Genomic DNA, 57,671 nt, shown 5'->3' with positions numbered 1-57,671 from the left:
AATTATTGCACCTGCTCACAAAACTTAACGCATTGTGGCATTATGGCTAACAATATGTGACAAATTGCGCACGATCAGCCCCTTTACTATTTTGCAGCGCAGCATATATAGAGCGCATCAAACTAAAGGAGACTGATTATGAGCATTCAGAACATCATCGAAAACATTGATCGCAACGCATCGCTGGCCGTCGCCGCGACTTTCCCTGTTGCGCTCATTCTGGCCGTAGTGGCTGCCCTGTGATTATTTATATTCATCCCAAAAGAATGAATATAAATACACAAAATATACTTTAAAAAAGCGACCTTTCATTTTGAGGTCGCTTTTTTTTCGTCTGAACACCTGAAAAATGCCTCCAATTATTACAGTTTCGACGCAATTCGCGTTTTAAGCGGCCGGTTCTCCCCAACTTTTGCCTTAAAGATTCGTTAATTCTGCCTTTACCTTAGTAATGTGCGTTATCTCCATGCTGACCTGCGATCTTGTCCGTTCTGTCGATCTGAGTGCCCGAGATGAAAGCCTTTGGCGGGCCATGACTGCGTCGAACCCGGCTTTTGGCTCCCCGCTTTTGTCGCCTGACTTTTTCCACGCGGTTGCCCGTGTGCGTGATGATGCACATGTCGCTGTTTACCGGCGTAATGGTGAGGCGGTGGGGTTTCTGGCGCACCATCGTCGCCCGAATGGGCTGGCGCGCCCGATTGGCGCCCCCTTTTCCGATTATACGGCCCTGATTACCGGCCCTGAGGCTGGCTTTTCCATCGAAGTGGCGCTTAAAACGGCGGGCATTCGTCAGTTGCAGGTCATTGGCCTGATTGATCCGTATGATCTGTTTTCCGACATGAACGGGGCTGAAGACACGGCCTTTGGTTTTGATTTCAGCCAGCCCGATAATGTCGTATCGCCTAAGCGCCAAAAAAAAATGCGCCGTCGCGAACAGAAGCTGATCAGCGACCACGGCCCGTTACAGTTTCGGGTGGGTGACCGTGAGGCGGTGACGTTTGAGCGGATGCTGACCTGGAAGCGGGCGCAAACCCATCAGACCGGCATCTCCGATTTTCTGGCACCCAAATGGATTCAGGCGCTGATGCACGACCTGTTCGCCCTGCCACCGGAAAGTCCGTTGCAGGGTCATATGACCAGCCTCTATGCCGGTGAGCGTCTGGTGGCCTGCAAGTTCGGAGTACGGCTTGGGGATTATCTGCATTCGTGGATATCGACCTATGATCCGGCCTTAAGGGATTATTCGCCGGGCCTTTTGTTCCTGACGCATGCGCGTGAGGCCATGACCGAAGCCGGTATCCGCGTCTATGATATGGCAACCGGCGCGCCGGAATATAAAGGCATCTACTGCAACCAGATCCATAAGGTTTATAATGGCCGCGTCTTTGGGCCAACGCCTCAGGGACAGCGCGACAAGGCCCTATCACAATGGCGCAGCCGGCGCATCGCGCAGTTCGGTCACCGACCGGCGGCGGCCTTGCAAAGGCTCGGGCGGCGCATGGATCAGATCGCTACGCTTGAACTGGATACGCCACAACGTATTCTGGGGATGGCACAGGCGCTTCTCAGTGCGCCGCAAAGACTGAAATCATCGGGTTAAGCCCCCTTCCCCCGTTGTGCGCTTCATGCTATCGCCCGAGGCATGAGCACTGATTTATCCAATATCCGTAATTTCTCCATCGTCGCCCACATCGACCACGGGAAATCGACCCTGTCCGACCGCCTGATTCAGTTCACCGGCGGCCTCACCGCGCGTGAGATGAAGGAGCAGGTCCTCGATAATATGGATATCGAGCGCGAACGCGGCATCACCATCAAGGCCCAGACCGTGCGCCTGAGCTATAAGGCGAAGGATGGCCAGACCTATATCCTCAACCTGATGGATACGCCGGGTCACGTGGACTTTGCCTATGAGGTGTCACGCTCTCTGGCGGCCTGTGAAGGCTCTATTCTGGTGGTCGATGCCTCTCAGGGCGTTGAGGCCCAGACCCTGGCCAATGTTTATCAGGCCATTGATAACAACCATGAGATTGTGCCGGTTCTCAATAAGGTCGACCTGCCTGCCGCCGAGCCTGAGCGCGTGCGGGCACAGATCGAGGATGTGATCGGCATTGACGCCTCTGACGCGGTTCTGGCCTCGGCCAAGTCCGGCATTGGCATCGAGGACGTGCTTGAGGCGGTTGTCACCCGCCTGCCCGCCCCCAAGGGCGACCCGACCGCACCGCTGAAGGCGCTGCTGGTTGATGCCTGGTACGACCCTTATCTGGGGGTTGTGGTTCTGGTGCGGGTGTTTGACGGCTTCATGAAGCCCGGTCAGCAGGTCAAGCTGATGAATGCCGGTGCGACCTACAAGATCGATAAGCTCGGTGTTTTCCAGCCCAAGGCGACGGACGTTGAGGCGCTTGGCCCCGGTGAGGTCGGATTCTTTACAGCCCAGATCAAGGAAGTGTCCGATGCGGCTGTGGGGGACACCATTACCGATGAGCGTAAACCGACCGCTCAGGCTATGACGGGCTTTAAGGAAGTGCAGCCGGTTGTTTTCTGCGGCATCTTCCCCGTTGATGCGGCGGATTTCGAGGATTTGCGCGCGGCCATGGGGCGTCTGCGCCTCAATGACGCCAGCTTCTCGTTTGAGATGGAAACCTCGGCGGCGCTCGGGTTCGGGTTCCGCTGCGGGTTTTTGGGGCTTTTGCACCTTGAGATCATTCAGGAACGTCTGTCGCGTGAGTTCAATCTCGATCTGATCGCGACCGCGCCGTCGGTTGTCTATAAGATCTATATGAACAATGGCGATGTCATCGACCTGCACAACCCTGCGGATATGCCCGATGTCGTCAAGATCGACCATATCGAAGAGCCGTGGATCAAGGCGACCATCTTTACGCCGGACGACTATCTGGGGGCGGTCATCAAGCTATGTCAGGATCGTCGCGGCATTCAGACCGACCTTTCTTACGTCGGGTCGCGCGCCATGATCGTCTATGAGTTGCCGCTCAATGAGGTGGTGTTCGATTTCTATGACCGCCTGAAGTCGATCTCGAAGGGCTATGCCAGCTTCGATTACACCATTGAGGAATACCGCTCGGGTGAACTGGTGAAGATGTCGATCCTTGTTAACTCTGAGCCGGTCGATGCCCTGTCGATGCTGGTGCACCGTGACCGTGCGGAATCACGCGGGCGTGGCATGTGCGAGAAGATGCGCGAGCTGATCCCGCAGCACCTGTTTGTCATCCCCATTCAGGCGGCTATCGGTGGGCGCATTATTGCCCGTGAAACCGTACGCGCCCTGCGTAAGGACGTGACGGCGAAATGTTACGGCGGTGATGCCACGCGGAAGAAGAAGCTTCTGGAAAAGCAGAAGGAAGGCAAGAAGAAGATGCGGCAGTTCGGCAAGGTCGAAATTCCGCAGGAGGCCTTCATCGCCGCGCTTAAGATGGACAATGACTGATGATTAGCTTGAGGTGCATCCGCTGGAGATAAGGTTATGGGCGGAAATAACTGCTTTGTAGTTAACGAAACGACTGGAAAATAACCATGGTATACTTGGGAATTGTTTGCAGATATATTTCCGTTATACTTATTGTAATTTATATTATATTTTATCTAAAAATAATTTCAGTACCATCATTTATTTTTCCATTTCTGATAGTTATTTTTTTCGCCGCCTCAGTAAAATTTGAAAATATACATCCAATAAAACATAAATCAATACATGGTGCACTTCCGGTTATTATTACTATTATTGCGACAGGAAATATATTTTACTATAAATTTTACGGCTCTCAAATGTTGGTTGACAAGAAATTTATACCTCTTGTGATGCCATTAACCGTAATTTTAATTTTTGAATTATTTTTTGCAAAGTATCTCAAAATCAAGCACTTAGTTAAGTGAATAGGTAATCCTCCCTGTAAAAGATGGGTTTGTTTGTAAATTCACGCGGCCTGTTTCAGTTTCTGAGCGGGTGTTATGACGCCGATGCCCATGTTGGGGTGTTCGTTGTGTATGTCCGTAGCCGCGTGGTGGTAAAAGTCTGCGCCTCCTCAATACTTCCGATGATATACTGATCCAGGCATTTATGCCGGACCGTATAATGTTCGACATAAGCATTTTGCTGCGACTGACCCGGGTAGATATGGTTCAGGCTTCGGATATCCACCTCAATGCCCCGTCCTTCGCTGTTGAAGTCATTCAGAACGTTCAACAGCCGGAACTGCCGACCATAAAGTTCATCGACCAGACCAGATTGGGGCGATCCGGCATGCCAGAGCTTCCGGCATGTCGTGTTTCAATCGCTTGCGGGGCTTGATCCTCAGATTTAGTTCCAGCTCACGATAGATACGATATAATGGCCTGCCTCCTCTGATGGAGACAGGCCATTAGAATTTCAGCCTCAGATCATCGGCCCGTTGGCGCGGGGGACGCCGAAATCAGGCGTACCGTCGGCGCGATAGTTGATAAGCTGAACACGCGTATGGCGGTTCGGATCGAACAGGGAATTGCCCTTGATCTCCTTATAGTCGCGACCGTGATACACCAGAACATCGCGGCCCTGCTCATCGACGATGAAGCTGTTGTGCCCCGGCCCCCAGACTTTGTTTTCATCTGAGCTTTTGAAAACCGGCTCAGGGGATTTCGTCCATGAGGCCGGATCCATGATGTCAGCATTTTCGTCCGCCGTCAGAAGTCCCATACAATAGTTGGAATCGGTCGCTGAGGCCGAATAGGTCAGGAACAGGCGGCCATTTCGCGCCAGCAGAGCGGGGGCTTCGGCGACGCGGTATTTGATGATCTCCCAGTCATAGGTCGGGATCGTCAGACGTGCCGGTGTTGCCGCCAGTTTCGACGGCGAGGCCATAGGGGCAAGGTAGAGGTTTGAGTTGGTATCAATCCCTGGCTCTTTTTGTGCCCAGCAGAAGTAACGCACACCTTTGTGTTCAAAGGTCGTGGCATCCAGATTGAACGTATCCCATGGCAGTTCCATCTGCACAGGCTTTGACCAACGGGCGGTCATCGGGTCGGGATCAGAGGTCGAAATGACATGCAGACGTACGCGGAAAGGTTCGTCCTTATCACCGGCACCGAAATAGATATGCCACTGACCATCGAAGTGATGGATTTCCGGCGCCCAGATATAGCCGCCCATCTTGCCCTCGGTCGGGCGACGCCAGACCACGGCCTCACCGGCGGTTCTCAGTCCCGCCAGTGTACGCGAACGGCGCACGATCAGGCGGTCATATTCCGGCACCGTGCCGGTGAAGTAATAATAGCCGTCGGTGTGTTTATGTATCTGAGAATCGGCGCGTTGGCGCACCAGTGGATTGATTGGCACCGGAGCCTCCCCTGCCTGTACGCCAGAGGCGACCGTCGCGCCCGCTCCGGCTGTGGTGATCAGGAAATAACGGCGGGAAAGGGCATTGGTATTGTCTGTCATAGCTCTCTCGATAGGCGTTTCATATTTTGGCTTATGAAACGACCATAGGGGCATCTGTTTGCCAAATCAATATGTCGGACAATTAAACGTCCTGGGTTTTGCCCCCTCTGGCCAGACAAGCTGGCCACCTCCCCCGCTGCGCAGGGGAGGATGAGTCTGCTAGTCGAATAAACCGACCGAGCGGGGCAGTTCCTGATAGCGATGCACCTTGACGCCGAGCACCAGCCCGAAGGCAATCATCACGGTCAGCATGACCGAGCCGCCATAGGACAGAAGCGGTTGCGGCACGCCGACGACGGGGGCCATGCCCATGACCATGGCGCCATTGATCAGCACATAGAGCGCGAAGGTCGCGGTGGCCCCTGCGACCGCCAGTCGCCCGAAGTGGTTATGCGACAGGTTGGCGATACGGATAGAAATAAACACCACGGCGGCATAGAGCAGAAACACCGTCAGACCGCCGACAAAGCCCAGTTCTTCGGCCACAGCCGCCAGAATGAAGTCGGTGTGTTTTTCCGGCAGGAAGTTTAGCTGAGACTGTGACCCCAGCCCCAGTCCCTTGCCCAGCAGGCCACCGGAACCCATGGCGATCTTCGATTGCAGGATGTGATAACCGGCCCCTGACGGGTCGGCTTCGGGATTGAGGAAAGTCAGCACGCGTTCGCGCTGATAGTCATGCATGACGAAGATGACGAAGAACGGCACTACGGCGACCCCCGCCGCCACCGAGGCCCCGATAATACGCCAGTCCAGGCCTGCGACAATCATCACCGCCAGTCCCGTCAACAGGATCAGCATGGCCGTCCCCAAATCCGGCTGATGGGCCACCAGAAGCACCGGCACGGCGATCATCATCAGCGGCACGATCAGTTTCCAGTGCAGCTTCGCCTCTTCAGCAGAGCTTTCGTGATACCAGCGTGCGAGCGCCATGACGATGGCCAGCTTCATAAACTCGGACGGCTGAAGCGTCACCGGCCCCAGTGTCAGCCAGCGCTGCGCCCCCATGCGCACCTCACCGGCGACCTCAACGGCGATCAGCAGGAGCAGGGAAAACAGATAGAACGGATAGCTCAGTCTCAGCCAGATCCTCAGGTCGACAATGGCCAGTCCGATCATCACCACAAAACACAGGCCGAAGCGTAGCAGGTGGTTATAGGCCCACGGCTCCCACGACATGCCGCCGACGCTGTAAAGCATCAGGGCCCCGATACCGGCAATGGCGCTGATGGACAGCACCAGACCGGTATCGATCTGTAACAGCTTGTTGTCGTATCTTTCCCGCTCGCCCCGGCGGGTCATTGCGCTTTCGGCCATGATAATCCTTAAGGGGTTGGAGGAACGAAATCGTCCGCCGCAGGCGCAGCGGGTTGCAAAACGTCGGCAGAGGCGTCGGCTTCGGGTATGATCAGCGGCTCATCCGGCACCTCAGGGGGCGGCGGCCTGACGATACGGGCCTGCATCTCAGGGTCCTTGAGCAGGGCCACCTTCATGATCTCACGCGCCTTGGGGGCGGCGACCGTGCCACCGGCGACCCCGTGCTGAACCACGACGGCCAGCGCATATTTCGGATTATCCGCCGGCGCATAACAGACATAAAGGCCGTGGTCCTTGTTACGCCATTGGGTGGCACGACGTGTTCCTGCCCGATCATAGTTGATGACCTGAGCCGTGCCGGTCTTACCGGCCATCTTAATGTCGCCGAGATTAAGCTGCGAGTTACGGAAGGCCGTACCGTCCGAGTCGTTACTCACGGCGTTCATGCCGTTACGCACCAGTTGAAGATGTTCCGGTGGAATGTCGATATCCGCAAAATTGAAATCGAGATCGACCTTGCCGATTTTTTTCACAAGGTGCGGCGTCACGGCCTTATGGCCATTGGCGATCCGTGCCGTATAGACCGCCAGTTGCAAGGCCGAAACGTGCGTATAGCCCTGACCAATGGCCACAGACAGGGTTTCTCCCGGATGCCACTTGGGATCGTTTTTGAAATTCTTGCGCTTATATTCCGTCGAAGGTATGACGCCGCTTTTTTGTCCGGCAATCTCAAGGTCGAACAGTTCGCCCAGACCCAGCTTATGGGCGGTCTCTGATATGCGGTCGACGCCCGCGCGGTTACACAGGTGGTAGAAATAGACGTCGCACGAATGCTTGATGGCGTCATTCATATCAACTGAGCCATGTCCGCCTGCGCGCCAGCATCGGAAATTACGCCGCCCGAAGGGGTATGAACCGCGACAGACGACGCGCTCCTTCGGGTCGATGCCAGCGGCGAGAAAGGCCAGAGCCGTCGCCATTTTAAAGGTCGAACCCGGTGCAAAGGTAGACCCAATCGCCTTATCCAGCAAGGGCCGGCGCTCATAGTCAGCCAGCAGGCGATAGGCCTTGGTCGAAATGCCCGAGACAAAGAGGTTCGGGTCAAAGGACGGGGCCGAGGCCATGCACAGGACCTCGCCATTGTGCACATTCATCAGCACGGCCGAACCTGAGTCTTCGCCGAACATTTCGAGGGCGCGTTGCTGCACCTCGGCATCAATGGTCAGGGTGATATCCTCACCCGGCACGGGCGGACGAGTGCCGGTCGGGTCTTCGGCGACGACGCCACCCACCGCATTGACCTCAACTTTTTGCGCGCCGGATACGCCACGCAACTGCTTTTCAAAGGCCTTTTCGACGCCCTGCTTGCCGATGCGGAAACCCGGGTGCAGCAGCATGGGGTCAGGGTTTTCGCCCTCGGCCTTAAGGTCGGATTCGGAGACCTTGGCGACATAGCCGACCACATGCGAGAAGGCCCCGCCATAGTGATAGACGCGCATCTCGTTCATGTCGGCTTCGACACCGGGGATTTCGGCGGCGTAGAGATTAACACGCGAGAAATCCTCCCAGCTCAGATCAGCAGCGACAATCGTTGGCACAAAGCGCTGGGACTGGTTGATATCGCGCACAATACGGCGGCGATTGGCGGCGGTCTGAGGCAGGATATAGCTGAGCTGATCGAGCGTCTTATCGATGTCTTCGATTTCGTTACGGCGCACCACCACGCGGAACGAGGGCCGGTTTCCGGCCAGAACGCTGCCGTTGCGATCAAGAATCTGGCCACGCGGCGGCGGGATAAGACGGAAATTGAACTGGTTGGCCGCCGACAGGCGCTTATAGCGCCCGCCATGCAGAATCTGGAGGTGCGCCAGACGACCGGTCAGGGCAAACAGCCCAAAGGCGACCACACCGCCCATCAGGAAAATGCGCCGGTTAAAGACCCCCTGCCGTTCCCCCATGTTCTGGAAGGTGGTTTCGTTCACTGGAACCTCACATCGGCATGGAGATATTTATCCAGCAGCCACCACATGACCGGCACGGTAATCAGGCTGGCGAACATCTGTTCGGCAACGCCGAGAAGGCGGGGCACCTGACCGGCATAAAGCGTCGTCAGAAGCGTGCCCAGTATGAAAAAGCCGATAATCGACATGACATAAACGCTTGCGACAATGGTCATGTCCTGACCGACAATATAGCTGCGGATCAGGAAGGTAACGCTAAAGACGATCATCAGTAGCAGAACGTAGAATCCGAGCGGAGCACCCCAGAAAAAATCAAGGAACAGGCCAAGCGCAGCCAGTACAAAGGGTGCGATATAGCTTGGGCGGATCAGCGGCCAGCTAAAGGCCAGGGCCAGAGGCCAGACCGGCTCAGGCAGCACCAGTCCCCACGGCAGGGGAATATTGGTGGCCATGATCAGGGTGGCAGCAATGGCCAGAAGAGCGGGCATACCGATCCATTCGTGCGGCCCTATAATTTTGCCTGCCAGCCCCCGCCGCATATTTTTGTTGATCGGCGTCCGCACCCCTAGTCTCCGTCAGCTGGCGCGGCGGGGGCCTGAGGCGGGGTGGCGGGCGTCGCCGGAGCAGCCTGAGGCTGGGGAGGTGCCGGACGTGGGGCTGTGGTTTGTGGCGCGGCGCGGGGGGCCGGTTGAACGGGGGGTGTTGCGGGAGGGGTTGCTGCCCGTGTGGCCGCCGGGCGTGCGGCTGCCGGAGCCGCAACCGGTGCGGCAGCAGATGACGACGCAGAAGAAGAGGATGCCCCCTGCCCCGTTGTCTGGCCTTGCGCAGGCGCGGGTGGCGGCGGCAGGACGTCTGTAACCGGCGGCGTGCTCAGGATGGTATAATCAGGCAGGTTTGAAAAATCATCATATTTCAATACCTTGACCATATCGATAGGGCCGCGATTGGTATAGAGATTGATGCGCCAGACCCCGTCAACGCTCGGGACGACCTCACCGACCAGCAGGCCGCGCGGGAAGATTCCGCCATCGCCGGAGGTCAGAACCTGATCGCCTTTTTTGACCGCATCCTTGCCACGCACGAACTCAAGGCGTGGATAGCCGCCGCCGTCGCCAGCCATAATGGCGCGGGCGTCGGTACGGCTGATGACCACGGGCACACGACTGACGACATCGGTGACGCTCAGGACACGGCTGACCTGACCGCCGGTGCCGACCACGCGCCCGACAAGGCCTTGCTCATTGATCACCGGATGGCCGAATTTCACGCCGTCTTCGCGACCGGCATTGATCAGGCGGGTATTGTTAAACGGACCGCGGGATACGGAAACCGAACGGGCGGCGACCATGGCCACCTCAGGGTCGGTGCGTAATTGCAGCAGGGTCTCGTAGCGGCGGTTCAATTCCTTTGCCTGAAGAAAGCTGTTCTTATATTGCGTAAGATCAGCCACTTCCTTCCGCAGGCGGCGATTTTCCGAAACCGCAAACAGATAGTCATCGAACCAGCCGGCAATGCCGCCTACCCAGTGCGCCGGTGTCGACAGGAGGTTATTGGCAGGCCCGGCGGCGGCATCAAAGCCCGCGCGATTGCCATAGCTAGCCTCGGTCATGTCTGAGCGGCGGTCGCCAAGGAACAGCAGCACCCCGATAATGCAGAGGCCCGCGACAATAACCATGACCCCCCAGGTCAGAGGGACCTTGATCGCTTCAAAAGATGACTTTTCCCCGTATGGCACGCCGGACGTCCTTACAAACCGTCATTTACTATAAGATACCTTTGGCACTTATATATCCCATGTCGTTTCACCGCTCAGGTGTAACGGACATGCGCCCCCTTAGTCTGCCCCGCCGCAAGCCGCTCCCGAACCGTCAGGGCACGGGAGGCAGGCCTTATCAGAACATGGTGGAGTCAAGAATACCCTTCATCCAGCGCGGATGCTCAAGCACCCGGCCACAACCGATAGCCACGCAGGACAGCGGGTCTTCGGCAATGGTTACCGGCAGGCCGGTATGGTCGCGGATTTCCTCATCCAGACCGCGCAGCAGTGCTCCGCCACCGGTCAGCATGATGCCCTTATCGGCAATATCGGCGGCCAGTTCGGGCGGTGTGGCCTCAAGGGCAACCTTAACGGCCTCAATGATTTGCGATACCGGCTCGGCGATGGCTTCGGCGGCCTGACGCTCGCTGATGCGAACCTCGCGCGGGACACCCTGCATCAGGTCGCGGCCCTTGACTTCGATCGCCAGACCTTCGCCGTCATGCGGCACACGGGCGGTGCCGATATCTTTTTTGATGCGCTCTGCGGTGGTTTCACCAATCAGCAGGTTATGGTTACGGCGCATGAAGTTGGTGATCGAATCATCCATCTTGTCGCCGCCAACGCGTACCGAACGCGAATAGACGATACCCGACAGGGACAGAACGGCGACTTCGGTCGTGCCGCCGCCGATGTCAACGACCATCGAACCGGTCGGTTCATGGATCGGCAGACCGGCACCAATGGCAGCGGCCATAGGCTCAGGCAGCAGGCCTACGCGGCGCGCCGACGCATTGAGACACGAATCGTTAATGGCGCGGCGTTCCACGGCAGTGGCCCCTGACGGCACGCAAACGATAACCTTAGGATTAACGAAACCCTTGCGGTTATGGGCCTTGCGGATGAAGTGCTTGATCATTTCCTCAGCGACTTCGAAGTCGGCGATCACGCCGTCACGCATCGGGCGGATAGCTTCCATATGGCCGGGGGTACGGCCGAGCATCTGCTTGGCTTCGATGCCCACCGCATGGACGACCTTGCGGCCGCCGACATTGCGCAGGGCCACCACCGAAGGCTCGTTCAGCACGATTCCGCGGCCTTTCATATAAACGAGCGTATTCGCCGTACCGAGATCGATGGCGATGTCGTTAGAAAAACTGCCGAAAAAGGATTTGAACATAGGCGAGACCGTTGCAAACAGAAGGAAAATGAGGCAGAAAAAAGGCGAACGGCCTGAGCCGTCAGGTACGATAGCGGGCCTTAATTCCAAATGTTTTCAAGGTTCCGATACCGGGAAAACACTCCTGCCCTTATCTTGCGTTAATTTCAAGGCCCTCTAAAAAAAACTTAAGCGGGCCGGATGAAATAAAAATGTAAACCCGTATTTTTATTGATTTTTTATACCCCAAACCGCCGTGGTCACAAAGCCGTCACCCCGTGGTGGATTCTTGTTTTTCTTTATGGACTTAGGCCTGCGAAAAACAGGCCCTATCAGACCTGATCAAAATCGTAAAACAGCGCTTTTTTTCACCCCACTCCCTTTTTATAAAAGTGCGCTAATTTTTCACTAGTCTTTACCGGCGCTTTCGCGCATGATCAGATTATGGTTAACGCGTCCGTTTCAGTGGGGGCACGCAAACCATCCGTACGAACGTAACCTTGGGGGGAGGTAGCGCGTGTCAGTATCAGCCTTTTCCCGCATATCTGTATTCACCATTATCGGCCCTTATGGCCGGAGCGATATGTGATGTTCTGGGGCCTGTCTGTCCGCTTCAAGGCTAAGGCGACCTGTGCCGACCGGCATGTGACCGGGCGGCGGAGCGTCGTGCGCCTTACCCGGCTGATTACAGCGGTTGCGGCAGCCTCAGTTATGGTGGGCTGCGGTCCCAATGGCGTCAACTGGCCCACCGAAGGTCGCGACAGCCGAATCGGCCCGACCTGCCCGCGCCCGCCGGGGACGGACAACAGCCATTTTGGCGATCAGGAACGTGAAATTCGCCATTTCCGCAAGCTCGCCTTCAGCAATGATTTCTTTGCCCAGATCGAGCTTTCCAACCGCTATATGGGCCTGAGGGCCACCGATGAGAACCTGACCGATCCGGTTGAGGCGGCGGTGTGGCTGGTTATGGCCCTGTCCAACCCCGAAGGCTACGCCCCTATTAATCGCACCGCACGTAATGGTCAGCACACCTCACGCTTTGACAAATGCCTGGCGGCAGAACGGGCCAATGGCTATCGTCAGCTTGAGCGTCTTCTGGCGCGTATGGATACCTCAGAGCGCGATCAGGTGCGTAACCGTGTCATCTATGTCCAGTCACAGCTTGGGGCCGATGGTTTCCGCACGCTGGGGCGGCTCTATGACACGCAGTACGGGCCGATGGGCGAGCCTGCCGATAACCGTGAAGGCGTGCGCGCCACCATGCGCGATCCAGCCTATGCGCGTCCGAATGTTATTTCGCTGTTCCAGCGCAATGATGTTGATGCCTATCTCTATAACTATAAGGCCTCGGCGACCGGTGATGTCGGGGCCTATGTCATGCTCAAGGATTTTGAGCGCTCCTCGCCTGAGCGTGAGCGCAGCAAATATGGCGCTTTTGTTGAGGCCAAGGCCAAACGCTGGGTGTCGCCGTTTGAATTTTATCCGCCTCAGGCTCCCGCCGGTGGCGTGCCTCATGCCGACGAAAGCCGCCCGCGCGGCGATATCTACGGCTATGCCCTGACGCGCATGGATGAGTTGCCGTTTATCCATGTCGGGCGGGCGCTGGTCTATCTCGATCTGACCGATCAGGTAGCGCAGGCCCCCTCCGAGGTCAGCGACCACACGGTGATGGGTCTTCGGGCCATACTGGGCCGTAAGGACGGCGGGCGTCTGAATAATCTGGATCGTGTACGGGCCATTCAGCTGGCGGCGACCAATGGCTCGGCTCAGGCGCAACTGGTGCTGGCGGTAATGTATTCCGAAGGGGTGGGTGTCCCCGCCGACTATGCCCGCGCCTTCCACTGGTATCAGGAAGCCGAAAAGCAAGGCTCGGCTGAGGCGCGCTATGCCATGTCGACCTATTTTGCGCTGGGGCTGTCAGGGGTTGCCGATCAGGACAAGGCCAGTGCCGTTGTCCTGAGGCTGGGGTCGGCGCTTGATGGCTACCGGCCTTCGGCGGCGCGGCTTCAGGCGGTGCTTAACGAAGTTTCACGCTCGCCTCACCGGTAATGGAAGGATTATGACCATGAGAATCATTCCGTTTAGGGGCTTTGTTGCGCTGGCTGCCGGTGTCGGCCTGCTACTGAGTGCGGGGGCGGCTTCGGCGCATGACACCTCCTATAATGCGGCGCGTACCGAAGCCCTGACGCGGCCCTGTTTTGGCGCGCTTCTGGATCATCAGCTCAAGACCTGTGGTGGCAAGCGCTATAAGACGCGCGGGCATCATTATGGTTATTACGGCACCAAATCGCACGCCACGATCAATTGCGACACTGCCAGCCGCGCCTTTGTCGAGGATACGGTGCGGCGCATGCGTTCGGGCGGGGTCTTGCGTCTGGTGGCGAAAAACCGCTCCTGCGTCGGCAGTTTGCAGATTACCCGCAGCCTGACTATTATCGGCGATAGTCCCTCACGCCTGCCGGTGCTGGTGGCCCCTAACGGGGAATCCTGCCTGCGCATCAATCCGTCGGCGGATAAGGTGATCCTGAAAAACGTGCTCTTGTCCTCGGCGCGCGGCGGTCAGTCGGCCTGTATCTACGCCTCTAATTCCGAGCTGACTTTACAAAATTCGTCGGTGCGTTATGAGGGCGAAAGTGCGGCGGTGCATGTGGCCGGCGGGCGGTTCAACCTGATCAATTCCTATATTGTGGCGCGTACAAGGTCTGTGGCTCTGGCGCTTAACGGGTCGCAACTGTTTGCCGAGCAGAGCGGCATTACCTCTACGGCAGATGGTGTCTATGCCACGCTGAACGGCGATTCCCACATTCAGGGCGTGACGGTGCAGCAGCTGGCGGACTGGAAGGGGTTTGAACGTGGCGAAGACGCGGTGGGCCTTGAGATCCGGCTGGATTCTGCGGACTCCATCCTGAGCATTGATGACCTTAAGGTCGAACACTTCGCAGAGGGCGTGGTTTTGAGTGGGGCCGGTGAAGCCTTGCTGGCCAATTCATTGATTGATTTTTCCAAGCACGGCATTCGGTCTAAGCTTAATCGCGTGCGCATTATCGATAACCGTATCCTGTCGGATGAGATTGCGATCAATGTTGACGGCGGCACCGGCTTTATCGGTAAAAACTACATCGCCAAGGTCAGGACGGCGGGTATTCTGGCGACCGCGCGGGGTGAAATCCGCGCCGTTGATAATGCGATTGATCCGGCTCCCGAAGGGTGCCCCAATCTGAAGTGGGGTGATCTTGATCCGGCGCAGCGGGTCTGTACGCCCTGGTATCGCGGGTCGGAATTCGACATCCCCGCCAATGCCGTCAGTCAATATATGTTCAGTGATTACTGGCCGCGTATTTAGGCCACCTATCGCTTTTTAACCCTGCCCTGCCTATGCTGTCTTCTTCAGGTATTACAGGGAATGGATATGCGTATTCTGGCGACGATGATGGTTGCGGCTTTGGCGGCAGGTTCTGTAAACGCCCAGACCTATGGCCCGCGCCTTGAGGGATTTGACTATCCGCATCCGGTAAAGACCTTTGCCCTGACGACGCAGGGACAGGCGCTGGAAATGGCCTATATGGATGTCCCTGCTCAGGGCGAAGCCAATGGGCGCACGGCGGTTTTGCTGCACGGCAAAAATTTCTGTGGCGCGACATGGGAAGCGACGATCAACAGATTAAGTCAGGCCGGATATCGCGTTATCGCCATTGATCAGATTGGTTTCTGTAAAGCCTCGAAACCGGAAGGCTATCAGTTTTCCTTAAGCCAGCTGGCGACCAATACGCAGGAATTGCTTAAGTCGCTGAAGGTCGAAAAGGTGACGCTGATCGGCCATTCGATGGGCGGCATGCTGGCGACCCGTTTCGGCCTGACCTATCCTGAGGTCGTCGAGCAGCTTGTGCTGGTCAACCCCATCGGGCTTGAGGACTGGCAGGCTCTGGGGGTTCCTTACGCAACCATTGATCAACTATACCAGAACGAACAGAAGACCAGTTTTGAGAGCATCAAAACCTATCAGCTTAAGTTCTATTATAACAATCAGTGGAAGCCGGAATATGACCGGTGGGTAGGTATGCAGGCGGGCCTTTATACCGGTTCGGGTAAAGCCATTGTCGCCTATAATCAGGCCCAGACCTCAGAGATGATTTTCACCCAGCCCGTGGTATATGAATTTGACCGTCTGAAAATGCCTGTGGTTCTGATGATCGGGCAGCTGGATCGTACGGCCCCCGGTGCCAACCGGGCGGCACCGGAACTGCGCGACCGGCTGGGGGATTATCCGGCCTTAGGCAAGCGCATTGCCGCCATCATTCCCAATTCGCACCTGATCGAATTCCCTGATCTTGGGCACTCACCTCAGGTCGAAGCGCCGGATCGTTTCCATGAGGCGTTGCTTGGGGCTTTGGGCGGTAAGAATTAACGGAACCAGCCGCGACGGCGTTGTTGTGGTGGTGTGTATTCATCACTGCGCGTATAGCTGCGGCCAATAGTGGCGTCGGTGCAGCTTTCGGGGCGTGCACCGCCGACCTTGCCTTCAACGCCGAATGAGGTGGCGTCGGGTTTGTTCTGGGCGGTGACGGTTACGACCTTGCCGTCCTGATTGAGATGAACTTCGGTGCTGGTTTCGGAATCATAGGTCATGACCTGAGGGGCTTTGCCATCGGGTTCATAGCGTTCCACGCAGGCATCGGCCTTCTGGGCCTGTGAGCGGTTATCAACCGGATAATAGGCAGGTTCGTGATAGCAGGCGCTTAAGCCCACAAGCATCACCATTGCCCCAGATACCCCCAAAGACACCGCAAGCCACCGCTTCATGACCATCCCCCGAAATATGGTTAATAGCGGCATAGTGGCATATAATCGGCGCAAAACAAAGCAGACATTCTTTGGGCTGCGCCGATTTTAGATGTGGCGAATTTAGAGGCCCAGGGCCTCAAGTTCTTCGTCGGATACGTCGAAATTGGCATAGACGTTTTGCACGTCATCATCATCATTGAGCGCATCAATCAGCTTGAACAACGTCTTGACCGGATCGCCGGACAAAGGCGTCAGGGTTTGCGGCTTCCAGACGAACTTGGTCGATTTCGGATCACCGAGCGCCTTGGAAATGGCTTCGGTCACGCTGTTGAGGTCTTCATAGGCCGTGTAGATGATGTGGCCGCCGTCTTCGGGGTCTTCGTCCGTTTCAACATCCTGCGCACCGGCCTCAATGGCCGCTTCCATGATGTCGTCTGCCGAACCGGCGCTTAAGGGGTATTCGATCTGGCCCAGACGATCCCAAAGGAAGCTGACCGATCCGGTTTCCCCCAGATTACCGCCGTGCTTGGTGAAATAGGAACGGACATTGCCGCCGCTGCGGTTGCGATTGTCGGTCAGAGCCTCAACGATGATGCCGACGCCGCCCGGGCCGAAGCCTTCGTAGCGGATGTCTTCGAGGGTATCCGCATCGCCTGCCGCGCCCTTTTTGATGGCGCGGTCGATATTGTCCTTGGGCATGGACTCGGCCTTGGCGTTGTTGACCGCCAGACGCAGGCGCGGGTTCATCGCCGGATCAGGCATGCCTGACTTGGCCGCAACCGTAATATCGCGCGATAATTTGGAAAACAGTTTCGAGCGCACGGCATCCGCGCGCCCTTTTTTGTGCATGATATTCTTGAATTTGGAATGGCCTGCCATAAGTCCTCACAAAAACGCTCGCCAAATCAGCCCTAAAACAGCTGATGCCAAAGGCGGCGCGTCACATAGAATAAAGTCTGAAATTCCGGGGTTTTCTAAACCGAAACCTGCGTCTCTGGCAAGACCGTCTTTAAACGGCCGCCGACACGGATGGCTTCGACGCGCACGGCCAGACCGGTTTTGTCATCGGTTTCGACAAAGACGCCGCATACGGTCGCAGGGCCTGAGGCCGGTTTATAGCGCTCCTTGCCGATGCGGGTGGTGAAGCGACGCAGGGGTTCTTCCTTGTCCATGCCGATTACACTGTCGTAATCGGCGCAGGCACCGGCATCGGTCTGATAGGCGGTGCCGCCGGGCAGAATCTGGGCGTCGGCGGTCGGCACATGGGTATGGGTGCCGACCACAAGGCTGGCGCGGCCATCGCAGAAATGGCCCATTGCCATTTTCTCGGAGGTGGCTTCGGCGTGCATGTCAACGACAATGGCATCGGCGACCAGACCAAGCGGCGTGGCGTCCAGTGTCTTATCGACCGCGCCGAACGGGTCATCCATAGAGGCCATGTGTACAAGACCCAGAAGGTTGATCACCAGAATGCGCTTACCCGAAGCGGTTTCAAACAGATTGGCCCCTCGCCCCGGCGCATCGGCCAGGCGCGGATAGTTCAGCGGGCGGATCAGGCGCGGTTCGCGCACAATATAGGTCAGGGCCTCTTTCTGATCCCAGCTATGGTTGCCAAGTGTCAGGCAATCGGCACCGGCATCAAACAGTTGTTTAGCGGTGTTTTCCGAGACCCCGAAACCGGAGGCGGCATTTTCGGCGTTGACGATCACGAACTCAAGATCAAGAGCGCGGCGAATAAACGGCAGATGCTCACTAAGCCCGTCACGGCCTGAGCGACCAACTACATCTCCGAAAAAAGCAAAGCGCATAAACTAATCCGTTTCCGTCAGGATGAAGCCGCTTTCTGTGATGACGGCATCCAGACGCTGATCATGGGGTTCAACCGGCAGAGGGTGAACCTCCTGCGCGGCATAGGCAATACCCCAAGCCTTAAAAGGTTTTTGCGATTTAAGAAAGTGTAAACCACGATCATAGAAACCGCCGCCGTAGCCAAGCCGTCGTCCCTGACGGTCAAAGGCCAGAAGCGGCACCAGAACAAGGTCAGGTAAAACCTCAGGGGCCGTATCCGAAGGCTGAAGGATACCGAAGGGACCTTCGACCAGCTGATCGGTCACAGCAAAGGCCCTGAAAACCATTGAAAGCCCTGCGCCGGCATCGATCAGGGCCGGAAGCGCCAGATGACAGCCGTGTTCGGCCAGTGCCTGCATCAGGGGTTGCGGATTCATTTCATTGCGAAAAGCACTGTAGCCCGCAACTACGGTGCCTGAGGGCGGCCATATGGAAAAACCCGCCGCCAGTCGCTCACCCGCTGAGGGATCAGCGGAAAAAGCGGCCGCGCGGCGGGCTTTCATGTCTTTGCGTAAGGCGGCCTTGGCTTCTTTCATAGGGCTGTTATGGCTATGGAAAGTACCGTCTGGCAAGCCTCTAACCCGTAATGCCCCCTCTGGCGGGACTTCGCCTGCCACCTCCCCCGCTACGCAGGGGAGGTGGCAGGATTGGACCCAAAAGGGTTTATTCCTCGCCCTTGTCTTTCTTGGCATCAAACGGGAAGGCCCCATGCGGGTGTACGCCTTCCTTTGGTTTGATGATCAGCGACAGGATCATGGTCAGGACCAGAATGCCGAAGGTGACGCTCAGCGACCAGACGATGGGTATCTTATAGATATCGATCAGCAGCATCTTGGAACCGATGAACACCAGAACCAGCGCCAGACCATAGGGCAGCAGGTGGAAGCGTTCCTGCATGCCCGCCAGCAGGAAGTACATGGCGCGCAGGCCCAGAATGGCAAATACGTTCGAGGTCAGGACGATAAACGGATCGGTGGTAATGGCGAAGATGGCGGGGATCGAATCGACCGCAAACACCACGTCGATAATGCCGATCAGCACGACAACCAGCAACAGCGGGGTCGCCATTTTGATGCCGTTGATGTGGGTGAAGAAGCGCTCGCCGTCATAGTTGGGGGCAATGGCAAAACGCTTTTTTACCCACTTAAGGACAGGGCTGGATTCAAGGTCAGGCTCTTCGTCCGAAGCGCGCCACATCTTGAAGCCGGTATAGATGAGGAAGGCCCCAAAAATATAGAGAATCCAGTGGAATTGCGATACCAGCCAGGCGCCGATAAGGATCATACCGGCCCGCAGGACAAGCGCCAGCAGGATACCGATCATCAGCACACGCTTCTGGTGTTCGGCAGGTACGGCGAAATAGGTGAAAATCATCAGGAAGACGAAGATATTGTCGACCGCCAGCGCCTTTTCAACCAGATAACCGGTGATAAATTCAAGCGCCTTGGTATCGGCAAGGGTCTTCATGGCCTGATCTGTGCCAAGCCCGCCCAGTTCCCACCACATCACGCCGACAAAGACGAAAGAGGTGATGACCCAGATGACCGACCATATGGCCGCTTCTTTCATGGAGACCTTATGGGCCCCCTGACGGTTCATAACGAAGAAATCGACAAATAGCGCGACGACAAAAAAGGCCGCGAACGTCCCCCACAACAGGGGCGTGCCTATGGTTTCCATAATAGAATGCTCTCAGAGACTTAAGGTTAGGACAGGTGGGCTGAACCCGCCCCCAGTCTCGCTGCCTGTTCAGATCGGGCGATCTGAGCAGTGCCTGATGCCGGAGCGTAATCTTACGCTCGTGCTGACGACATCGGGCGGGCAAAAGCCCCGGCTACTCCCTGAGGAAGCCGCGGTTTTGCCACTTTCGCAGGTGCACTGTCAAGTTGGGAAAGTGCGCCTCTGAGACAAGGCAAAAAGCGAAAAAGACCCGTCGGGCCGTCCCGAGGGTCTTTTTCACAAATCCGATGCAGGCAAAAGTACACTGAGCCAAAGGCGAAGGACTTTTGCCTGAAACATGTGGCGGCGCCGCGTATGAACCGTTGCGAAGCGTTTAAATCCACTCAGACCTGACTAGTCAGGTGGGAACCATGTGATAGGGGCCACGACCCCAGTCAGGGACAGTCCCCGTTCTAAGAGATTAAGGTCAGAAGGATTAGGTGATCGCTGACGAGAGCCGCAGCAAGACCCGCCGACCCTCAATTTAAGCCCACACTCTTAAGAAAACAAGGGCATTGATAGCATTTATTGATAAGGGCAAAATTAAAAAAGACATCGATGTCATAAAAATGACTTCACAGACATAAAAAGGCGTGTAATCTGCCTGACCATAATAAACCATCCATAATCATATCGGGCAGGGAAAATGCGTTTATACGGAAAAATCGGGCTGATGCTCACGGTGACGACTCTGGCCTTTGGTGCGCCCTTGGGGGTCAGGGCACAGGATGCGGGTCACGCCGCGCAGGCGACGATGCTGGCCCCTCCGGCGCAAACGCCCTGGCTCAATAAGAGCCTGAGCACCGAAGAACGCACTGAACTTTTGCTTAAAGAAATGACCCAGAGCGAAAAGCTGACGCTGGTGTTTGGCCATTTCGGCTCAGACGGTGAATGGCTGAATACGCGCGGCGATATTCCGGGGCTGAAATGGACGCAACCTGCCGAAAGCCGCCCTCAGTCGGCGGGCTTTGTTTATGGTGTGCCGCGCCTTGGCATCCCTAATCAGTGGCAGACGGATGCCGGTATTGGCGTGGCCTCACAACGCGGGCCAAATCCGCGCCTCAGAACCGCCCTGCCTTCGGGGATTGCCACCGCCGCGACGTGGGATCGGAAACTGGCCCATGATGGCGGCGCGATGATCGGACGTGAAGCACGTTTGTCCGGTTTCAATGTGCATCTGGCGGGCAGTCTCAATACCAACCGCGACCCGCGCAACGGGCGCACCTTTGAATATGCCGGTGAAGATCCGTTGCTGGCTGGTGTCATGGTCGGTGAGCAGATCAAAGGCATTCAGTCGAATAATATCATCTCGACCATCAAGCATCTGGCGTTCAACAATCAGGAAACCAACCGCTTTACGATTGATGTCAGGATCGATGATACGCCTGCGCGCATGTCAGAACTTCTGGCCTTTCAAATCGGCATCGAGGTCGGCAACCCCGGCTCGGTGATGTGTTCCTATAATATCGTCAACGGGCAATATGGCTGCGAAAACCAGTGGTTGCTGACGGAGGTTCTGAAGCAGGACTGGGGCTATAAGGGCTATGTGATGTCGGACTGGGGCGCGACCCATTCGACCATTCCGGCAGCCAATAACGGGCTGGATCAGCAATCGGGCTGGCCGTTCGACAAGGGGCCTTATTTCAAAGGCCCGTTGAAAGAAGCCCTTGATAATGGCCATGTAAAGCCTGAGCGTCTCGATGACATGGCACGGCGCATATTGTGGGCGATGTTTGAGACCGGTGTGATCGATAATCCTGTGGCGCAAGAGATCACCGAAGGCACCATCGATCTGGAGGCCCACGCCAAAATCACTCAGGCCGATGCCGAAGGTGGGATCGTGCTTTTGAAAAACGAGCGCAATCTGTTACCGCTTGCGGCGACGGCGAAAAAGATCGTTGTCATTGGCGGGCATGCCGATAAGGGCGTGATTTCCGGCGGCGGTTCGTCTCAGGTCTATGGCGTCGGGGGCAATCCCGTCGAAGGCCTCGGGCTTGGGCCGGGTAACGACTTCCCCGGCCCCCTCACCTATTATCCGGACTCGCCTGTAGCTGCCCTTAAGGCGCGCACATCCGCCGAAGTGGTTTATCATGACGGGGCCGATATCAAGGCCGCCGTCAGTGCCGCCCGAGGGGCCGATGTGGTCATTGTCTTTGGCACGCAATGGATGGGCGAATCCTTTGATGCGCCGCTTAAGCTGGATGGTAATGGCGATGACCTGATTGCCGCAGTCGCCAAGGCCAACAAGAAGACCGTAGTGGTGCTGCAAACCGGCGGGCCGGTGCTGATGCCCTGGCTGAAAGATGCCGGTGCGGTCATAGAAGCCTGGTATCCCGGCACGCGGGGCGGCACGGCTATTGCCCGCGTCCTGACCGGTGAAGTCAATCCGTCAGGTCGTCTGCCGCTGACCTTTATTGCCTCAGAAAGTCAGTTGCCGCGTCCGGTACTGGATGGCGACATCACCAAGCCTGATCTCCGCCCGACGACTAACTATAACATCGAAGGGGCAGCGGTCGGTTATCGCTGGCACGACAAGCACGGTCACAAGGTGCTGTTCCCGTTCGGGCATGGCCTGAGCTATACGCAGTTCACCTATTCGGGCCTGACTAGCGACGTGGTGGATGGCAGGCTGACGGCGCGCTTTACGGTTACTAATTCGGGCGTGCGGGATGGGTCTGATGTGCCGCAGATCTATGTGTCACCGGTGGGTGGCGGCTGGGAAGCGCCCAAGCGGCTGGGGGCCTTCGATAAGGTGCATCTGAAGGCCGGCGAAAGCCAGACGGTGAGCGTCACGGTCGATCCGCGCCTGCTGGCCAATTATGACTCCGCGTCAAAGACATGGAATATTGCCGCCGGTGATTATGAGGTGAAGCTTAATCGCTCGGCCACGGATCAGGTGGCGGCGGTAAGGGTGAGCCTGCCTGCGCAAAAATATGATGTGAACGGGAAGTAAAAGGGGGCGGAGAGGCATGCCCCCTCCGCCTCGACTTCGCTCGGCACCTCCTCCGCTGCGCAGGGGAGGATGCTAGAAATTATGGCCCCGCTGCGCAGGGAGGATGTTTTTTTAAGCGTCCTTGACCAGTTTTTCGAGGCGTTCAGCGGCGTCGGTAATGGCAAAGGCCGCCTTGCGTTCGATCTCAAAGGCACCCGCTGAAATGCGCGCCTGAGCCGCTTCGGCGGCTTCGATCTGAAGGCGCATTTCGTCCATTTCATCAACCAGCAACAAAGCGGCCATCAGGAAGGTTCGGACCTCGCCGATCGTCCCGACATCAGACACGACCATGCTGACATGTTCATCGAAAATGCGTGCGAGTTCGGCGACACGCGCTTCCTGACCGTCGGCGCAACCGACCGTATAGGGCTTATTGTTGACCTTTACTGTAACCTCACCCATCAGGCCGCTTCCTCATCCATAAGCTGACGGATATTGGCGGCGGCCTCACCCAGAGCGGCATAGGCGCCGTTGGCGGCTTCTTCGAGGACGCGTTCGCGTTCACGCAGGGCCTCGATTTCGCCCAGCAAATCCGGATCGGCGGCTGAATCGGTGCTGATGGGGTTCGCGGCCGGTTGCGTGCGTTCATCAAGATTACGCAGGCGCTCCTCAAGAGCCAGAAGCGCCTTATCAAGCCGTTCCACGGCCTGCGACAGGCTTACGCCAATAACCGGCGCGGCTGTCCTGAGGGTTCTGTCGTGACTCATCAATTTACGTCTCCTGCACTTTTACGCACACATCCGAGAAAGACGGCTTTCTCAGGGTAATTACTCGGGCCAATTATCGGACAATTTGTCCGTATGCTTACGGTTAAAGCCCTACCCGCTAAAAACGGCGAATATGAGCCGGAAATTAAGCAAATTTCCTACTTAAAGCATGGCTATCCCCGTAAGCATGGGGTAAAGGCTGCGACAAAATTCACAGCTTCACCGGCTTTCATCGACAGCTTAATCGAGACTCACCCATGACCACAAGCCCCACTGCGCCTGACACCACCTTTAAACCCACACCGGTTCAAATGGCAGACGCCGTTCGCGTACTGTCCATGGAAGCCGTCCATCGGGCAAAGTCCGGCCATCAGGGCATGCCCATGGGTATGGCCGATGTGGCAACCGTTTTGTGGACGAAGTTTCTGAAATACGATCCGAAGAACCCTGACTGGGCCGACCGTGACCGTTTCGTGCTGTCGGCGGGCCACGGCTCGATGCTGATCTATTCGCTTCTGCACCTGACCGGCTTCAAGGCTGTGACCATGGAGCAGATCAAGAACTTCCGTCAGTGGGGTTCCAACACCGCCGGTCACCCTGAATATGGTCATACGCCGGGTGTTGAAACCACGACCGGCCCGCTGGGTCAGGGACTGGCGACGGCTGTCGGTCTGGCCATGGGTGAGCGTCACCTGAACGGGCGCTTTGGTGACGACATGGTTGATCACTACACCTATGTTATCGCCGGTGACGGCTGCCTGATGGAAGGGGTCTCGCACGAGGCGATTTCTCTGGCCGGTCGCCTGAAGCTCAACAAGCTGATCGTTTTATTCGACGACAACAATGTCACGATTGACGGCGTGGCAACCATTTCGGAGACCGGCGACCAATTGGCGCGTTTCAAAGCCGCAGGCTGGGCGGTGAAGGCCGTTGACGGTCACGACCACTCCAAGATCGCAGCGGCGCTGCGCTGGGCCAAGCAGCAGTCAAAGCCCGTCATGATCGCCTGTAAGACCAAGATTTCCAAGGGGGCTGGTCCCAAGGAAGGCGACCCGCATTCGCATGGTTACACCCTGTTTGACAGCGATATCGAACTGGCGCGTCAGGCCATGGGTTGGACGGCTGAGGCCTTTACGGTGCCCGTCGAGATCAAAAAGGCATGGGAATCCGCCGGTCGTAAGGCCGCAAAGCCGCGCAAGGAATGGGAAGCCCGCCTCAAGGCGCATCCCAAGGCGGCAGATTTCACCCGTGCAATGAAGGGTGAACTTCCGGCCAATGCCTTTGAGGCGCTGGATGCCCATATTGCCAAGGCGCTTGAGCTTAAGCCTGCTGACGCCACTCGCTCGGCTTCGGGCGCGGCGCTGGCGCAACTGGTGCCCTATATTGATGATATGGTGGGTGGCTCGGCCGACCTGACTGGCTCGAATAATACCTTCGTCAAGGGCATGGAGCCGTTTGACGCGCCGAACTATACCGGTCGTTACGTGCACTATGGCGTCCGTGAATTCGGCATGTCGGCGGCGCTTAATGGTCTGGCCCTGCATGGCGGCGTCATCCCCTATTCCGGCACCTTCTTTGTGTTCTCGGACTATAGCCGTCCGGCCATCCGCCTGTCGGCCCTGATGGGTGTGCGCACGATCAACGTCCTGACGCACGATTCCATCGGCGTTGGCGAAGACGGCCCGACCCACCAGCCGGTCGAGCATCTGGCGTCTTTCCGCGCCATGCCGAACCTTCTGGTCTTCCGTCCCGCCGATCAGGTCGAAGCCGCTGAAGCCTGGAAAACCGCGCTGAAATCCGCCAACACCCCGTCCCTGATGGTGCTGTCGCGCCAGAAGGTACCGGCGGTACGCGAAAGCGGCAGCGATCTCGTGGCCAAGGGCGCCTATGAAATCCGTCCGGCCTCAGCCAAGGCAAAGGTGTCGATCTTCGCTTCGGGCACTGAAGTGTCGGTAGCCGTGGCGGCGCGTGAGCAGCTTGAGGCGGCGGGCATTCCGACCCGCGTCGTATCGACGCCGTGCTGGGAGCTGTTTGATGCGCAGTCTGACGCCTATAAGGCTGAGGTGCTGGGCAAGGCCGAGATCAATGTCGCCGTTGAGGCGGCGGTATCGCTGGGCTGGGAAAAGTTCATCGGTCAGGACGGCATTTTCGTTGGCATGTCGGGCTTTGGGGCCTCGGCACCGGCAGACCGCCTTTATAAAGAATTTGGCATTACGGCAGATAATGTTGTGGCCAAGGTTAAGGCCCGCATCGGCTAAACTGAGTTAATTAGTTCAATATTATCAAAGGCTGACAGAGTAAAAATATTCCGTCAGCCTTTTTTTATTTTTATAGGGTTTGACCTGAGCGCAATAAACGCGCACAATACTATTTCGATCTTTACTTGTCTGCGACTTTGTTATCGGGTTTATTTTTAAGCTCTGTCGGCGAACTTCATTCAATTATCGAAACGAGAGAGGCGCGGCGCAATTGTGCGGGTGCGCGTATACTACTGTCATTGAAAGGGTTCATCATGAGCACAGGCACAGTTAAATGGTTTAATTCCACCAAAGGTTTCGGCTTCATTCAACCTGATGACGGCGGGCAAGACGTGTTCGTTCACATCTCCGCTGTTGAGCGTGCAGGCTTCCGTGGCCTGAACGAAGGCCAGAAGATCAGCTACGAACTCGCTCGCGATCAGCGTTCGGGCAAGATGTCGGCTGAGAAGCTTGAGAACGCCTAAGCGTTCGTTGCTTTAAAAAAACGAATATCAGAGAGGCCGCATCCTGATGGGTGCGGCCTTTTTATGCCTTCCTGATTTGACGCGCCGCTATAAAGCCTGTACGGCTAGAGGGCGATCTATACTTGTCGGCGGATTTCTTTCGCGTTTTTTGTAAAGCGCGGCGAGCGACCTCTTTCAATTATCGAAGCTAAACACGCAGGTTTTCGGGTCTGTGTCTTTCTAAAACTGCCATTGAAAAGGGTTACTCATATGAGCACCGGCACAGTAAAGTGGTTCAACTCCACCAAGGGTTATGGTTTCATTCAGCCGGACGACGGCGGGCAAGACGTGTTCGTTCACGTGTCGGCCGTAGAGCGCGCAGGTCTGCGCGGTCTTGACGAAGGTCAGAAAGTGTCCTTCGAACTCGCACGCGACAAGCGTTCGGGCAAGATGTCTGCTGAGAACCTTCAGGTTGCTTAATTAGCGATTTGAATATCTCGGAAAAACGCAGGTCAACCGACCTGCGTTTTTTTATGCGCTCTATTTCACTGTAATGAGTTGCACCGAAGCCGGTTTGGTCTGGCGTATAGCAAATTTCGTATTGGCCACAGCAATCCAGTCGCGCACGCAGGTCGTCAGGTAATCATAGCGCGTTTCGGTCGTATAGACCTGAATATTGCCTTTGGAATAGATGCCGACCTGAACCTTGTTGCCATAGGGATCAACACACAGAACTGCCGCTTCTTCGCCACCGGCGTGCGGCGCATTGCCCTCAACTCTCAGATGCCCGCCGACATATTCGACGCCCGCCGTAACATTAAGATTGGCCTTGAGCTTTGTGCGGACGGGTGCCGGAATCTTGTTGAGGCCCGCCGCGACAGTAGGTTCCTTGAGAAGGGCGTCGATGTCCCAGCCCGCCACATATTTCCGCACCAGCTTCATGCCGGGGTCTTCCGCCGCCGTTGCTGGTAAGGCCATACTCATTCCAGCCAGAACAATGGCCATAGATAGATGCACACGCATACCCGCCTCCTTGGTTGTGATGAAAGACAATTTGCACACGAACGCTTGTGTTTTACCCCGCCTTATCCTACGCCCCGATAATGAGCGATTTTTTCACAGATGACCCCGTATCCGCAACCCTGTTTCTGCCGTTTGAACAAGGGCAGATCGATTGGCCGGAGACACAACCAGCCCTGTTCCTGAGGGCGCGCCCAAGTCCGGCCCTGAGTGAGATTGAGACCACGCGTCTGGTGTGCGACCAGAGCTTCAAGCCCGATGTCGATGCGCTGTTGAAAGCCGGTTATGCCTTGCGCGCGCCTGAGGACAAAGCGCTTTATCCGGTGACCTTTGTGCTGCCGCCGCGCCAGCGTGACGAAGCCCGCGCGCTTCTGGCCCGTGCCGTGGCCGCGACGGAAAAGGGTGGTCTGATCATTACCGCCGCCGCCAATACCGAAGGTGCCAAAACGCTTGAGGGTGATTTGAAGCAGCTGTGCGGCCCCGTCCACAGTCTGTCGAAGCATAAGTGCCGCGTGATGTGGGCCGTTGTGGGCGAACAGACCGATCAGGCGCTTCAGGCCGATTGGGCCGGGCTTGACCGGTTGCGTCCCGTGGTGGACGGGCGCTTTGTCAGCCGTCCGGGCCTGTTTGCCTGGGATCGTCTTGATGCCGGATCGCAATTGCTGATGAAGCACCTGCCTGAGCTCAAAGGTGTAGGGGCCGATCTGGGGGCCGGTTTCGGTTATCTGACGCACGAGGCCTTAGGCCGTTATCCTGAAATTACGCGCATCGATGTCTATGAGGCCGAGCGGCGGGCCATTGAAGCCAGCGACCTTAACCTTAAGGCTTTTGGTGAACGCAGCCAGAGTCACTGGGCCGATGTCAGCAAGGGGCTTAATGCCACCTATGACTTCATTATCTCGAACCCACCGTTTCATACCTCACGCGCGGATAATCACGCGCTGGGCCAGAGCTTTATTCGTACCGCAGCCAGCCATCTGAAGATTGGTGGGTCACTCTATATGGTTGCCAACCGCCACCTACCCTATGAGGCCACGCTTAAGGCCGCCTTTAAAACCGTGACCCTGCTGGCCGATGACGGGGCCTATAAGGTCTATCGGGGCATCAAATGAAGCTGATCCGGCATCTGGCCAATCTGGGCTACGGCAGTCGCAAGGATGTGCAGAAGCTTTTGCGCATGGGCGTGTTTACCGATGCCGAGGGTAACCGCCTGACGGATAATTCTGACGTTGCGCACGAACAACTGCTCTATAAGGGCAAGCCGCTTGATCCGGCGCAGGGCATGGTGCTGATGCTGCATAAGCCGACGGGCTATGTCTGTTCGACCAAGGATCGTGGGCAGCTGGTGTATGAGTTGTTGCCGCCGCGCTTTTCGGAGCGTAAACCGGCCCTGTCGAGCGTCGGGCGTCTTGATGCCGATACGTCCGGCCTTTTGCTGTTTACCGATGACGGGCAATATCTGCACAAGATCATTTCCCCAAAAAACCATGTCCCCAAGGTCTATGAGGTGACGCTGGCCCGACCCATCGAAGGCCATGAAGCGACGATTTTTGCCTCAGGGGCGTTGCTTTTAGAGTCGGAAACGACGCCGCTTAAACCGGCAGAGATGACACAGACCGGCGAGAAAACCGCGCGTCTGACCCTGCATGAAGGCCGCTATCATCAGGTGCGGCGCATGTTTGCGGCTGTAGGCAACCATGTGGAGGCCCTGCACCGGTCGCATGTCGGCCATCTGGGGCTGGGTACGCTCAAGGCCGGACAGTGGCGTTTGCTTGCTGCTGCAGAGGCAGAAGGGCTGCTGGTTAACGGCTAAACTTTGCGCATGTTACATATCTGACATTCAATTGCGCGGATTGGATGTATAATGTGTCAAAGACAGTCAAAGTGTAGTTACCCCATGTCCCTCACCGCGCCCGCTGCCGATACACCTCTGCATATTCTGGTGGTTGATGACGATCCTGATCTGCGCGAACTGATCAGTTCGTTCCTCAGCCAGAATGGCTATGCTGTTTCCGAAGCGGCCAACGGGCAGGAAATGGACGTGGCTCTGGGCGCGAAGTCCATCGACCTGATTATTCTTGATTTTATGATGCCCGGCGAAGATGGCCTGTCGATCTGCAAGCGCCTGATTACGCAGGGCGGGCCTCCGGTCATTATGGTCAGCGCCCGTGGCGAGGAGGTTGACCGGATTGTCGGGCTTGAACTGGGGGCGGATGATTATCTCGGCAAGCCGTTTCATCCGCGCGAATTGCTGGCGCGCATACGGGCGGTCATGAGACGCGCCGACAAGCACCGGAGCGAACATTCGGCACTGACGCAATTCTTTGGCTGGCAGCTTGATAACCTCAAACGCCTGCTGATCCGCCCTGACGGCGTACAGGTGGCCTTATCGAATACCGAGTTTGAGTTGCTGCGCGTGTTTCTTGACCGGCCGGGGCGCGCCCTGAGCCGCGATCAGATTCTCGACTTCCTGCACGGCGCCAATTCGGAAAACTATGATCGGGCGATTGATGTGCAGATATCGCGTTTGCGCCGCAAGCTGAACGACGACACACAGGATGAAATCATTCGCACCATCCGGGGCATAGGCTATATGTTCAGGCCCCTGAAGTAGATGAAAACACGCCCGTCCATCTTCTGGCAGGTCTTGTCCTTAAGCCTGTTTGTACTGATCACGGCACTGGCGATTAACACGGCGGTCGTTTTGCTGGCGCCGCAGCCGCGTCCGGCAGGCTATACGCTGACGGAGGCGGCAAAGGCGCTGAAAACCGGTGAAACCCGCCTGAGTAACGGGCGTATCCTCAAGACCGAAACGGGCAGCGATCTGCCGGGCTTCATTCCTGAAATGCGTCGGGATGATAAGGGCGAACCCATTCTCAGGCCCTATGAGGTGTTCTTACGCGAACGGCTGGCGCGGGCGCTGAATGTGCCGCTGGAAGATGTGTGGGTCGATGACCGGCCTCAGTTTTATGGCCCCTATGGCCGCCGCCCCTCGCGCCCGCCCACGCCTCCGGTTATTGCCCATACCAACGAAGCGACAACAGGCACAGCACAAACCTCCACATCGCGTCAAAGGTCAGGGGTTCATTCGGGCGCGCCTTTGCATACCCTGCCGGAAAATCTGAAGCAGCAGATTACCTTTCCGGCTTTCTATGCGGCGTGGAAAATGCCGGATGGTCAATATCGCAGCCTGATCCGCCCGAAACCCTGGCTTGAGCCCTGGCAGATAAATCTACTGCTCGGCTTTGCGCTGACGGCGATGATTATTACGCCTGTGGCCTGGCTGTTGTCGCAGCGCCTTACCCGTCCGATTACGACACTTGCCAGAGGGGCGGCACAGATCAACTTTACGGCCCGCGCCCGTCCTCTGACGCCCGAAGGCCCGTCGGAAGTCAGGGCGGCTGCCGAAGCGCTCAATGCCATGCAGTTACGCATTCGCAAGCAGATGGAAAACCGCACCGCCATCATTGCAGCTATTGCGCATGACCTGAAAACACCTCTGGCCAAGCTCAGGCTCAGGGTCGAGACCCTGCCCGAAGCCAACCGCGAGTCTATGGTCAGGGATATTGCCGATATGGACAGCCTGATCCGCTCGGCCCTGATGTTCGCCAGTGCCGGAACGGCGGCGCAGGACTTTGCCCGTCTTGATCTGAGCGCGCTGGTGCAAAGCCTGTGTGACGACCTGTCAGAGCTTTATGGCGTTGAGGCCGAAACGATTGAGGACGGCGTGACCGTTTCCGGCAATACGGAAACCCTGCGGCGCATTCTGACCAATCTGATCGAAAATGCCTGCCGCTATGCCGGTCACTCGCGCCTTGGGCTTAGGAGCGAAAATGGCCGGGCCATCATTAGGCTGACCGATCAGGGCCCCGGCATTGCGCCCTCAGAGCTTGAGGCCGTTCTGGAGCCGTTTTATCGGGTGGAAAGCTCGCGCAACCGCGATACCGGCGGGGCGGGTCTGGGTTTGAGCATCGCGCAGGCCCTGACTGAAAGTCATGGGGGAACGCTTAAGCTTGAAAACGGCAAACCCACGGGGCTTGTGGCCATTGTGGATCTGCCGTTGGCTTAGGGTCTGGTGACGCTATCGACGTCGATCTCAGGCGATTCAAGGAAATCTTTTTCGACTTCGCCGCGAATGATGACGGTTGTCTTGTCGTCAATCGGGCCGGTCAGAAGCTTATTGTCGATATCGACGCGGATTTCGCCCGTACCGTCAGTGAAGATATATTTTTCGTTGCCGACCTGACGGATCAGTTGGCCCTTAAGCTGAACATATTGATCATCGACCGGATTTTTGAGGACATCGGCGACCGATTTCGGCCCTTTGTGACCGGACGGCCCCGTATATTGGGCATGGGCCACACCGGACATGGCGACAATGGCAACCGCCGACAGAATAAGTTTTTTCAACATAGTGGTATCCTCTGAATTACCCCGAATAATTGCCCACTTTTTTGTAAGAATAATATGTGACAAATATATGCGCCCGAAGCGGTCAGGCTTGAGCCGCTATTCTTTTAAGATAAGCTTTTCGTTACCAAATATGTCTTGACTTACGCGCACATAGGGCCAAAACGAAACGCGCAAAGTTCGGAGACTGTGTGTATTTTCTTAGGGCGCACAAAGGTCTGACAAAATATAAGGGAAGCTGAGATCATGGTATTAAGAGTTGCGATTAACGGGTTTGGCCGCATCGGCCGTCTGGTTCTGCGTTCGATTGTCGAGAACAACCGCACCGATATCGAAGTCGTCTCCATTAACGATCTTGGGCCGGTCGAAACCAATGCGCATCTGCTGCGTTACGACTCCGTTCATGGCAAGTTCCCCGCCGAAGTAAAGGTCGATGGCGATAACCTGATCATCACTGCTAACGGTAAGACCTACACGCCCATTAAGGTCACGGCGATCAAGAATCCTGCCGAATTGCCGCATAAGGACCTTGGGGTCGATATCGCGTTTGAATGTACGGGTATCTTCACTTCAAAGGAAAAGGCGTCCGCGCACCTTGAGGCCGGTGCCAAAAAGGTCATTATCTCGGCCCCCGGCGACAATGCCGACAAAACGATTGTTTATGGCGTCAACCATGACACCCTGACGGCCGAAGATACGGTCATCTCCAACGCGTCCTGCACCACCAACTGCCTGTCGCCGGTCGCCAAGGTTCTGTCTGATCTGTGCGGCATTGAGCGCGGCTATATGACGACGATCCACTCCTATACGGGTGATCAGCCGACGCTTGATACCATGCACAAGGATCTGTATCGCGCCCGCGCCGCCGCGCTCAGCATGATCCCGACCTCGACCGGTGCCGCCAAGGCCGTGGGTCTGGTGCTGCCGCACCTTAAGGGCAAGCTTGACGGTTCGTCGATCCGCGTCCCGACCCCGAACGTTTCGGTGGTTGACCTCAAGATCGTACCGTCGCGTTCGGTGACGGTTGAGGAAGTCAACAATGCCATTATCGCTGCCGCTGACGGCCCGATGAAGGGCGTTCTGGCCTATACGGATGAGCCGCTGGTGTCTTCGGACTTCAATCACAATCCGGCGTCCTCTACTTTTGCGCTCAAGCAGACGCAAGTCATCGACGGTCAGTTTGTGCGCATCTTGACGTGGTATGACAACGAATGGGGCTTCTCAACGCGTATGGCCGACACGGCTCTGGCGCTTGGAAAATTCCTTTGATGATCATGGGGGAAAACCGGTTTTCCCCCATGCGCCCCCTTCCATACGGAGAAAAAGTTCCTTGGGACGGCCCTACGGAACTTTTTCACGTTTTTGCCTACAAATGATTCATGATCATCCATTTCATTGCAGGGTAGTTCGCGACCCGACGTCAGATAAACAATTCTATTTGTAATTGCTGCTTCCTTAAGGCCCCTACCATGACCTTCAAAACCCTCGACGACCTTACTGATCTATCTGGCAAAACCGCGCTGGTGCGCGTCGATTTCAATGTGCCGGTCGAAGATGGCAAGATCACCGACGATACCCGTTTGCGCGTCGCCCTGCCGACCATCGAGCGTCTGCAAAAACTGGGTGCCAAGGTCGCTCTGCTGGCCCACTTCGACCGCCCCAAGGGCAAGGTCGTGCCGGAGATGTCGCTGAAATTCGTCGCCCCTGCCCTGTCGGAATTGCTCGGCGTAACGGTGGCCTTTGCCGATGACTGCGTCGGTAAGGATGCGGCTGATGTCCTTAAGCTTGTGCCGCAGGGTGGCGTGGCGCTTCTGGAAAACGTGCGGTTCCATGCGGGCGAAGAAAAGAACGATCCTGAGTTTGCCGCTGAACTGGCGAAGCTGGGTGACCTCTATGTCAATGACGCCTTTTCAGCGGCGCACCGCGCCCATGCCTCGACCGAAGGGGTCGCGAAGCTTCTGCCGGCCTATGCGGGTGAATCCATGCGCCGCGAACTGGATGCGCTGAATGCCGCTTTGGGACAGCCTGAACGTCCCGTTATTGGTATCGTTGGCGGTTCGAAAGTCTCCACCAAACTTGATCTGCTGAAAAATCTGGTCGGCAAGCTGGATGCGCTGGCCATCGGTGGTGGCATGGCCAATACCTTCCTTTTTGCACAGGGCGTCGATGTTGGCGGCTCTTTGTGTGAAAAGGACCTGAAAGATACCGCGCTTGAAATTCTCGCCGAAGCCGAAGCCAAGGGCTGCAAGATTCTGCTGCCGGTCGATGTGGTTGTGGCCACCGAATTCAAGGTCAATGCCGCGCACCGTACCTTTATGACCGGTACGCCCTTAAGCGATCAGGACAAGATTTTCGACGCCGGCCCGCGTTCAGCGGAAAATCTCAAAAAAGAGATCGCTGCGTCCAGGACTCTGATCTGGAACGGGCCACTGGGTGTGTTTGAATTACCGCCCTTTGACGCCGCGACTGTCGATGTGGCGAAATTTGCTGCATCGCAAACCAAATCTGCTAAGCTGGTGGCGGTTGCCGGTGGCGGCGATACGGTCGCAGCCCTGAACCATGCCGGTGTGATCGAGGATATGAGCTTTGTCTCGACGGCTGGTGGCGCGTTTCTTGAGTGGATGGAAGGTAAGGAACTTCCGGGCGTTCGCGCGCTGGAAAACTGAGTTTTTATTTTACCGATGGACTGACCGTACAGAAACAAATCGGCGGTCAACACTATTGTTTGAGCAATGAAAGAGGGAAAACATCATGGCTCGTATTAGTTTACGTCAGCTTCTCGACCACGCGGCCGAGAACGATTACGGCGTGCCTGCGTTTAATATCAATAATATGGAACAAGGGCTTGCCGTCATGGATGCGGCGCGCAAGGTCGAAGCCCCCGTCATCATTCAGGCCTCACGTGGCGCGCGCAACTATGCGCACGACATCATGCTGACCAAGATGATTGACGCGCTGGTGGAAATCTATCCGGAAATTCCGGTCGTCATGCATCAGGATCACGGCAATTCACCGGCAACCTGCGCCACCGCCATTCAGAACGGCTTTACGTCGGTCATGATGGACGGCTCGCTTATGGCCGACGCCAAGACGCCTGCCGATTTTGATTACAACGTCAACGTCACCCGCACGGTGGTTGATTTCGCCCATGCCTGTGGTGTGTCGGTTGAAGGTGAACTGGGGGTTCTTGGTTCGCTTGAGACCGGTATGGGCGAAGCCGAGGATGGTCACGGCGCCGAAGGCGTGCTTGATCACTCTCAGCTTCTGACCGATCCGGATCAGGCGGTGGAATTTGTCGCCAAAACCGGCGTTGACGCTCTGGCCATCGCCATGGGTACGTCGCATGGCGCCTATAAGTTCTCACGCAAGCCGGACGGCGATATTCTGGCGATGAATATCATTGAAGCCATCCACAAGCGCCTGCCGAATACGCACCTTGTCATGCACGGTTCATCTTCGGTGCCGCAGGACCTTCAAGACATCATCAACGCCTATGGTGGTGAGATGCCACAAACCTACGGTGTGCCGGTTGAAGAACTGCAACGCGCCATCAAGACCGGCGTGCGCAAGATCAATATCGACACCGACTGCCGCATGGCCATCACTGGTGCCGTTCGTAAATTCCTTAAGGAAAGCCCCGCTAATTTCGACCCGCGTGGCTACCTTAAGCCTGCCAAGGAAGCCATGCAGCAGGTCTGTTATGACCGTTATGTGCAGTTTGGCACCGCCGGTCAGTCATCGAAAATCAAGGCCAAGCCTCTGGCCAGCATGGCGAAATATTACCTGTCCTAAGCGACCATTTCAGGTTTGATACATTTTTCGCGGAGCTCGGTACATCGGGCTCCGCGAAATTGTTTTTGGTCACCGCCTCAACAGCGCGCCATAAGAAAAATTAATAATTACAGATAGTTGAATCTGAAATCACTCTATTTTCCGTTCGGGAACCATTGTGTCAATGATGACACAATGTACTTAATTGCGACCGATTGTCACAATCAAAGATTGACATTCCGGCGCGCAATTAAGAATGAGTTTCAAGAATTTTCGTCTTGCGACGCATTATTAGAAAACACATAAGGAGAACCGATGTCCGATAAGAAATCCTCGCCAGGCGCCCTCGCCACTGGCCATGGCTTCAGCCCCCGCAACCCGCTTCTGGGTGCCGCTCTGGCGGGTCTGACGGTCGCCGCTGCCTTTGGTGCCCCTGCCATGGCTGACGATATCGACTCGGACGCGACGGTGACGGTTGTTGGGCAGCGCATCGCCAGAGCCACCTCGCCCAAGGCCACCGCCCCCCTCAAGGATACGCCTCAGACTGTTTCGGTCATTCCTTCCGGCGTCTTTGATCAGCAAGGCGCACGCAACCTGACCGATGTGCTAAATAACACACCCGGCATTACGTTCAATGCTGGTGAAAACGGCTTTGCCACGGGCCTGTCGAACTTCAGCATGCGCGGTTTTGACACCTCCGGCAACATCTTCAGCGACGGCGTGCGCGATTCAGGCAGCTATAACCGCGATGCCTTCAACACCGAACAGGTCGAAGTCTTCAAAGGCCCCGCCGGTGATAATGGCCGTGGCGGCGCAGGCGGTTATGTCAATGTCGTCACCAAGACGCCGCGCCTCGACGACTTTGCGCGCGCCACGGTCAGCTACGGCTTTGACGATTATGACAGCGATGGACGCGTACGCGCCACGCTGGATGCCAACCACAAGATTGCTGATGCCACGGCTTTGCGCCTGAACCTGTTGCTGGAAGATGGCGGCGTACCGGGCCGTGCTCTGGCCTCGGTCAAGAGCTTTGGTTTCGCCCCCTCATTCACCACGGGTCTTGGCACAGACAAGCGCCTGACGCTGGCCGCGCAATATGTCCGTCAGGAAGATCTGCCCGACTGGGGCCTGCCCGGTGCATTCTTCAAGGGGACGGTCAATTATGATTCCGCTGTTGGCGGCAAAAGCCTGCGCGACGTTTCCTATGGCCTGTCGAATGATCATGACGATGTGACCTCTAATGTGCTGCTGGCACGTTATGAGCAGACCCTGTCGCCCAATCTGGAGCTTTCAACGCAATTGCGCTGGTCGAACACGGATCGTGACGCCGTCTTCACCATGCCGTCTAATTACGCCGCTGGCACGCAGCAGGTAACGACCCTGCGTCAGGCCTATGCGCGTGAAAACCAGACCGTGTCCTGGCTGACCAACCTGTCGAGCCGTTTCAATACGGGCGCACTGCGTCACCGCGCCAGCTTCGGCGTCGAACTGTCTGACGAGAAGGCCGTAGCCTATGCCTTCGCTACCCAGACAAACCCCGGTGGCGGCACGCAACCTGCGGCCAATCCGAATCCTAACCGTGCGGCGGCCTTTGCCAATGCGCCAACCGAGCGCAGCCGCGTGCTGGTGAGCACGCTGGCGGCCTATGCCTATGACACCGTGGAACTGTCTGAACATTGGCAACTGACGGGCGGCCTTCGTGTTGAGAAATACAAGGTCAAGATCGGCAGCCGTAATGCCGCTGGTCTTGGGGTCAGTGCCAATGGCGTGAATATCTCCGAAACCACCTATAGCGGTCGTCTCGGTCTGGTGTACAAGCCGGTTGAAAGCACCAGCTTCTATGCGTCTTACGGCGTTTCGGCCCAGCCACCGGCGTCATTCCTGTCGAACTCCGATATTTCACGTGGCGGAGACAATGGCTTCCCCGGCTACAACACCGGCATGAACAGCGAGGACGCCAAGACCCAGAAATCGGTCAATTATGAAATCGGTGCCAAGTGGGCATCGGCGCAGGATAATCTCAACCTGACCGCCGCCCTGTTCCGGACCGAACGTCAGAACGTCGCCATTTCGGGTCGCCCGACGGTGACCGCGCCTGTGGAACTGATGGGCTATGGTGAGCAGATCGTTCAGGGCCTGGAACTCGGCCTGACCGGCAAGATCACCCCGAAGTGGGATGTGTTTGCCGGCGTCCTGTGGCTTGAAAGCGAGCGCAGCCATTCAGCGGCGCTTGATCTTGGCCGTTGCCGTGCCAATCCGGCCGATTTCGGGGCCGCCAACGCAGCCGCCTGTGACGCCACGCATAAGACCAATGGCGACGAACTGGCCTTCACCCCTGAATGGTCAGGCAATGTCTGGACATCCTATAAGCTTACGGACCGGATCACTCTGGGCGGGGGCGCCCGTTATGTCGGTGACTCGGTCGTCGGGCGTCCGGATGATGCGGAACGTATCATTCCGAATGGCCGTAACGGTGAACTGCCCGGTTACTGGACGGCTAATCTGATGGCCGAATATGACGTGAACCGTAATGTTTCGGTGCGTCTGAATGTCGATAACGTCGCTGACAAGTTCTACGCACAGTCCCTGAACTGGTCTGTGCAGCGCGGTACACCCGGCGCGGCCCGTTCGGCGCTGCTGACCCTCGTCCTGCGTAAATAGGCTGTTTTCAGCTTGAACCTTAAGGGGCCGCACTGTTTTATGCAGTGCGGCCTTTTCTGACAGAAAGACACTCTCCATGCTGATTGCCATTCCTGATGTGCTTAGCCCCGAACAGGCCGCCGAAGGTCTGCGCCTTCTGAAATCTGACGAATGGACAGACGGGCGCATTACGGCGGGTCATCAGGGCGCACAGGTCAAACAGAACCGGCAATTGCCGCCCGACAGCGCTATTGCCCGTCAATTGGGTGAGATCATCCTCAAGGCGCTGGGGCAGAACCCGTTATTTATGTCCGCCGCCCTGCCGCTGCATGTGCTGCCGCCGACCTTCAACCGCTATGGCGATGGTGAGACTTTTGGGAATCATGTGGACGGGGCCATGCGCTTTTTGCCCAATGGTCAGCGTATGCGCACCGACCTGTCCTGCACGCTGTTTTTCAGCCCTCCTGAAGACTATGACGGCGGGGAACTGATCGTTGATGACACGTTCGGGCCACGCAGCATCAAGCTGCCGGCCGGTCATCTGATCCTCTATCCGTCCACCAGTGTGCATCAGGTAACACCGGTGACACGCGGCGAACGCATAAGCTCGTTTTTCTGGCTGCAAAGCATGATACGCGACAATACCCAGCGCGGTTTGCTGTATGATATGGATGTTGCCATTCAACGGCTTGGGGCCGAAAACGGGCCAAACCACCCTGAGGTCGTGCGCCTGACGGGGGTTTATCATAATCTACTGCGTCTGTGGGGCGAGGTGTGAGAGACCTGTTGAAACGGATCGTTTTCTGGCCTGCAAAGGCGCGCCTTCTGCGCTTCCGAGGCTCACGTACTTAAGTACGCTGCGCTTCGGTTCTCGAAAACACGTCTTTTCGGCTCAGACTCCAACCCGTTTGAAACAACTCTCTAAATTTTCGCACCACCCCTCTTGCGGGACGCAAAATCCTTCCCAAATCATAATCACGAAGGCGCCGATACCGGGCCTTTGCGGATCGCTTCATTGCCCGAAACGGGGATGAGACCCGCGGTTCAATGATGTCATAGCGACAGCTTACGCGCTGTCCGATCTCGCTTCTGAAGGAGACTATTTTATGCGTACTCAGATCGACTTTTCCCCACTGTACCGTAGCGCCGTTGGCTTTGACCGTCTGGCCAGTTTGCTGGACAATGCCAGCCGTTCCGATAGCGCGCCCGGATGGCCGCCCTATAATATCGAACGCCTTGCCACAACCGACGAAGCCGAAGGGGATTCCTATCGCATCGAACTGGCGGTGGCCGGTTTCCGCCCAGATCAGCTGGGAATCGAAGTGAAGGAAAATGTCCTGACCGTCACCGGTCGCAAAGACCCCGAAGATACCAACCGTACCTTCCTGCACCGTGGCCTTGCCGAACGCAGCTTTGAGCGCCGCTTCCAGCTGGCCGACCATATTCGTGTCACCGAGGCCGAGATGGCTAATGGCCTTCTGACCATTACCCTGACGCTTGAAGTGCCCGAAGCGCTAAAGCCGAAGCAAATCCCGATCAAGACCTCTGCGCCTGCTGCGCCGACCATTCTTGAGGCGGCGGAATAGGCTTAAGGACTGAGTTGTCTGCTGATATCCCCTTCGGTCGAGGGTTTCAGCCAGATCCGGCCTCTTCGACCGAAAGGCTGCGTTCGGGTTACTCTCTGACCTGAGCGCGGCCCCCCCCTTCTCCTCCCCTGATGTCACTGAGCCTTGCGATCGCAAGGCTCTTTTTTTACGCATGTGCCATGTCATGAATGGGTATTGTCAGGCTCTCCGCCTCGTCAAACAGGCGCGCATTAACCCATACCTGCGCGTCCGGCATTAAAGACCAGGTGACACAGCCGCACCCGCGACAGAAATGATGCGCGGCCTTGTCCTCAGCGCGATAGACGCCAACATCATCCGAAGGTTTTTGCAACCGGAACGCCTCAGGCGCATAGCAGACCCACAGCGTACCCTGCTTGCGGCACAGACTGCACCGGCACACGAAGCTGTCTTCTGGTTGATGCGTGACCGCAAAGCGCGTGGCCCCGCAATGACAACCGCCTCTGACGGGTTCCGTCCTGCTCATCTCAGCCCTCAATATATAAGAGCAACCAGAACTAACCGGAGATACGTCAGGTTTTGTCAGTAGCGTTCGCGCATTGTTCCCGCCACTGCTTCAGGAGGTGCAGCCGTCGCGTCGGCAGACGTTCGGCACTCACGGTCAGATCGCGGATACGGTCAGCGCGAAAATGGCGGAAATCCTTACGTAGTTCGCACCAGCCGACCAGCATGCGCGTCTGGTCGAAAAAACCCAGAACCGCGGGCCAGACGATGCGCTCGGTTACGGCTTCATTGACATCACCGTAGCACATGACCAGCTTACGCTCCGAGCGTAGCGCCTGACGGATCAGTTTCAGGTGCGCATCCTCGGCGGCCTTTACCTGCTTGTCTTCCCACGGTGGCGGCACCATCAGCCCCGTGGTTTGCAGATTTTCGCGCATGTCTTCGGGAAGCACGGCGCTGATCTTAGCCAGTGCATTATAGGCCGCGCCCGACAAGTCAGTGTCCGAACGACCGGCCACCCAGCGGATGCCCAGCGCAATGGCTTCGATCTCATCGTGCGACAGCATAAGCGGCGGCAGCATAAATCCGGGCCTGAGCAGGAACCCGACACCGGCCTCGGCTTCGATATCCGCCCCCTGCGCGCGTAAGGCATCAATGTCACGATAGAGCGTACGCAGTGAAATCGTCAGTTCCTGCGCCAGTGCCTCACCGGTCACCGGATAACGATGACGGCGCAATATCTGTAACAGATCCAGAAGGCGTGCGGCCCGCGACATTGATAATCCTGCTGATACGTCTATCCCCTATCTGAACGGATTTGCGATCACTGTTAAGACCAAAAGGGGAACATGGTAAGATTATTTTTTGTTCTGACCCTTCACCTTAGGGCCATATGCCCCTATATTGAGTGTGTCCGCTTCGGTGGACTATGGGGATAAACGCCCACGTAATAAGCGGACTGGACCCGGGTGCGATTCCCGGCGGCTCCACCATCTTCCCCCGCTAAGGGATACATATGGGGCCGATCAGCATCGACAGACGTGTAAAGGTGTCGCCTTCTCCCGGTTTGAGCCTCCGCGATCGGCTCAAAACTATAGTTGCGAACGATAACTTCGCTTCGGATCAAGCTCTTGCTGCGTAATGCGGCGGATCTAATCCACCTTAACTCCTAGGGCTTAAGCTCCCTAGGCGGGGCCCCGGAGCGGCGCCTTGCAACAGAAGCCGCTCCACTTTTCATTTTAGGATGCTTTACGCAGATCATTGAAGAAGGCTTCGACCTGTCGGGTCAGCTTATCTGACTGTGTGCCCATATTTTCAGCAGATGTGTCCACCTGTACCGACGCCGAGCGGGTCTCGGTTACCGCCTCATCAAGGGTGGCAATATGATGCGTCAATTGCGCCGAAGCGTCCGAGACATGCTGGATGCTGCCTGCGATCTCATTAGTCGCCGTGCTTTGCTCTTCCATGGCGGCGGCAATGGCGGTGGCCACCACCTCAACGTCTGAGACGGCTTCGGAGATGTCACGGATAGAGGTTACGGCCTTGCCGGTTGAGGCCTGAATATCCTGAATGTGGCTGGCGATTTCGGTGGTCGCCCGTGCCGTCTGATCGGCCAGCGCCTTCACCTCGGTGGCGACAACGGCAAATCCCTTACCGGCATCGCCCGCACGCGCCGCTTCTATGGTCGCATTCAGCGCCAGAAGATTGGTCTGAGAGGCAATGCCCTGAATAAGGCCCAGAATTTCACCGATCTTATTGACCGCCGTGGACAGCAAACCGACCTCGGCAGAAGACACCTCGGCCATTTGCACCACACGCCGGATCGATTGTGAAGCACCGGTCACCTGAGAGGTAATTTCATGAATCGATTGCGTCAGTTGCTCGGATGCCGCCGCAACTGAGGTCGCATCGACCTGTGAACGGGCCGCGACCTCGGCGACAATACGCGATGTATTCTGCGTGCTTTGCACCATCTCACTCAAGGTGTTTGAGGTGGATTGTAGCCCCGCCGCGCTCTGAGCGAAGAAGCCGGTTATGTCGTCAAATTCATGCCTGAAGGTCTCGATCGCCTTATCGGTGGTTTGGGCGCGGTTGATAATCACCGCCTCGGACGCCTGCTGATAGGTGGAAATAGCGATATCGAGATCAAGAAACACCGCCTTGTTGACCGCCGCTAATGCCTCACCCAGACCTTTGGGGCGGAACCGGTATTTCTGCGTCAGAATATAGACCACCTCATCCAGTACGAACTGATAGGCAGCAATATACCACTTCGGCTCAAGACCGATGCGGTAATGGGTCTGACCTATGCGGTGGGCATTTTCAAAATAGGTGGCGCTGAACCCATCGGTAAACAGGTTTTTCCAATGCTTTTTCTGAGCGTTCTTGAGCCGCCCCTCGCTATCGCCGATCATGGTCGACAGCTTCGCTTCGCCGTGAATATGCCGGTAAAAAGAGTCGAGAATCTGATCCAGAGACGGCTCGATTATGGGCCAGACGGTGCGCAGAACCGATATATCGCGCGCGCTAATGCGGGCAAAGGCCAGTCTATGGGCCGGATTAATATCCGTCGTATCTGAAAGGGACACGGCAACCTCGCGCTCAGAAATCGAAATAACCACAACTCACCCCAAGGTTGCATAATACAGGTTAATAAAACCATACAAGCGGCGGAGTATCGGAGAGACCGGTTAACAGGACATGGAAGTAATCCGCCTGCGGATTGATTATTTGTCCGCCGCGTTCATTATTTTGTGGATAGGTCGTTGTGAAGAACCGATATGAAACGTCCTTTTTTCGCATTTTACGGTTCCGTTTCGCCTCAGGCATGTTAAACCCGTAAACCCAGCCCAATCATTGATGTAAAAATTGCCGTATGTCTGAAGAACCCCTGCCCATTGACCACATGGACTATGCCTTCCTGACGCAGAACGCTCTCAGGAGCGTTATCCGGCAAGCCCTGCTCAGAGCGGCGGCGCCTCAGGGTTTGCCCGGTGAGCATCATTTCTACATTACCTTCCTGACGCGCGCCGAAGGCGTAAGCGTTCCACCGGATGTTCTGGCGCGTTATCCTGATGACATTACGATTGTCCTTCAGCATCAGTACCAGAATCTCAAGGTCACCGAAGATGCCGTCAGCGTTACCTTGAGCTTTGGCGGTGTCCCCAAGACACTGAATTTTCCTTTTGCCGCCATCACCCGTTTCTATGATCCCAGTGTGCAGTTCCTGCTGGAATTCGACGTCGAGGTATCTGATACCGACGATGAGGATGTCGTCGATGCCGAGGCCACCGAAGAAACTGACGACACACCGGATACGCCGCCAACGACACCGGACGATCAGGGGCCAAAGGTGGTCTCACTCGATCAGTTTCGCAAAAAGTAAGACTCTGGCTATACAGGCTCAGGTTCATCGCTATTTTGTCCGGGGGTTAAGACCAATTCATGTGGCGTAAGCTTCTTCTGTCCTTGACAAGCCTTACGCTTTTGGCGGCTCTGCCGGTGAGCGCCAATCTGCCTGAGCCGTCAGTGGACACGCCTGCCGCCGCACCGGCCCCTGTAACTCAGTCAGCAACTCAGCCTGTGGTTCAGGCCGAACCTGAGCCACAGGCTCCCGTTGCACCGCGCCCAACCCCAAGGCCACGTGCGGTTACTGCGCCGCTGCCCGCTCCCCCCGCTGCGGATACGCGTCCGGTAAGTGCCGCCGATATCGAAGCCTTTACCGACACGCTGATTCCGAACCTGATGCAGCGTGACCATGTGCCGGGCGTTACCGTCGCCGTGGTTCAGGGACAGACGCCGCTTCTGGTCAAGGGCTACGGCTATGACCGCCTCACGCCCCAGCGGCCGGTTGACCCGCAGACCAGCCTGTTCCGGCTTGGCTCTGTCACCAAAATATTTACGTGGGTTGTGGCGCGGCAGGAACTGGAGGCCGGACGCATCAGCCTCGACGCCCCCTTATCCAACACCGCCCCCGCAGGAATTTTCCGTGAGGACAACAGCTATAGCCCGTTACGTCTGCGCGATATTCTGTCCCATACCGAAGGCTATGAGGAAACCGCGCTGGGGCACCTGTTTCAGATACACCCGGGTGCGCTGGAAGCCACGGATTCCTATCTGCGCCGCCATGTCCCGCGACGCGTGCGTGAACGCGGTCAGTTTGCCAGCTATTCTAACTATGGCACGGCGCTGGTCGCCCGCACTCTGGCCGATACCGCCCGCACAGCGGATGTACCGACCCTGATGGAAACGCGGATATTTACGCCGCTTGGCCTTCGTCACACCACCTTGCGTGAACCCTATGACCCCAAACGTCTCAATCCGCGCCTGATTGACGGCGCCCTGCCCGCGCCTCTGTCAGCTGATCTGGCGCAAAAGACGGCGCAGGGTTTTGTCTGGGACGGGGCCGCCTGGCGGACGCAACCCTATGACCACGCCCTGCCTATGTCAGGCGCGCTTGGCGGCTCAAGTACCGCCGGAGATATGGCACGCTTCATGTCACTGATGCTGCGTGATGGCCAGTTGGAGGGGGTGCAGCTATATGATGCCACATCGGCCAAGGCGTTTCGCACCCCGCTTCTGAACATGCCCAACGGCTATAATGGCTGGGCGTCCGGCCTGATGATGCGGGAAACGCCGCAAGGGCTGGCGACCTATGGCCATAGCGGCGCGACCTTGTGGTTCCATGCCAATCTCATTCTGATACCCGAACTGGATATCGGTATTTTTATTGCCGCCAATGCCCCGAGCGCCGACAGCCTGACCCGCGCCTATCCGGAACTGCTGATCCGTCATATCGAAGGCATTCCGCCAACCGCCACTATACGCGCCGCACCGCATCAGGCCGATTATGGCCGACTGACCGGCACCTATGTCAGCACGCGCAGGGCCTATGGCGGGCTGGAAGGCGCAATCACCCGTCTGATCAATACGGTTGATATCAGTTCGGACGATCAGGGCCATTTGCTGGTGATTGGCCGCGATCATCTTTCGGCCTTTGTGCCCGCGACCGCGCCTGACTTCTTCGTGCCCTTGCAAAATAATCCTCTGTCTTCAGGCCTCGCCACCGAAAGCCTGCACTTTCTGCTGCCGGCGGCGGGTAAGGCGGACGCCTTTGAAACCGCCAGCAATATGGGCCGCTTTGAGCGTGTCGGCTGGGCGCACAAACCCCAGACCCTGACCGACATGACGCGTGTCATGCTCGGGATATGTGTACTGGTGCTGATGGGCTTTGCGCGCCATTACAATGGCCATGAGCGACCAACCCCGCATCAGAGCGTCGCCACATGGGGCTCCTATGCTCTGGCTGTATTGTGGATCAGCGCGATCTGGGTGTTTTATGACTGGAAAACTGCCATCGGCAATGATCCCGCGGCCCTGTTTATTGACTGGCCAAGTGGTCAGGTGAAGCTGGCTTCCGGTCTGGCGCTTGTGGCGGCGCTCGGCACGGTGGCGCAACTGTTCTATCTGCCGTTCATCTTCCGCGAGGCGCGCTTTCATTCTGACGGTTGGGCCGTGTGGCAAAAGGGGCTGCACTGCCTGCTGATTTTCAGCTGGTTAGGTTATGCCGGTCTTCTGGCCCTCTGGGGCGCACTGGAGCCGTGGAGCCGTTAATTCACCGCTTCAGGGCATAGACCTTAATCTGGATCTGTTCGCGCTCGCCTTCAAAGCGCTCGACCAGTAACCGCGCCACCTGTGAATCGTCATGGAAGACAAATCCCTTGATGGCATCCAGCAAAGCCTTGGCCAGATTGTCGAGATCCATCCACGGCGGATCGCCTATATGCTCCATGCGGATTTCCACCGCATAGTCACCCCACGCCGGTCTTGAACCCCGCCATTCCTTGCGGAAAAATTCATAGACCAGCGGTTTATAATAACGCCCCTGCGTCGTCAGACCGTCAATCACGATCTCAAGTCCCGTCTCGGTTTCCCGCGCCTTGACCTTACCCGAATTAATCCACGTCATGCTGTATGCGCAATCCATTCCACGGCGAAACGCCTGAAATCAAGGAAGGTCACTTCCTCCGGCTCCAGGCGGCTTATGCGGCACAGTTCGGGTAGATTAGTACGAAAGACGGTAAATTCTTCGGCCACAGCCCGACCGCCCGGCAACCGGTCAGACGAAAACTGACGCAGCCAGTTTACCACCTGCTCGATAAGCGAAGCCACATTGCCCTCATAGGCCCGAATGTCCTGTCCGGCAATATCCGAGAGAAATTGCTGATAGCGGTAAGGCTGCACATCCAGCACAAGGGTCGCCTTCTTCTTTTGCTCTGCGCCGCCGAACTTGTTCGCCCCCAGAAACAGGCCCAGCTCAAACGGCATATTGAAACGCGGCAAACCCGAGGTCACATCCGGTTCCGTTTTAGAGATGTCGTGGATACCATACTGACAGGCCTCTATGATTCGGCAGATTTTCTCATAGCGGTTTTCGCCGGCATCATCGGCTTCGCGCGCGCACCGCGGATCGAAACCGGTACGTAATACGGCAAACACAATGGCCCGAAAACGCTCGTCATAATCCGCAGAAAACGGACAATTTATGAAAACATCCGTCTTTTGCATCAGGAGGGCCTAGTCTGCGCGCCTCGGGGCCTTTTCCGCCAGTAGGGTCGCTACCGCTTCGCGGGCCTGGGCAAGGGTCACATTATCAACCCGTCCCGAAGGTCGCACGATCTTGATCCCTTCCCGGGTAACCCCAAGATAAGGACTGGGTTTCTTGCGAACCGCCTTCGATGCGGCAATGTGTTGTGTATCGGCCATGGTTTCAATATCAGGCTGAACCCTTAGAATTGCAAGTCACAATAAAAATCACGCCTTCTCGACAAAGCTGTCCATGACCTTCTTTTCGCCTGAGGTCTGGAAATTGACGATCAGCTTATTGCCTTCGGTGGACACCACTTCGCCATAGCCGAACTTGATGTGGAACACGCGTGTCCCCACGGTCAGTCCCTTGGCGGCTTGAGGTTTGGCGGCGGTGGCCCGGTGGGCGGTCGGTTTGCGCTCAAGGCGGCTCATATCGACACCGGACAATTCGCCGCCAAAGCCTGCGCTCTTTTTGGCGTGATTTGGTTGATAGCCTGCCCGATCCCAGCGCGATTCCTGCGACTGCCAGCCGGATTGTGCATAGCCGGTTGCCGACTGGGCATCGACATGCTCAATCGGCATTTCATCGACAAAGCGTGACGGTATCTGGTTGGTCCAGCGGCCAAAGACCTGACGATTGGCAACAAAACTGACGGTCGCCCGTTCGCGCGCGCGCGTCAGACCGACATAGGCGAGACGCCGCTCCTCCTCCAGACCGCGCACGCCAGTTTCATCAAGCGAGCGCTGAGACGGGAACACGCCCTCCTCCCAGCCGGGCAGAAAAACAACCGGAAACTCAAGCCCCTTGGCGGCATGCAGGGTCGATATGCGCACACTGTGCTCACCCCCTGCCCGCTCAAGCTCCATGACCAGAGACACATGCTCCAGATAGGCCTCAAGATTTTCAAAATCCTGCATCGCCGTCTGCATTTCCTTGAGGTTATCAAGGCGCGTCTGGCCCGACACCTTATCGGCACGGTGCATGTCAAAATAGCCGGTCTCGGTCAGGACACGCTCAAGCAGTTCGTCCTGCGTCACCTGAGGCGCATAGGTCTTCCAGCGATCATAATCACGAATAAAGGCCTGAAGCGGGGTTTTCGACCGCGTTGGCAATTCATCCGTTTCAATCAGATCCCGCACCGCCGCCATAACGCTCTGGCCACCCAGACGTGCCTGCATCAGCAGTTTCTGCACCGTGGCGTCGCCAATACCGCGCTTGGGGACATTGATAATGCGTTCAAACGCCAGATCATCGTCCGGCGACTGAATGAGCCTGAGATAGGCCAGCGCATCCCTGATTTCCGCCCGCTCAAAAAAGCGCGGCCCGCCAACCACCACATAGGGAATTTGCAGCATCAGGAAGCGTTCTTCAAACGCCCGCATCTGGAATGAGGCGCGCACCAGAACGGCAAAGTCCGAATAGTTGCGCCCCTGCTTTTTCAGGCGTTCGATGTCTTCGGCAATGTGCTGCGCCTCTGCCGCACCATCCCATAAGCCGCGCACCTGCACCTTTTCGCCGCCGGTATCTTCGGTCCATAGGGACTTGCCCAGACGCGCCGAATTGGCCTTGATCAGACCCGAAGCCGCCGACAAAATATGCTGCGTCGAGCGATAGTTGCGCTCAAGCCGGATGACCTTGGCCCCCGGATAGTCGCGTTCGAATTTCAGGATATTATCAACCTCAGCGCCACGCCAGCCATAGATCGACTGGTCATCGTCGCCGACGCAGCACAGGTTACGATCGGCATTGGTCAGAAGCCTGAGCCACAGATATTGCGCGACATTGGTGTCCTGATACTCATCGACCAGCACATATTTGAAGCGGCGGTGATAATCCGCGAGAAGGTCGTTATTTTCACTAAGAATTTTCAGCGTATGCAGCAACAGGTCGCCAAAATCACAGGCGTTAAGCACCCGCAGGCGCTCCTGATATTCGGCATAGATTTCCGGCCCCTTGTTGTAGGCAAATTGCGTTCCCTCATCCGCCGTCAGTTTCAGTACCTTATCCGGCGTCAGACCCTTGTTTTTCCATTGGTCGATAAAATGCGCCATGGTCTTGGGCGGAAAACGCTTAAGGTCGATACGCCGGGCGTCCATGATCTGTTTCAGGAGGCGCGTCTGATCATCATCGTCAATGATGTTGAAGCTGGATTTCAAACCGACCAGCTCGGCATGGCGGCGCAAAATCTGCGCGGCAATCGAGTGAAACGTGCCGAGATTGCGCAGGCCTTCAGCCGATGGCCCGATTAAACGGGTGGCCCGCTCACGCATTTCGCGCGCCGCCTTATTGGTGAAGGTAACGCATAGTATTTCCCAGGGCCGCGCCAGACCCTGCGCCAGAATATGGGCAATACGGGTGGTCAGGACGCGTGTCTTGCCCGTCCCCGCCCCCGCCAGCACCAGTAAGGGGCCTTGGGTGGCTTCAATGGCGGCGCGTTGTTCAGGATTGAGACCTGTCAGGTAATCCGGCGCAAGCGAGGCTTGCAGGCTTGCGGGGATAGAGGAAATGTCGTTCGGCATGTCTTAAGTTTAGCCGTTCCTCAAACCGGAACCAAACAGAAACATGCCGGTCGGCAGAAATAATTCAAAAATAATACAACTATTTATAATCTAAGCTTTTTTCTTACGTCCCGCTCCTTTGGACTGCACATAGGCCAAGGCCGAAAGGCGACAAAAAGAGGCCAGCAGGCTTTCACCACGCTGGGAATCAAGTTCTCCGATCAGCGCCGCAAGGCTCAGGCGCTGCTCCTTGGCCATGACTTCCAGCACGGCCCAGAATTCCGGCTCCAGAGCGACTGAGGTCGCATGTCCGGCCAAATTAACCGATCTCTTTTTCAGTCCCGGCATAGAGTCTCTCCATTTGAGCGGGCGAATAGTACAGGTATGAGCAATAGAGGTTCGGCCTCTAAAAATTCAATACGATTGCAACGACAATGGCATAACGCCGATATATCGAGAGGCATGGAAGGGATGCACAGTTATTGCAACCCCGTGAAAGCCTTTATTTTATTCTGAATTATTATCCTTTTTCCGGTCATCAAGACGGTGACCGTCGTGCTGCCTGTCGCGGGTTTCACGTTTTTGCAACTCGGTTTTTCGCAGTTTTGCCGACAGCCCAAACAGGGTACGGTTCTGCGCTGTAGACAGGCTTTTCTGCGCCTTGGCCTGCGCCTTTCGGGCCTTATTCAGATTGATAACCTCACCCACAGCCCTTAGCTCCGATGATGACCAGTTGTCTCTGATAACACATTATTTCCATACCATTGCGTGGAATCGTTCGCTTATAGCCTTTTAGAGCGTATCTATGGAAGTACTTTAAAGTGATCACATTATGGCAAGGCAAAACCCCTAATCGCGTCAATGTACCAGACATAAAAAACGTCCGGTTCTGAGAACCGGACGTTACAAAAGTACAAAGACCTGCCTGGGGAGGGAAAACCCAAGGCAGGCCAGGTACAGATCAGTATTTCAAACGTATCCCAACCAGAACGCGGCGGTCATTTTCATACCAGCCCGCAGGCAGGAAGATAGACGGGGTGTTAGGGTTATCCGCGCTTGGACCCTGCGCCTGCTGTCTATAGACCGTCTTGGTACCGAGCAGGTTAGACCCCTGAACGCTGAGTTCGATATTCGGTGTAACCGAATAGCGTACCGAGCCATCAAGGAAACCTTCGGCATCGTTCCATACCGGCAGGCCGATACAGCAGTCATTGACCGAGATCAGATATTCCGAACGCCAGTTATAGGCCAGACGTGCACCGAACTTGGCTTTTTCATACATCAGCACAAGATTGTACTGATGATCGGAAAGCCCTTCGAGGCGACCCGCATTAATGGAACCTGAACGTGCAGACCCCGTAACGGTTGACCCGTCAGCCGTATCAACTGACAGCGCCTGATTTTCAATGCCGCTGTTTTTGATATGGGTGTAGTTCGCCTGAACGCCGAAGCCATCCCAAGGGGCTGGTAGGAAGTCGAAATATTGCTGATAAGCGATTTCGAAGCCTGAAATCTTAGCGCCTTCGCTATTTACAGGCAGGGTCACCGACACATCGCGCGTCACGCCATTATTCGTTATCGGAAGGAGATAATTTCCGTTCTGAATATAGTCGTTAAACTTCTTGTGGAAGACGTTCATGGTCAGCGAACCGACGGCCGCGAAGTAATACTCAAGGCTGAGATCCACCTGATCCGCCGTTATGGCTCTCAACCGTGGATTACCCATTGAGGCTGAATAGCTATAACGATAGGCAAACGGATCGCCATCAGAATCAAGAATGAGGTTAGGGTTATCAAGCCTGATATCATTCTGATTCACGTTGCCCCTTGTAATCTGCATGTAGTTTCTCAGCAGACCTATATCAGGCTTGGACATGGCACGTGACGCAGCAAAACGCAGTACCCATTGATCCGTCAGATCAAACTTAACGTTAAAACTCGGCAGGGTATATCTGTGATCAACATTTGATGTCAGCGCTAAGAAGGAAGCGTTACTAAAGTCCTGATCGTCAAAGGAGTTTATAGCCAGACAGGCCGGTGAAATGGCCAATACCCCGTCTGGCAACGCAGCTATGACATCTGGTGACAATGGCTGGCAATTGAGTTGATCTGCGGTGAATACCGGCGCAAAGTTCATGCCCCCGTTGCTGGAAACGCGATTGCGAACCACTCGGACACCAATGTTACCCGAAACACCGACCCCATTGAAAATGGTCGCATCAGGCCCACCAAATTTGAGCATGAAATAGGCTGAATTCGTTTGCTCACGCACATCGAGAATTTCGCCGCCCGTGAAGCAGGAGTCTGATATTTCTCCGGGGCGCTCACAAATGGGGTTCCAGCTTGTTGATGCAACACCGCCTTCATCCGTTTGACCGCTTATAGCGAAACGACGCGCCAGTTCACCGGGATTCGAGATGACATCATGCGTGATAAACGGGAATGCGTTGACGTTAATGATGTCCCCACTGAGGATATCCCCGCCGATATTACGCAATTCGTAATAACCCGGTTCATAGCCCTGGAAACGAATGGAACCATCACCATTATAGGTCGGTCCTGAGTCTACGAAGTAGGCATCGCGGGCATTGGTGGACCATATGCCAGCGATATTTGACCAGTTATAATTTGACCAGCGATGCTGTTGCTCGCGATCGGCGATACGTACACCTGCGCGGACACTATTAAGCCAGACGCTATCCATGTCGTAATCGACATCGGCGCGATAAGCTTGCATTTCACCGTCAGAATCCGTCACGTGATCCATGACCCATTCCGGCGAATAGTTGCGCGGATCCGAGAACATGTCGCCGATAAGGTTATATCGGTTGGGTGCCTCAAGAGCGACTTTTGGATATTTGCCACGCAGATCAAGATTAACGTTAGCAAAGGTTTTAAGCCCCAGACTGACGTCGTATTTTTCTGCGGTCGCGCGAATTATCTGCGCATCAAAATTGAATTTCAGCTTGTCTGTCGCGTTCCAGGTCAGGTTAACCGCCAGGTCTTCAACGACGCGTGTTTCATCCGAGAAGCGCGATTGCGTGACAAAACCTACACCATATTCGCAGGGGCGATTTCCGTGCAAATTGGGCGCATTAATACAGGGCTGAATTAATGGTAAGTTTACACCATGTATGTCGTGATGCCCGTATTGATCCGTAGATCCGGCCACGATGCCCGGTGGTGGCCAACCTTCTTCAGGCGTACCCATACCCCAGCCGTTACCCGTCGTAATAACACCTGTCTGGAACAGGCCGTCACTACGGAAGGTAAAGGGTGTGCCCGGAATATAGTCCTGGAAATTGTCTGCTACGATATCCGCTGGCGTAATAATGATTGGATCAGTCCACACTGAAGATTGTGTGTAGACGGCTGAATCGACCCAGCTAAAGGCACTTGAGACGGAGTCTTCAAACCACTTATTACGGTAGCTCGAATAATTATACTGAACGGTCGCCAAAATCGTACGGTCTGCATTCGCCCACTGACCAGCCAGCGACGCGCCCTTACGAGTACGCGTATACATATTGTCATTAATTGAGAACCCAGACGGAATAAATGTCTTTTGTTCTGCCTGAACGCCAGCCGCAAATGGCATTATACGCGGCAGCGTCGTTCCCTGAGAGTTGGTTGTAATTTCCGAATGCGTGACGTTTGCCAGAAAGCCAAATTCACCAAGCTCAGTGTCCCAACGATCCGCATAGAGCGCCGAAACCGTTGGCGTCGTCTTCTTTGCCAGATCCCCATAATTGGCTTCGGCCGAGGCCGCCAGCAAACGCCCGCGCTGATCGAATGGCAGGCGGGTACGCAGATTGACCGTACCGGCAATACCCCCTTCTATCATATCGGCCGTAACGTTTTTATAAACGTCTACCCCGCCCATCAGTTCAGGCGACACATCAGACCAGCTCAGGCCATAGCTTGAGTTGGCCGAGAAAGAATCGCGACCGTTGAATTCCGAACGCACCTGCAACAGGCCGCGGATAACCACGCCCGATGGCTCTGCCGAGAAGCGCATAACGTCATTTTTAGCCGCAAAACGCGTTACCGAAACACCGGCCACACGTTGCAAGGCTTCGGCCACAGACTTATCCGGGAATGCCCCGATATCAGTTGCCGAAATTGAATCAACCACCGTGTCGGCATCGCGCTTTGTAGCCTGCGCATTTCTAAGCGCCTTACGCACGCCCACGACGACAACCTCGGTTGTCTCACCGGCACCCTCAGTCGTCGGCGCTTCCTGAGCCGCCACCCCAGTGACCATTGCCAAGGACACACATACCGCCAAAGCCGTGTGTGAGACTCCACCCCTTAAACCTACCTTCATAGTACATCCTTCCCTGTTCATCCCTAGGTCCCTTTTTTCAGCCTCACCCGCACAACGCGTCAGGCAAACCCACAGACCTTTATAAATTCAGACCAGAGCGCCCCGGAACCTTCAGCGTCAACCGTCGGGATGGATATGTTTATCCTTAGGCCCAATCAGCAACGATAACGGACATAAATGCCGAATCCGGACACGATCCTCTGCATATGACCATACGAATTGCATGACAAAAAGCAACATATTAAATAAATTTGATTAAATTAATTAGGAGTGTGGCAAAAAAATCGCCACCTTCATTTTTCCACCTTCATTTTTATAGAGAAAAAACAAGCGAAACGACATCAGGAACGGCCTATCTGGCCTTTTCAATCACGCCCTTTAAAGCCGTCGCCTCCAGCCCCTCAATGTCAATCTGTTTAAGGCGAGATACGTCACCGGCCACGAGATTGAAACGCGATCTGGGCAGGTTAAGAACCTTAGACAAAAAGACAATCAGGGCTGCATTTGCCTGCCCTTCAATCGGAGCGGCACGCACGCGCACTTTCAGGAATTCACGCCCCTGTTCATCCACACCCCATCCGTCAATACGGTCTTGCGCCGCCCTGGGCGTTAACCGCACAACCAGCCTAGCCAATGAGCTGGCTCAAGGCCCGATGCCCAATCGGGAACAGATGAATTACCATTGCCTGAATCACGATGATGGCGGCGATCGGGCTAAGGTCGATGCCCCCCAGATTAGGGATGATACGGCGGAAAGGCTCAAGCAGCGGATAGGTAATGGCGTCAAGCGTCCGCATAACCTGATAAACAAACTGATTACGGGTATTGATGACATTGAACGCGACAAGCCAGCTAAGAACAGCGCTGATGATGATCGCCCAGACGAGAAGATTAAAAATCGCCGTCAGAATATAAAAGATAAACCCGCTCATACTTGCTTTTGACCCGCTGTGTTCTAAATGTTCTGCCCAACGCCATATGGCGAAAACGGGCAGATCGGTGAATATCACGGCCCGCAGCGGAATAACAGACGAAACCTGCCTTGACAGGCCGTTAAGCTGCCCTAAATATTCGCCTTGGTGAAGCGGGGCTATAGCTCAGTTGGTAGAGCGCGTCGTTCGCAATGACGAGGTCAGCGGTTCGATTCCGCTTAGCTCCACCACCCATTTTCCCGCTACTTTTCAACGGGTTGTGTAATTTTCAGGCAGTCGATAAACCGCCGAAATCGCGACGCTTTTTCTAACACTTGCGCGCCGATGCGCGCAGAGACAGTGCCTGAGCCGAAATTCAGCCCGCATAATAGCGCCCTCGTCTCTCCGCCCAGTTCGGTTGACCTCTTCGTTACGAAGCCCCAGTGTCCTGCATCATTTGCTTAAGCTGGCCCGTAACGCGATGAGCGACTGCCAGATGATGTTGTATCTCCGCCAGAAGGGCTTTTCGCTCATTTAGCGATAAGCGTTGATTCTGTCCCGCTATGGCCAGCTCTGTCGCATCTTCCAGACAGGCCGTCAGCCTGGCAAACCACTCACCGATGTCATCGTCTTCCATCATCTCGACTGTGTGTCCTCAACCTGTCAGCGGCGGACAGGTCCGCTTCCTTTGACCGGGAAGTCCAGTTCTTTCTGAAGGAGGTATTTTTGAGATTATTGAAGAACCGGTAGGATCGAGATCGAGGCTTGATCCTTCTTTTTGGATCAGTTTTGAGCGCGTCTATGGCCAATAAAAGATCAGCTCTTGATCCACTGTTGGGATTGTTGCGCCCAACTAAGGGGGATGGCGTCCTTGCTGAGCAGCTTCCGACTATTAAGTTCTTGGGGCTGCTTCCCTTCGAGAATCGACTGAACCATCTCCGGTGACAAAAACGCCAGATGCATCACATCGGCAACATATTCGCGGCCCAGACCTTCGCGCTCAGCTATGTCTTTGATGGTGCGCACCTCCCCCGTTAGCCATTGCCGGAACCAGACATGGCCGCGCGCCACATTACGGATCAGCGTATCATCCTTATTTAGGGTTGGGGACGTTGCCGCATTCAGTACAAGGCGTAATTCATTATGCCGGCGCTGGAGTGTGGCGGGTACGGCGTGTATAGATAATACCGATAGCTCAAGTTTCGTAGCAGCTTGCATCCCAGTGGCTTGTAAGAGAGATGTTAAATCAAGCGTGATGTTCAGGGCGGACTCTTCGATTTCCACGCGATGGACTAGGGACAGAATTTCGGCGCTTGAGAATTGGCCCACAACCTCCGGCATGCGCATGTTCAGCCGTAGATGCTGATGTGGGGTCAGGTGGCGACCATCGTCCGGACATTGGACACAGCCGGATTTCAGTATCGATTTGTTCGCACTTATAATCATGCCTTCAAGCATGCGGGCGGATAATCGCCAGCCCTGTGAGGCCTCCGTTGCGCCTTTAGTCAGGCTTTTGGAGACATAGTACTGATAGCGTCGGCCCTTCCTCTGGGTATGGCTTGGGACCATCGGCTCGCCCTGCGGGTCAAACAGCTTACCGATCAGTGGCGTAGCCTCAGTAAGTCGCGGTTTCGTGTGCCGACCCTGTTTATTAGCTGTGAGCTGTGCTTGGACCTGATCCCAGAGCGCCTGATCGATCAACGGCTCATGCAGGCCCTGATGCTGTATACCCTTATGGACAATCTTGCCGATATAGATGGAATTACGCAGCAAAGCGTAGAGCATGCCCGCTGACCAAGGATACGGATTGTTTTGCCGTTTGAGGCCGTGCGTTTCCAGATGTGCTTTCAATAGACGCACATTGCCCAGTTCCAGATATAGGCGGAAGATCAGACGTACCAATTCTCCATCCTCGGGCTGGATCAGAAGCTTGCGGGTCTTAACCGCGTATCCCAAGGGCACCGTACCGCCCATGAACATGCCCTTGGCCTTTGATGCCCTGATCTTATCGCGGATACGCTCGCCGGTCACCTCACGCTCGAACTGGGCAAAGGACAGAAGCACGTTCAGAGTTAGCCTGCCCATGGACGATGTCGTGTTAAACTGCTGGGTCACCGAGACAAACGACACCCCCTGTCGGTCAAACAACTCAACCATGCGTGCGAAGTCAGCCAGTGAGCGTGTCAGGCGGTCAACCTTATACACGACGATGATATCGACCTTCTGCGCCTCCACATCCTTGAGCAGACTTTGCAAGGCCGGGCGGTTCATGGTCCCGCCTGATATCCCGCCATCATCATAGGTCGTACAAACGGGTATCCAACCTTCGTGCTTCTGGCTGCGAATAAAGGCTTCACAGGCTTCGCGTTGCGCATGCAGCGAATTGAAATCCTGCTCCAACCCCTCTTCCGACGACTTGCGGGTATAGATGGCGCAGCGCAGCCGTTGGACCTTGGTCATGCCTCAGCTTCCCCAGATGAAGAATCGGGGGAAACTGAGGGAGCAGTCGCTGCCATAAGGCCGAAGAACCGTGGTCCGGACCAGCGAACGCCGGTAATCGCTCGGGCAACGTCACTCAGTGATCTGTAGGTCTGACCATTTAATTGCACGCCATCGACAAGGACCTGCACCTCATAGATACGGCCATGCCATTCCCTGACCAGTCGGGTACCCGGCTTAACCGTCAATGCTGGTGGTGGTGCCCTAAGGGTGGCTTCACCCTCTCCTGCCGCGACCGCTTCAAGCATGCGCCGTTGAGCGGGCTTAAGGCCACCCAACGCCTGTTCCTGCAGGCGATAGGCAATGGCCCGCCTGAGCAGACCATTACGTATATTGTGGGGTGGCGTGACGCCCTCATAGTGGGTCGCCCAGAGCGCAAGAAGCTCCGACCGGTCATCCAGGTCTTCTAATCGCGCGAGCTCACTTTGTAGGTGCGGCTTAGGCTCAGGACCCATTGATTTTGTTGTAGTGATCTGATTCATGCTCCTGAGGAGTGTGGATTATGAGTGACCTTTATTGGCTGACGGACGAGCAGATGGCCCGGCTTCAGCCTTATTTTCCCAA

General features: G+C 56.1%; 51 protein-coding genes, 1 tRNA gene, 2 other RNA genes and 1 pseudogene. 23 read left to right on the top strand and 32 right to left on the bottom strand.

Going from position 1 to position 57,671, the window contains the following annotated elements:
• Positions 1–466 precede the first annotated feature (466 nt).
• Positions 467–1,600, top strand: coding sequence for a GNAT family N-acetyltransferase (locus E5201_RS14300; protein ID WP_181404660.1), 1,134 nt, complete (start codon positions 467–469; stop codon positions 1,598–1,600).
• 42 nt (positions 1,601–1,642) lie between these two features.
• Positions 1,643–3,448, top strand: coding sequence for a translation elongation factor 4 (lepA, locus tag E5201_RS14295; protein WP_140987128.1), 1,806 nt, complete (start codon positions 1,643–1,645; stop codon positions 3,446–3,448).
• Positions 3,449–3,935: 487 nt separating this feature from the next.
• On the opposite strand, the pseudogene E5201_RS14290 reads toward lepA, so the two are convergent.
• The 7 genes and pseudogenes from E5201_RS14290 to E5201_RS14260 form a co-directional block, all read right to left on the bottom strand.
• A pseudogene (locus tag E5201_RS14290) lies at positions 3,936–4,349 on the bottom strand (integrase core domain-containing protein); the annotation flags it as partial.
• 44 nt (positions 4,350–4,393) lie between these two features.
• Positions 4,394–5,434: a glycoside hydrolase family 43 protein gene (locus tag E5201_RS14285; protein ID WP_140987127.1), complete on the bottom strand. Its 1,041-nt coding sequence runs from the start codon at positions 5,432–5,434 to the stop codon at positions 4,394–4,396.
• Between the two features lie 159 nt (positions 5,435–5,593).
• On the bottom strand, positions 5,594–6,748 hold the full coding sequence (gene rodA / locus E5201_RS14280) for a rod shape-determining protein RodA (RefSeq protein ID WP_140987126.1): 1,155 nt from the start codon (positions 6,746–6,748) through the stop codon (positions 5,594–5,596).
• Positions 6,749–6,756: 8 nt separating this feature from the next.
• Positions 6,757–8,706: a penicillin-binding protein 2 gene (gene mrdA / locus E5201_RS14275; RefSeq protein WP_181404661.1), complete on the bottom strand. Its 1,950-nt coding sequence runs from the start codon at positions 8,704–8,706 to the stop codon at positions 6,757–6,759.
• A gap of 20 nt (positions 8,707–8,726) precedes the next feature.
• Positions 8,727–9,197, bottom strand: a complete 471-nt coding sequence (locus E5201_RS14270) for a hypothetical protein (protein ID WP_246050812.1) — start codon at positions 9,195–9,197, stop codon at positions 8,727–8,729.
• 77 nt (positions 9,198–9,274) lie between these two features.
• Positions 9,275–10,384: a rod shape-determining protein MreC gene (gene mreC, locus E5201_RS14265; RefSeq protein ID WP_140987124.1), complete on the bottom strand. Its 1,110-nt coding sequence runs from the start codon at positions 10,382–10,384 to the stop codon at positions 9,275–9,277.
• A 217-nt stretch (positions 10,385–10,601) separates the two neighbouring features.
• Positions 10,602–11,645, bottom strand: coding sequence for a rod shape-determining protein (locus E5201_RS14260; RefSeq protein WP_140987123.1), 1,044 nt, complete (start codon positions 11,643–11,645; stop codon positions 10,602–10,604).
• Between the two features lie 567 nt (positions 11,646–12,212).
• On the opposite strand from E5201_RS14260, the gene E5201_RS14255 reads away from it, so the two are divergent.
• The 3 genes from E5201_RS14255 to E5201_RS14245 are packed head-to-tail and all read left to right on the top strand — an operon-like array spanning position 12,213 to position 16,029.
• A complete protein-coding gene (locus tag E5201_RS14255; protein ID WP_246050811.1) occupies positions 12,213–13,673 on the top strand; it encodes a tetratricopeptide repeat protein in 1,461 nt (486 codons plus the stop codon).
• 16 nt (positions 13,674–13,689) lie between these two features.
• Complete coding sequence (locus tag E5201_RS14250; RefSeq protein WP_140987122.1) at positions 13,690–14,967, top strand: right-handed parallel beta-helix repeat-containing protein; 1,278 nt, start codon at positions 13,690–13,692, stop codon at positions 14,965–14,967.
• A 60-nt stretch (positions 14,968–15,027) separates the two neighbouring features.
• Positions 15,028–16,029, top strand: a complete 1,002-nt coding sequence (locus E5201_RS14245) for an alpha/beta fold hydrolase (protein WP_140987121.1) — start codon at positions 15,028–15,030, stop codon at positions 16,027–16,029.
• Here E5201_RS14245 and E5201_RS14240 read toward each other — a convergent pair.
• The 6 genes from E5201_RS14240 to ssrS all read right to left on the bottom strand — a co-directional run bounded on the left by E5201_RS14240 (position 16,026) and on the right by ssrS (position 20,442).
• Positions 16,026–16,424, bottom strand: coding sequence for a hypothetical protein (locus tag E5201_RS14240; RefSeq protein ID WP_140987120.1), 399 nt, complete (start codon positions 16,422–16,424; stop codon positions 16,026–16,028). The genes E5201_RS14245 and E5201_RS14240 overlap by 4 nt on opposite strands.
• 102 nt (positions 16,425–16,526) lie before the next feature.
• A complete protein-coding gene (locus tag E5201_RS14235) occupies positions 16,527–17,285 on the bottom strand; it encodes a YebC/PmpR family DNA-binding transcriptional regulator (RefSeq protein ID WP_140987119.1) in 759 nt (252 codons plus the stop codon).
• Between the two features lie 95 nt (positions 17,286–17,380).
• Positions 17,381–18,214 (bottom strand): TIGR00282 family metallophosphoesterase, encoded by an 834-nt coding sequence (locus tag E5201_RS14230; protein ID WP_140987118.1) that lies wholly within the window; start codon positions 18,212–18,214, stop codon positions 17,381–17,383.
• Positions 18,215–18,217: 3 nt separating this feature from the next.
• The gene (locus E5201_RS14225; protein WP_246050810.1) at positions 18,218–18,826 is read right to left on the bottom strand and encodes a 5-formyltetrahydrofolate cyclo-ligase; all 609 of its coding nucleotides are present in this window, start codon (positions 18,824–18,826) and stop codon (positions 18,218–18,220) included.
• A 91-nt stretch (positions 18,827–18,917) separates the two neighbouring features.
• Complete coding sequence (locus tag E5201_RS14220; protein WP_140987117.1) at positions 18,918–19,934, bottom strand: TerC family protein; 1,017 nt, start codon at positions 19,932–19,934, stop codon at positions 18,918–18,920.
• 341 nt (positions 19,935–20,275) lie between these two features.
• Positions 20,276–20,442: non-coding RNA, 6S RNA (gene ssrS, locus E5201_RS15160), on the bottom strand.
• Positions 20,443–20,619: 177 nt separating this feature from the next.
• On the opposite strand from ssrS, the gene E5201_RS14215 reads away from it, so the two are divergent.
• The gene (locus E5201_RS14215; protein WP_246050809.1) at positions 20,620–22,926 is read left to right on the top strand and encodes a beta-glucosidase; all 2,307 of its coding nucleotides are present in this window, start codon (positions 20,620–20,622) and stop codon (positions 22,924–22,926) included.
• A gap of 111 nt (positions 22,927–23,037) precedes the next feature.
• Here the strand turns inward: E5201_RS14215 and E5201_RS14210 are convergent, their stop codons facing one another.
• Both E5201_RS14210 and E5201_RS14205 read right to left on the bottom strand, forming a co-directional pair.
• Positions 23,038–23,367, bottom strand: coding sequence for a cell division protein ZapA (locus tag E5201_RS14210; RefSeq protein WP_140987116.1), 330 nt, complete (start codon positions 23,365–23,367; stop codon positions 23,038–23,040).
• Positions 23,367–23,672 carry a hypothetical protein gene (locus E5201_RS14205; protein WP_140987115.1) on the bottom strand — a complete coding sequence of 102 codons (306 nt, stop codon included), beginning with the start codon at positions 23,670–23,672 and terminating at the stop codon, positions 23,367–23,369. The genes E5201_RS14210 and E5201_RS14205 overlap by 1 nt, the downstream gene beginning before the upstream one ends.
• 257 nt (positions 23,673–23,929) lie before the next feature.
• On the opposite strand from E5201_RS14205, the gene tkt reads away from it, so the two are divergent.
• The 3 genes from tkt (at position 23,930) to E5201_RS14190 (ending at position 26,853) form a co-directional block, all read left to right on the top strand.
• Positions 23,930–25,930: a transketolase gene (gene tkt / locus E5201_RS14200; RefSeq protein ID WP_140987114.1), complete on the top strand. Its 2,001-nt coding sequence runs from the start codon at positions 23,930–23,932 to the stop codon at positions 25,928–25,930.
• A gap of 254 nt (positions 25,931–26,184) precedes the next feature.
• Complete coding sequence (locus E5201_RS14195; protein ID WP_140987113.1) at positions 26,185–26,394, top strand: cold-shock protein; 210 nt, start codon at positions 26,185–26,187, stop codon at positions 26,392–26,394.
• Positions 26,395–26,643: 249 nt separating this feature from the next.
• The gene (locus E5201_RS14190; protein WP_140987112.1) at positions 26,644–26,853 is read left to right on the top strand and encodes a cold-shock protein; all 210 of its coding nucleotides are present in this window, start codon (positions 26,644–26,646) and stop codon (positions 26,851–26,853) included.
• 60 nt (positions 26,854–26,913) lie between these two features.
• On the opposite strand, the gene E5201_RS14185 is transcribed toward E5201_RS14190, so the two are convergent.
• Positions 26,914–27,396, bottom strand: a complete 483-nt coding sequence (locus E5201_RS14185) for a hypothetical protein (protein WP_140987111.1) — start codon at positions 27,394–27,396, stop codon at positions 26,914–26,916.
• An 80-nt stretch (positions 27,397–27,476) separates the two neighbouring features.
• Here E5201_RS14185 and E5201_RS14180 point away from each other — a divergent pair, with 80 nt between their 5' ends.
• The 4 genes from E5201_RS14180 (at position 27,477) to E5201_RS14165 (ending at position 31,462) form a co-directional block, all read left to right on the top strand.
• The gene (locus tag E5201_RS14180; protein ID WP_140987110.1) at positions 27,477–28,505 is read left to right on the top strand and encodes a class I SAM-dependent methyltransferase; all 1,029 of its coding nucleotides are present in this window, start codon (positions 27,477–27,479) and stop codon (positions 28,503–28,505) included.
• Positions 28,502–29,206, top strand: coding sequence for a pseudouridine synthase (locus E5201_RS14175; RefSeq protein WP_140987109.1), 705 nt, complete (start codon positions 28,502–28,504; stop codon positions 29,204–29,206). The genes E5201_RS14180 and E5201_RS14175 overlap by 4 nt, the downstream gene beginning before the upstream one ends.
• A gap of 84 nt (positions 29,207–29,290) precedes the next feature.
• Positions 29,291–30,007 carry a response regulator gene (locus E5201_RS14170; protein WP_140987108.1) on the top strand — a complete coding sequence of 239 codons (717 nt, stop codon included), beginning with the start codon at positions 29,291–29,293 and terminating at the stop codon, positions 30,005–30,007.
• Positions 30,008–31,462: a sensor histidine kinase gene (locus E5201_RS14165; RefSeq protein ID WP_140987107.1), complete on the top strand. Its 1,455-nt coding sequence runs from the start codon at positions 30,008–30,010 to the stop codon at positions 31,460–31,462.
• On the opposite strand, the gene E5201_RS14160 is transcribed toward E5201_RS14165, so the two are convergent.
• Positions 31,459–31,806, bottom strand: a complete 348-nt coding sequence (locus E5201_RS14160) for a NirD/YgiW/YdeI family stress tolerance protein (protein ID WP_140987106.1) — start codon at positions 31,804–31,806, stop codon at positions 31,459–31,461. The genes E5201_RS14165 and E5201_RS14160 overlap by 4 nt on opposite strands.
• Before the next feature lie 243 nt (positions 31,807–32,049).
• Here E5201_RS14160 and gap point away from each other — a divergent pair, with 243 nt between their 5' ends.
• The 6 genes from gap to E5201_RS14130 all read left to right on the top strand — a co-directional run bounded on the left by gap (position 32,050) and on the right by E5201_RS14130 (position 39,800).
• On the top strand, positions 32,050–33,072 hold the full coding sequence (gene gap, locus E5201_RS14155) for a type I glyceraldehyde-3-phosphate dehydrogenase (RefSeq protein ID WP_140987105.1): 1,023 nt from the start codon (positions 32,050–32,052) through the stop codon (positions 33,070–33,072).
• Positions 33,073–33,272: 200 nt separating this feature from the next.
• Positions 33,273–34,469, top strand: a complete 1,197-nt coding sequence (locus E5201_RS14150) for a phosphoglycerate kinase (RefSeq protein ID WP_140987104.1) — start codon at positions 33,273–33,275, stop codon at positions 34,467–34,469.
• A gap of 85 nt (positions 34,470–34,554) precedes the next feature.
• Positions 34,555–35,595 (top strand): class II fructose-bisphosphate aldolase, encoded by a 1,041-nt coding sequence (gene fba / locus E5201_RS14145; protein WP_140987103.1) that lies wholly within the window; start codon positions 34,555–34,557, stop codon positions 35,593–35,595.
• A gap of 294 nt (positions 35,596–35,889) precedes the next feature.
• A complete protein-coding gene (locus E5201_RS14140) occupies positions 35,890–38,235 on the top strand; it encodes a TonB-dependent receptor (protein WP_140987102.1) in 2,346 nt (781 codons plus the stop codon).
• 76 nt (positions 38,236–38,311) lie between these two features.
• The gene (locus E5201_RS14135) at positions 38,312–38,992 is read left to right on the top strand and encodes a Fe2+-dependent dioxygenase (protein WP_140987101.1); all 681 of its coding nucleotides are present in this window, start codon (positions 38,312–38,314) and stop codon (positions 38,990–38,992) included.
• A 328-nt stretch (positions 38,993–39,320) separates the two neighbouring features.
• A complete protein-coding gene (locus tag E5201_RS14130; RefSeq protein ID WP_140987100.1) occupies positions 39,321–39,800 on the top strand; it encodes an Hsp20 family protein in 480 nt (159 codons plus the stop codon).
• 166 nt (positions 39,801–39,966) lie between these two features.
• On the opposite strand, the gene E5201_RS14125 is transcribed toward E5201_RS14130, so the two are convergent.
• Both E5201_RS14125 and E5201_RS14120 read right to left on the bottom strand, forming a co-directional pair.
• Entirely contained in the window at positions 39,967–40,305 is a 339-nt protein-coding gene (locus E5201_RS14125) for a GFA family protein (RefSeq protein ID WP_140987099.1), read from the bottom strand.
• Positions 40,306–40,351: 46 nt separating this feature from the next.
• On the bottom strand, positions 40,352–41,059 hold the full coding sequence (locus E5201_RS14120) for a helix-turn-helix transcriptional regulator (protein ID WP_140987098.1): 708 nt from the start codon (positions 41,057–41,059) through the stop codon (positions 40,352–40,354).
• A gap of 96 nt (positions 41,060–41,155) precedes the next feature.
• Here E5201_RS14120 and ssrA point away from each other — a divergent pair.
• Positions 41,156–41,514: a transfer-messenger RNA gene (gene ssrA / locus E5201_RS14115) on the top strand.
• Positions 41,515–41,521: 7 nt separating this feature from the next.
• Here the strand turns inward: ssrA and E5201_RS14110 are convergent.
• The gene (locus E5201_RS14110) at positions 41,522–42,871 is read right to left on the bottom strand and encodes a globin-coupled sensor protein (protein WP_219993653.1); all 1,350 of its coding nucleotides are present in this window, start codon (positions 42,869–42,871) and stop codon (positions 41,522–41,524) included.
• A gap of 287 nt (positions 42,872–43,158) precedes the next feature.
• On the opposite strand from E5201_RS14110, the gene E5201_RS14105 reads away from it, so the two are divergent.
• Together E5201_RS14105 and E5201_RS14100 are read left to right on the top strand one after the other, a co-directional pair.
• Positions 43,159–43,668: an SspB family protein gene (locus E5201_RS14105; RefSeq protein ID WP_140987096.1), complete on the top strand. Its 510-nt coding sequence runs from the start codon at positions 43,159–43,161 to the stop codon at positions 43,666–43,668.
• Between the two features lie 59 nt (positions 43,669–43,727).
• On the top strand, positions 43,728–45,896 hold the full coding sequence (locus tag E5201_RS14100; protein ID WP_140987095.1) for a serine hydrolase domain-containing protein: 2,169 nt from the start codon (positions 43,728–43,730) through the stop codon (positions 45,894–45,896).
• 1 nt (position 45,897) lies between these two features.
• Here the strand turns inward: E5201_RS14100 and E5201_RS14095 are convergent, their stop codons facing one another.
• From E5201_RS14095 to E5201_RS14055, 9 genes are all read right to left on the bottom strand, one after another.
• The gene (locus E5201_RS14095; protein WP_140987094.1) at positions 45,898–46,251 is read right to left on the bottom strand and encodes a RusA family crossover junction endodeoxyribonuclease; all 354 of its coding nucleotides are present in this window, start codon (positions 46,249–46,251) and stop codon (positions 45,898–45,900) included.
• On the bottom strand, positions 46,248–46,850 hold the full coding sequence (locus E5201_RS14090; protein ID WP_140987093.1) for a hypothetical protein: 603 nt from the start codon (positions 46,848–46,850) through the stop codon (positions 46,248–46,250). Before E5201_RS14090 ends, E5201_RS14095 begins: the two co-directional genes overlap by 4 nt.
• Before the next feature lie 9 nt (positions 46,851–46,859).
• Positions 46,860–47,048, bottom strand: coding sequence for a hypothetical protein (locus tag E5201_RS14085; RefSeq protein ID WP_140987092.1), 189 nt, complete (start codon positions 47,046–47,048; stop codon positions 46,860–46,862).
• A gap of 48 nt (positions 47,049–47,096) precedes the next feature.
• Complete coding sequence (locus tag E5201_RS14080) at positions 47,097–49,391, bottom strand: ATP-dependent helicase (protein WP_140987091.1); 2,295 nt, start codon at positions 49,389–49,391, stop codon at positions 47,097–47,099.
• A gap of 90 nt (positions 49,392–49,481) precedes the next feature.
• Positions 49,482–49,718, bottom strand: a complete 237-nt coding sequence (locus E5201_RS14075) for a ribbon-helix-helix domain-containing protein (RefSeq protein ID WP_140987090.1) — start codon at positions 49,716–49,718, stop codon at positions 49,482–49,484.
• Positions 49,719–49,877: 159 nt separating this feature from the next.
• On the bottom strand, positions 49,878–50,078 hold the full coding sequence (locus tag E5201_RS14070; protein WP_140987089.1) for a DUF4169 family protein: 201 nt from the start codon (positions 50,076–50,078) through the stop codon (positions 49,878–49,880).
• A gap of 253 nt (positions 50,079–50,331) precedes the next feature.
• Positions 50,332–53,634, bottom strand: coding sequence for a TonB-dependent receptor (locus E5201_RS14065; RefSeq protein WP_246050813.1), 3,303 nt, complete (start codon positions 53,632–53,634; stop codon positions 50,332–50,334).
• A gap of 415 nt (positions 53,635–54,049) precedes the next feature.
• Complete coding sequence (locus E5201_RS14060; protein ID WP_425456586.1) at positions 54,050–54,322, bottom strand: DUF167 family protein; 273 nt, start codon at positions 54,320–54,322, stop codon at positions 54,050–54,052.
• Between the two features lies 1 nt (position 54,323).
• Positions 54,324–54,629 carry a YggT family protein gene (locus E5201_RS14055; protein WP_140987086.1) on the bottom strand — a complete coding sequence of 102 codons (306 nt, stop codon included), beginning with the start codon at positions 54,627–54,629 and terminating at the stop codon, positions 54,324–54,326.
• 154 nt (positions 54,630–54,783) lie between these two features.
• Between E5201_RS14055 and E5201_RS14050 the strand changes: the two genes are divergently transcribed.
• Positions 54,784–54,859: transfer RNA gene (locus E5201_RS14050), tRNA-Ala, on the top strand.
• A 179-nt stretch (positions 54,860–55,038) separates the two neighbouring features.
• Here the strand turns inward: E5201_RS14050 and E5201_RS14045 are convergent.
• The 3 genes from E5201_RS14045 to E5201_RS14035 all read right to left on the bottom strand — a co-directional run bounded on the left by E5201_RS14045 (position 55,039) and on the right by E5201_RS14035 (position 57,589).
• Positions 55,039–55,248 carry a hypothetical protein gene (locus E5201_RS14045; RefSeq protein ID WP_140987085.1) on the bottom strand — a complete coding sequence of 70 codons (210 nt, stop codon included), beginning with the start codon at positions 55,246–55,248 and terminating at the stop codon, positions 55,039–55,041.
• Between the two features lie 176 nt (positions 55,249–55,424).
• Positions 55,425–57,068 carry a recombinase family protein gene (locus E5201_RS14040; protein ID WP_140987084.1) on the bottom strand — a complete coding sequence of 548 codons (1,644 nt, stop codon included), beginning with the start codon at positions 57,066–57,068 and terminating at the stop codon, positions 55,425–55,427.
• Positions 57,065–57,589, bottom strand: coding sequence for a DUF2924 domain-containing protein (locus E5201_RS14035; protein WP_219993652.1), 525 nt, complete (start codon positions 57,587–57,589; stop codon positions 57,065–57,067). The genes E5201_RS14040 and E5201_RS14035 overlap by 4 nt, the downstream gene beginning before the upstream one ends.
• Positions 57,590–57,671 lie beyond the last annotated feature (82 nt).

Origin of the sequence: Asticcacaulis tiandongensis (genome assembly GCF_006475605.1) — a bacterium.
GTDB lineage: Bacteria > Pseudomonadota > Alphaproteobacteria > Caulobacterales > Caulobacteraceae > Asticcacaulis > Asticcacaulis tiandongensis.
Note: the sequence above shows the minus strand (reverse complement) of the source record. Positions and strands in the feature narration are given on the sequence as shown.

Excerpts from the sequence above, each read along its gene's own strand:
- E5201_RS14300 (WP_181404660.1), top strand. The coding sequence starts at position 467 with ATGCTGACCTGCGATCTTGTCCGTTCTGTCGATCTGAGTGCCCGAGAT.
- lepA (WP_140987128.1), top strand. The coding sequence starts at position 1,643 with ATGAGCACTGATTTATCCAATATCCGTAATTTCTCCATCGTCGCCCAC.
- E5201_RS14285 (WP_140987127.1), bottom strand. The coding sequence starts at position 5,434 with ATGACAGACAATACCAATGCCCTTTCCCGCCGTTATTTCCTGATCACC.
- rodA (WP_140987126.1), bottom strand. The coding sequence starts at position 6,748 with ATGGCCGAAAGCGCAATGACCCGCCGGGGCGAGCGGGAAAGATACGAC.
- mrdA (WP_181404661.1), bottom strand. The coding sequence starts at position 8,706 with ATGGGGGAACGGCAGGGGGTCTTTAACCGGCGCATTTTCCTGATGGGC.
- E5201_RS14270 (WP_246050812.1), bottom strand. The coding sequence starts at position 9,197 with ATGCCCGCTCTTCTGGCCATTGCTGCCACCCTGATCATGGCCACCAAT.
- mreC (WP_140987124.1), bottom strand. The coding sequence starts at position 10,384 with ATGGTTATTGTCGCGGGCCTCTGCATTATCGGGGTGCTGCTGTTCCTT.
- E5201_RS14260 (WP_140987123.1), bottom strand. The coding sequence starts at position 11,645 with ATGTTCAAATCCTTTTTCGGCAGTTTTTCTAACGACATCGCCATCGAT.
- E5201_RS14255 (WP_246050811.1), top strand. The coding sequence starts at position 12,213 with ATGTTCTGGGGCCTGTCTGTCCGCTTCAAGGCTAAGGCGACCTGTGCC.
- E5201_RS14250 (WP_140987122.1), top strand. The coding sequence starts at position 13,690 with ATGAGAATCATTCCGTTTAGGGGCTTTGTTGCGCTGGCTGCCGGTGTC.
- E5201_RS14245 (WP_140987121.1), top strand. The coding sequence starts at position 15,028 with ATGGATATGCGTATTCTGGCGACGATGATGGTTGCGGCTTTGGCGGCA.
- E5201_RS14240 (WP_140987120.1), bottom strand. The coding sequence starts at position 16,424 with ATGAAGCGGTGGCTTGCGGTGTCTTTGGGGGTATCTGGGGCAATGGTG.
- E5201_RS14235 (WP_140987119.1), bottom strand. The coding sequence starts at position 17,285 with ATGGCAGGCCATTCCAAATTCAAGAATATCATGCACAAAAAAGGGCGC.
- E5201_RS14230 (WP_140987118.1), bottom strand. The coding sequence starts at position 18,214 with ATGCGCTTTGCTTTTTTCGGAGATGTAGTTGGTCGCTCAGGCCGTGAC.
- E5201_RS14220 (WP_140987117.1), bottom strand. The coding sequence starts at position 19,934 with ATGGAAACCATAGGCACGCCCCTGTTGTGGGGGACGTTCGCGGCCTTT.
- E5201_RS14215 (WP_246050809.1), top strand. The coding sequence starts at position 20,620 with ATGCGTTTATACGGAAAAATCGGGCTGATGCTCACGGTGACGACTCTG.
- E5201_RS14210 (WP_140987116.1), bottom strand. The coding sequence starts at position 23,367 with ATGGGTGAGGTTACAGTAAAGGTCAACAATAAGCCCTATACGGTCGGT.
- E5201_RS14205 (WP_140987115.1), bottom strand. The coding sequence starts at position 23,672 with ATGAGTCACGACAGAACCCTCAGGACAGCCGCGCCGGTTATTGGCGTA.
- tkt (WP_140987114.1), top strand. The coding sequence starts at position 23,930 with ATGACCACAAGCCCCACTGCGCCTGACACCACCTTTAAACCCACACCG.
- E5201_RS14195 (WP_140987113.1), top strand. The coding sequence starts at position 26,185 with ATGAGCACAGGCACAGTTAAATGGTTTAATTCCACCAAAGGTTTCGGC.
- E5201_RS14190 (WP_140987112.1), top strand. The coding sequence starts at position 26,644 with ATGAGCACCGGCACAGTAAAGTGGTTCAACTCCACCAAGGGTTATGGT.
- E5201_RS14185 (WP_140987111.1), bottom strand. The coding sequence starts at position 27,396 with ATGCGTGTGCATCTATCTATGGCCATTGTTCTGGCTGGAATGAGTATG.
- E5201_RS14180 (WP_140987110.1), top strand. The coding sequence starts at position 27,477 with ATGAGCGATTTTTTCACAGATGACCCCGTATCCGCAACCCTGTTTCTG.
- E5201_RS14175 (WP_140987109.1), top strand. The coding sequence starts at position 28,502 with ATGAAGCTGATCCGGCATCTGGCCAATCTGGGCTACGGCAGTCGCAAG.
- E5201_RS14170 (WP_140987108.1), top strand. The coding sequence starts at position 29,291 with ATGTCCCTCACCGCGCCCGCTGCCGATACACCTCTGCATATTCTGGTG.
- E5201_RS14165 (WP_140987107.1), top strand. The coding sequence starts at position 30,008 with ATGAAAACACGCCCGTCCATCTTCTGGCAGGTCTTGTCCTTAAGCCTG.
- E5201_RS14160 (WP_140987106.1), bottom strand. The coding sequence starts at position 31,806 with ATGTTGAAAAAACTTATTCTGTCGGCGGTTGCCATTGTCGCCATGTCC.
- gap (WP_140987105.1), top strand. The coding sequence starts at position 32,050 with ATGGTATTAAGAGTTGCGATTAACGGGTTTGGCCGCATCGGCCGTCTG.
- E5201_RS14150 (WP_140987104.1), top strand. The coding sequence starts at position 33,273 with ATGACCTTCAAAACCCTCGACGACCTTACTGATCTATCTGGCAAAACC.
- fba (WP_140987103.1), top strand. The coding sequence starts at position 34,555 with ATGGCTCGTATTAGTTTACGTCAGCTTCTCGACCACGCGGCCGAGAAC.
- E5201_RS14140 (WP_140987102.1), top strand. The coding sequence starts at position 35,890 with ATGTCCGATAAGAAATCCTCGCCAGGCGCCCTCGCCACTGGCCATGGC.
- E5201_RS14135 (WP_140987101.1), top strand. The coding sequence starts at position 38,312 with ATGCTGATTGCCATTCCTGATGTGCTTAGCCCCGAACAGGCCGCCGAA.
- E5201_RS14130 (WP_140987100.1), top strand. The coding sequence starts at position 39,321 with ATGCGTACTCAGATCGACTTTTCCCCACTGTACCGTAGCGCCGTTGGC.
- E5201_RS14125 (WP_140987099.1), bottom strand. The coding sequence starts at position 40,305 with ATGAGCAGGACGGAACCCGTCAGAGGCGGTTGTCATTGCGGGGCCACG.
- E5201_RS14120 (WP_140987098.1), bottom strand. The coding sequence starts at position 41,059 with ATGTCGCGGGCCGCACGCCTTCTGGATCTGTTACAGATATTGCGCCGT.
- E5201_RS14105 (WP_140987096.1), top strand. The coding sequence starts at position 43,159 with ATGTCTGAAGAACCCCTGCCCATTGACCACATGGACTATGCCTTCCTG.
- E5201_RS14100 (WP_140987095.1), top strand. The coding sequence starts at position 43,728 with ATGTGGCGTAAGCTTCTTCTGTCCTTGACAAGCCTTACGCTTTTGGCG.
- E5201_RS14095 (WP_140987094.1), bottom strand. The coding sequence starts at position 46,251 with ATGACGTGGATTAATTCGGGTAAGGTCAAGGCGCGGGAAACCGAGACG.
- E5201_RS14090 (WP_140987093.1), bottom strand. The coding sequence starts at position 46,850 with ATGCAAAAGACGGATGTTTTCATAAATTGTCCGTTTTCTGCGGATTAT.
- E5201_RS14085 (WP_140987092.1), bottom strand. The coding sequence starts at position 47,048 with ATGGCCGATACACAACACATTGCCGCATCGAAGGCGGTTCGCAAGAAA.
- E5201_RS14080 (WP_140987091.1), bottom strand. The coding sequence starts at position 49,391 with ATGCCGAACGACATTTCCTCTATCCCCGCAAGCCTGCAAGCCTCGCTT.
- E5201_RS14075 (WP_140987090.1), bottom strand. The coding sequence starts at position 49,718 with ATGCCGGGACTGAAAAAGAGATCGGTTAATTTGGCCGGACATGCGACC.
- E5201_RS14065 (WP_246050813.1), bottom strand. The coding sequence starts at position 53,634 with ATGGTCACTGGGGTGGCGGCTCAGGAAGCGCCGACGACTGAGGGTGCC.
- E5201_RS14055 (WP_140987086.1), bottom strand. The coding sequence starts at position 54,629 with ATGAGCGGGTTTATCTTTTATATTCTGACGGCGATTTTTAATCTTCTC.
- E5201_RS14045 (WP_140987085.1), bottom strand. The coding sequence starts at position 55,248 with ATGATGGAAGACGATGACATCGGTGAGTGGTTTGCCAGGCTGACGGCC.
- E5201_RS14040 (WP_140987084.1), bottom strand. The coding sequence starts at position 57,068 with ATGACCAAGGTCCAACGGCTGCGCTGCGCCATCTATACCCGCAAGTCG.
- E5201_RS14035 (WP_219993652.1), bottom strand. The coding sequence starts at position 57,589 with ATGAATCAGATCACTACAACAAAATCAATGGGTCCTGAGCCTAAGCCG.